General features: G+C 25.3%; 56 protein-coding genes and 1 tRNA gene (1 of these 57 running past the window's edge). 11 read left to right on the plus strand and 46 right to left on the minus strand.

What is annotated here, in order from left to right; genetic code table 11:
* Positions 1-253 precede the first annotated feature (253 nt).
* Genes sppA through BT993_RS00565 form a run of 4 tightly spaced genes read left to right on the plus strand, consistent with a single transcriptional unit; the run spans position 254 to position 5,527 of the window.
* Positions 254-1,888 (plus strand): signal peptide peptidase SppA, encoded by a 1,635-nt coding sequence (gene sppA, locus BT993_RS00550; protein ID WP_158007919.1) that lies wholly within the window; start codon positions 254-256, stop codon positions 1,886-1,888.
* A 6-nt stretch (positions 1,889-1,894) separates the two neighbouring features.
* Positions 1,895-4,111 carry an ATP-dependent helicase gene (locus tag BT993_RS00555; RefSeq protein ID WP_167359427.1) on the plus strand — a complete coding sequence of 739 codons (2,217 nt, stop codon included), beginning with the start codon at positions 1,895-1,897 and terminating at the stop codon, positions 4,109-4,111.
* Complete coding sequence (locus BT993_RS00560; RefSeq protein WP_072592733.1) at positions 4,111-4,671, plus strand: YiiX/YebB-like N1pC/P60 family cysteine hydrolase; 561 nt, start codon at positions 4,111-4,113, stop codon at positions 4,669-4,671. Before BT993_RS00555 ends, BT993_RS00560 begins: the two co-directional genes overlap by 1 nt.
* Position 4,672: 1 nt before the next feature.
* Positions 4,673-5,527, plus strand: a complete 855-nt coding sequence (locus BT993_RS00565; RefSeq protein WP_072592734.1) for a DUF4300 family protein — start codon at positions 4,673-4,675, stop codon at positions 5,525-5,527.
* A 33-nt stretch (positions 5,528-5,560) separates the two neighbouring features.
* Here the strand turns inward: BT993_RS00565 and eno are convergent, their stop codons facing one another.
* From eno to ruvC, 13 genes are all read right to left on the minus strand, one after another.
* The gene (eno, locus tag BT993_RS00570; protein WP_072592735.1) at positions 5,561-6,859 is read right to left on the minus strand and encodes a phosphopyruvate hydratase; all 1,299 of its coding nucleotides are present in this window, start codon (positions 6,857-6,859) and stop codon (positions 5,561-5,563) included.
* 75 nt (positions 6,860-6,934) lie between these two features.
* The gene (locus tag BT993_RS00575; protein ID WP_072592736.1) at positions 6,935-7,951 is read right to left on the minus strand and encodes a MupG family TIM beta-alpha barrel fold protein; all 1,017 of its coding nucleotides are present in this window, start codon (positions 7,949-7,951) and stop codon (positions 6,935-6,937) included.
* Positions 7,952-7,971: 20 nt separating this feature from the next.
* Positions 7,972-8,757, minus strand: coding sequence for an alpha/beta hydrolase (locus BT993_RS00580; RefSeq protein ID WP_072592737.1), 786 nt, complete (start codon positions 8,755-8,757; stop codon positions 7,972-7,974).
* 18 nt (positions 8,758-8,775) lie between these two features.
* Complete coding sequence (locus BT993_RS00585; protein WP_072592738.1) at positions 8,776-10,182, minus strand: PTS transporter subunit EIIC; 1,407 nt, start codon at positions 10,180-10,182, stop codon at positions 8,776-8,778.
* 16 nt (positions 10,183-10,198) lie between these two features.
* A complete protein-coding gene (locus BT993_RS00590; RefSeq protein WP_072592739.1) occupies positions 10,199-11,038 on the minus strand; it encodes a MurR/RpiR family transcriptional regulator in 840 nt (279 codons plus the stop codon).
* The gene (gene murQ, locus BT993_RS00595; RefSeq protein WP_083557336.1) at positions 11,022-11,915 is read right to left on the minus strand and encodes an N-acetylmuramic acid 6-phosphate etherase; all 894 of its coding nucleotides are present in this window, start codon (positions 11,913-11,915) and stop codon (positions 11,022-11,024) included. The genes BT993_RS00590 and murQ overlap by 17 nt, the downstream gene beginning before the upstream one ends.
* Positions 11,916-12,020: 105 nt before the next feature.
* Entirely contained in the window at positions 12,021-12,638 is a 618-nt protein-coding gene (locus BT993_RS00600) for an ABC transporter ATP-binding protein (protein WP_072592740.1), read from the minus strand.
* A 1-nt stretch (position 12,639) separates the two neighbouring features.
* Positions 12,640-14,217: an ABC transporter permease gene (locus tag BT993_RS00605; RefSeq protein ID WP_083557337.1), complete on the minus strand. Its 1,578-nt coding sequence runs from the start codon at positions 14,215-14,217 to the stop codon at positions 12,640-12,642.
* Complete coding sequence (locus BT993_RS00610; protein WP_072592741.1) at positions 14,208-15,218, minus strand: Fe(3+) ABC transporter substrate-binding protein; 1,011 nt, start codon at positions 15,216-15,218, stop codon at positions 14,208-14,210. Before BT993_RS00610 ends, BT993_RS00605 begins: the two co-directional genes overlap by 10 nt.
* A gap of 111 nt (positions 15,219-15,329) precedes the next feature.
* A complete protein-coding gene (uraA, locus tag BT993_RS00615) occupies positions 15,330-16,601 on the minus strand; it encodes a uracil permease (RefSeq protein WP_072592742.1) in 1,272 nt (423 codons plus the stop codon).
* An 87-nt stretch (positions 16,602-16,688) separates the two neighbouring features.
* On the minus strand, positions 16,689-16,970 hold the full coding sequence (locus BT993_RS00620) for a hypothetical protein (RefSeq protein ID WP_072592743.1): 282 nt from the start codon (positions 16,968-16,970) through the stop codon (positions 16,689-16,691).
* Between the two features lies 1 nt (position 16,971).
* The gene (locus BT993_RS00625) at positions 16,972-17,916 is read right to left on the minus strand and encodes a DHH family phosphoesterase (RefSeq protein WP_072592744.1); all 945 of its coding nucleotides are present in this window, start codon (positions 17,914-17,916) and stop codon (positions 16,972-16,974) included.
* Positions 17,917-17,923: 7 nt separating this feature from the next.
* The gene (gene ruvC, locus BT993_RS00630; RefSeq protein WP_072592745.1) at positions 17,924-18,526 is read right to left on the minus strand and encodes a crossover junction endodeoxyribonuclease RuvC; all 603 of its coding nucleotides are present in this window, start codon (positions 18,524-18,526) and stop codon (positions 17,924-17,926) included.
* Positions 18,527-18,634: 108 nt separating this feature from the next.
* Here ruvC and BT993_RS00635 point away from each other — a divergent pair, with 108 nt between their 5' ends.
* Positions 18,635-19,381 (plus strand): YebC/PmpR family DNA-binding transcriptional regulator, encoded by a 747-nt coding sequence (locus BT993_RS00635; RefSeq protein WP_072592746.1) that lies wholly within the window; start codon positions 18,635-18,637, stop codon positions 19,379-19,381.
* 10 nt (positions 19,382-19,391) lie between these two features.
* Positions 19,392-20,321: an L-lactate dehydrogenase gene (locus tag BT993_RS00640; RefSeq protein ID WP_072592747.1), complete on the plus strand. Its 930-nt coding sequence runs from the start codon at positions 19,392-19,394 to the stop codon at positions 20,319-20,321.
* A 62-nt stretch (positions 20,322-20,383) separates the two neighbouring features.
* Here BT993_RS00640 and BT993_RS00645 read toward each other — a convergent pair whose 3' ends face one another.
* From BT993_RS00645 to BT993_RS00725, 17 genes are all read right to left on the minus strand, one after another.
* Complete coding sequence (locus tag BT993_RS00645) at positions 20,384-20,848, minus strand: TlpA family protein disulfide reductase (RefSeq protein ID WP_072592748.1); 465 nt, start codon at positions 20,846-20,848, stop codon at positions 20,384-20,386.
* An 11-nt stretch (positions 20,849-20,859) separates the two neighbouring features.
* On the minus strand, positions 20,860-22,218 hold the full coding sequence (locus BT993_RS00650) for a tetratricopeptide repeat protein (protein ID WP_072592749.1): 1,359 nt from the start codon (positions 22,216-22,218) through the stop codon (positions 20,860-20,862).
* Positions 22,219-22,226: 8 nt separating this feature from the next.
* Complete coding sequence (metG, locus tag BT993_RS00655) at positions 22,227-24,104, minus strand: methionine--tRNA ligase (protein ID WP_143604216.1); 1,878 nt, start codon at positions 24,102-24,104, stop codon at positions 22,227-22,229.
* Positions 24,094-24,564: a dihydrofolate reductase gene (locus BT993_RS00660; protein ID WP_072592751.1), complete on the minus strand. Its 471-nt coding sequence runs from the start codon at positions 24,562-24,564 to the stop codon at positions 24,094-24,096. Before BT993_RS00660 ends, metG begins: the two co-directional genes overlap by 11 nt.
* On the minus strand, positions 24,561-25,079 hold the full coding sequence (trmL, locus tag BT993_RS00665) for a tRNA (uridine(34)/cytosine(34)/5-carboxymethylaminomethyluridine(34)-2'-O)-methyltransferase TrmL (protein WP_072592752.1): 519 nt from the start codon (positions 25,077-25,079) through the stop codon (positions 24,561-24,563). Before trmL ends, BT993_RS00660 begins: the two co-directional genes overlap by 4 nt.
* A gap of 11 nt (positions 25,080-25,090) precedes the next feature.
* Complete coding sequence (locus BT993_RS00670; protein WP_072592753.1) at positions 25,091-25,876, minus strand: site-2 protease family protein; 786 nt, start codon at positions 25,874-25,876, stop codon at positions 25,091-25,093.
* 2 nt (positions 25,877-25,878) lie between these two features.
* Entirely contained in the window at positions 25,879-26,514 is a 636-nt protein-coding gene (locus BT993_RS00675) for a TrmB family transcriptional regulator (protein ID WP_072592754.1), read from the minus strand.
* Entirely contained in the window at positions 26,514-28,040 is a 1,527-nt protein-coding gene (locus BT993_RS00680; protein WP_072592755.1) for a deoxyguanosinetriphosphate triphosphohydrolase, read from the minus strand. The genes BT993_RS00675 and BT993_RS00680 overlap by 1 nt, the downstream gene beginning before the upstream one ends.
* Before the next feature lie 12 nt (positions 28,041-28,052).
* Positions 28,053-29,402 (minus strand): MATE family efflux transporter, encoded by a 1,350-nt coding sequence (locus tag BT993_RS00685; protein WP_072592756.1) that lies wholly within the window; start codon positions 29,400-29,402, stop codon positions 28,053-28,055.
* Positions 29,389-30,222, minus strand: a complete 834-nt coding sequence (locus BT993_RS00690) for an endonuclease/exonuclease/phosphatase family protein (protein ID WP_083557338.1) — start codon at positions 30,220-30,222, stop codon at positions 29,389-29,391. The genes BT993_RS00685 and BT993_RS00690 overlap by 14 nt, the downstream gene beginning before the upstream one ends.
* A gap of 93 nt (positions 30,223-30,315) precedes the next feature.
* Positions 30,316-30,888, minus strand: a complete 573-nt coding sequence (efp, locus tag BT993_RS00695) for an elongation factor P (protein ID WP_072592758.1) — start codon at positions 30,886-30,888, stop codon at positions 30,316-30,318.
* Between the two features lie 61 nt (positions 30,889-30,949).
* The gene (locus BT993_RS00700) at positions 30,950-31,930 is read right to left on the minus strand and encodes an aspartate-semialdehyde dehydrogenase (protein WP_072592759.1); all 981 of its coding nucleotides are present in this window, start codon (positions 31,928-31,930) and stop codon (positions 30,950-30,952) included.
* Positions 31,930-32,712, minus strand: coding sequence for a diaminopimelate epimerase (gene dapF / locus BT993_RS00705; protein ID WP_072592760.1), 783 nt, complete (start codon positions 32,710-32,712; stop codon positions 31,930-31,932). The genes BT993_RS00700 and dapF overlap by 1 nt, the downstream gene beginning before the upstream one ends.
* Positions 32,713-32,714: 2 nt before the next feature.
* Positions 32,715-33,581, minus strand: a complete 867-nt coding sequence (dapA, locus tag BT993_RS00710) for a 4-hydroxy-tetrahydrodipicolinate synthase (RefSeq protein ID WP_072592761.1) — start codon at positions 33,579-33,581, stop codon at positions 32,715-32,717.
* Positions 33,578-34,504 carry an endo alpha-1,4 polygalactosaminidase gene (locus BT993_RS00715; RefSeq protein ID WP_072592762.1) on the minus strand — a complete coding sequence of 309 codons (927 nt, stop codon included), beginning with the start codon at positions 34,502-34,504 and terminating at the stop codon, positions 33,578-33,580. Before BT993_RS00715 ends, dapA begins: the two co-directional genes overlap by 4 nt.
* Positions 34,505-34,515: 11 nt before the next feature.
* Positions 34,516-35,343, minus strand: a complete 828-nt coding sequence (locus tag BT993_RS00720; RefSeq protein ID WP_072592763.1) for a hypothetical protein — start codon at positions 35,341-35,343, stop codon at positions 34,516-34,518.
* A gap of 7 nt (positions 35,344-35,350) precedes the next feature.
* The gene (locus BT993_RS00725; RefSeq protein ID WP_072592764.1) at positions 35,351-36,553 is read right to left on the minus strand and encodes an aspartate kinase; all 1,203 of its coding nucleotides are present in this window, start codon (positions 36,551-36,553) and stop codon (positions 35,351-35,353) included.
* A gap of 141 nt (positions 36,554-36,694) precedes the next feature.
* Here BT993_RS00725 and BT993_RS00730 point away from each other — a divergent pair, with 141 nt between their 5' ends.
* From BT993_RS00730 to BT993_RS00740, 3 genes are all read left to right on the plus strand, one after another.
* A complete protein-coding gene (locus tag BT993_RS00730; RefSeq protein ID WP_072592765.1) occupies positions 36,695-37,438 on the plus strand; it encodes a toxin-antitoxin system YwqK family antitoxin in 744 nt (247 codons plus the stop codon).
* Between the two features lie 83 nt (positions 37,439-37,521).
* Entirely contained in the window at positions 37,522-38,808 is a 1,287-nt protein-coding gene (locus BT993_RS00735; protein WP_072592766.1) for an FAD-dependent oxidoreductase, read from the plus strand.
* A gap of 59 nt (positions 38,809-38,867) precedes the next feature.
* Positions 38,868-38,943 (plus strand) — tRNA-Thr (locus BT993_RS00740).
* Positions 38,944-38,991: 48 nt separating this feature from the next.
* On the opposite strand, the gene dapB is transcribed toward BT993_RS00740, so the two are convergent.
* From dapB to BT993_RS00755, 3 genes are read right to left on the minus strand one after another with little or no spacing between them, the layout of a single operon-like run.
* Positions 38,992-39,708, minus strand: coding sequence for a 4-hydroxy-tetrahydrodipicolinate reductase (gene dapB / locus BT993_RS00745; protein ID WP_072592767.1), 717 nt, complete (start codon positions 39,706-39,708; stop codon positions 38,992-38,994).
* Positions 39,708-40,481 carry an SDR family NAD(P)-dependent oxidoreductase gene (locus BT993_RS00750; protein ID WP_072592768.1) on the minus strand — a complete coding sequence of 258 codons (774 nt, stop codon included), beginning with the start codon at positions 40,479-40,481 and terminating at the stop codon, positions 39,708-39,710. The genes dapB and BT993_RS00750 overlap by 1 nt, the downstream gene beginning before the upstream one ends.
* Positions 40,474-41,832: an MATE family efflux transporter gene (locus tag BT993_RS00755; RefSeq protein WP_072592769.1), complete on the minus strand. Its 1,359-nt coding sequence runs from the start codon at positions 41,830-41,832 to the stop codon at positions 40,474-40,476. Before BT993_RS00755 ends, BT993_RS00750 begins: the two co-directional genes overlap by 8 nt.
* Before the next feature lie 124 nt (positions 41,833-41,956).
* On the opposite strand from BT993_RS00755, the gene BT993_RS00760 reads away from it, so the two are divergent.
* Positions 41,957-43,069 carry an anaerobic sulfatase maturase gene (locus BT993_RS00760; protein WP_072592770.1) on the plus strand — a complete coding sequence of 371 codons (1,113 nt, stop codon included), beginning with the start codon at positions 41,957-41,959 and terminating at the stop codon, positions 43,067-43,069.
* Between the two features lie 117 nt (positions 43,070-43,186).
* Here BT993_RS00760 and BT993_RS00765 read toward each other — a convergent pair whose 3' ends face one another.
* From BT993_RS00765 to BT993_RS00815, 11 genes are all read right to left on the minus strand, one after another.
* A complete protein-coding gene (locus BT993_RS00765; protein WP_072592771.1) occupies positions 43,187-44,266 on the minus strand; it encodes an ABC transporter ATP-binding protein in 1,080 nt (359 codons plus the stop codon).
* 8 nt (positions 44,267-44,274) lie between these two features.
* Entirely contained in the window at positions 44,275-45,168 is an 894-nt protein-coding gene (locus tag BT993_RS00770) for a sugar ABC transporter permease (protein WP_072592772.1), read from the minus strand.
* On the minus strand, positions 45,168-47,186 hold the full coding sequence (locus BT993_RS00775) for a sugar ABC transporter permease (RefSeq protein ID WP_072592773.1): 2,019 nt from the start codon (positions 47,184-47,186) through the stop codon (positions 45,168-45,170). Before BT993_RS00775 ends, BT993_RS00770 begins: the two co-directional genes overlap by 1 nt.
* Positions 47,187-47,188: 2 nt before the next feature.
* Positions 47,189-47,596 carry a hypothetical protein gene (locus BT993_RS00780; protein WP_072592774.1) on the minus strand — a complete coding sequence of 136 codons (408 nt, stop codon included), beginning with the start codon at positions 47,594-47,596 and terminating at the stop codon, positions 47,189-47,191.
* A 68-nt stretch (positions 47,597-47,664) separates the two neighbouring features.
* Entirely contained in the window at positions 47,665-48,966 is a 1,302-nt protein-coding gene (locus BT993_RS00785; protein ID WP_072592775.1) for a sugar ABC transporter substrate-binding protein, read from the minus strand.
* Between the two features lie 215 nt (positions 48,967-49,181).
* Complete coding sequence (locus BT993_RS00790; RefSeq protein WP_083557339.1) at positions 49,182-50,189, minus strand: ABC transporter ATP-binding protein; 1,008 nt, start codon at positions 50,187-50,189, stop codon at positions 49,182-49,184.
* Positions 50,170-50,970 carry an ABC transporter permease gene (locus BT993_RS00795; RefSeq protein WP_072592776.1) on the minus strand — a complete coding sequence of 267 codons (801 nt, stop codon included), beginning with the start codon at positions 50,968-50,970 and terminating at the stop codon, positions 50,170-50,172. Before BT993_RS00795 ends, BT993_RS00790 begins: the two co-directional genes overlap by 20 nt.
* A complete protein-coding gene (locus tag BT993_RS00800; RefSeq protein WP_083557340.1) occupies positions 50,971-51,777 on the minus strand; it encodes an ABC transporter permease in 807 nt (268 codons plus the stop codon).
* A 118-nt stretch (positions 51,778-51,895) separates the two neighbouring features.
* Entirely contained in the window at positions 51,896-52,804 is a 909-nt protein-coding gene (locus tag BT993_RS00805; protein ID WP_072592778.1) for an ABC transporter ATP-binding protein, read from the minus strand.
* Positions 52,805-52,855: 51 nt separating this feature from the next.
* Complete coding sequence (locus BT993_RS00810; RefSeq protein ID WP_208600497.1) at positions 52,856-53,647, minus strand: ABC transporter permease; 792 nt, start codon at positions 53,645-53,647, stop codon at positions 52,856-52,858.
* A gap of 1 nt (position 53,648) precedes the next feature.
* Complete coding sequence (locus BT993_RS00815) at positions 53,649-54,455, minus strand: ABC transporter permease (protein WP_072592780.1); 807 nt, start codon at positions 54,453-54,455, stop codon at positions 53,649-53,651.
* A gap of 209 nt (positions 54,456-54,664) precedes the next feature.
* Between BT993_RS00815 and BT993_RS00820 the strand changes: the two genes are divergently transcribed.
* Positions 54,665-55,759 carry an IS30 family transposase gene (locus BT993_RS00820; protein ID WP_158007920.1) on the plus strand — a complete coding sequence of 365 codons (1,095 nt, stop codon included), beginning with the start codon at positions 54,665-54,667 and terminating at the stop codon, positions 55,757-55,759.
* A gap of 84 nt (positions 55,760-55,843) precedes the next feature.
* Here the strand turns inward: BT993_RS00820 and BT993_RS00825 are convergent, their stop codons facing one another.
* Both BT993_RS00825 and pulA read right to left on the minus strand, forming a co-directional pair.
* Positions 55,844-57,139: a sugar ABC transporter substrate-binding protein gene (locus BT993_RS00825; RefSeq protein ID WP_072592781.1), complete on the minus strand. Its 1,296-nt coding sequence runs from the start codon at positions 57,137-57,139 to the stop codon at positions 55,844-55,846.
* Between the two features lie 194 nt (positions 57,140-57,333).
* Positions 57,334-57,671 carry the end of a type I pullulanase gene (pulA, locus tag BT993_RS00830; protein WP_072592782.1) on the minus strand. Its footprint extends 1,468 nt past the window's final position, so 338 of the gene's 1,806 nt are visible here — the last part of the coding sequence; the start codon falls outside the window, past its right edge — the gene reads right to left on this strand; it ends in the stop codon at positions 57,334-57,336.

Raw genomic sequence — 57,671 nt, forward strand, 5'->3', positions numbered from 1 at the left:
TTTTGTAGTAGAAACACTTAGATTTATAAAAATTTTCACATATATTTCATAGATTACAAATTGCTTTTAGGCAATATATATGTTATGATAAATAATAACAAAAAAGAAAGGAGATGTATGATAAAACTATATCATACAAATTTTTATGTTTAAATTTATTAAGAGATTTTTTATATATACTATAAAAAAAATATATTCTTTTTTTATATACATTACTTTACTAATATTATTGATAAGTACAATAATGGCTGGAATGTTTAATAAAGAGGTAATAAATGAAGATTATACCAATGTGTTAATTTCAGATATATTCATTCCAAGTGATGATAAATTCACAAATTCTATAAAATATATAGATGGTAAAAATATTACATTTTCAGAAGTATATAATTCACTTAACATTATTTCTGGTGATGATAAGGTCCAAAAAATATTTATTGATTTAGATAATACAGCTTTTTCAGCTTCACAATTAGAGGAATTAGAACCTGTATTTAATAAAATAAAATTGGCTAATAAAAAAATATATGCTTATGGTAGTGAAATAAATAATACAAACTATAGTCTTGCTACTTATGCTGATGAAATTATTATTCCAGAAACACAAAATGCAGATATCAATTTAACTGGATATTCAAATAAGAATATGTATTATAAAGAGCTGTTTGATAAATATGGATTTAAAATGGAAGTAATACATGTTGGAAGTCATAAAAGCTTTGGACAAAATTACAAAAGAAATAGTATAAGTGAAGAAGAAAAAGAAACTATTACTAGAATACTTGATAAAAGATTAAATTTATTCATAGAAAAAAATGCTAATGCGAGAAAAATTAAACCAGAAATATTTAAAGAAAAATTATTAAATGGTGAATACGCATATATTAGTCCTGAAAAAGCAAGAGATTTAGATTTAGTAGATAAAATAATGTTCTATGAAGATTTAGCAGAAAAAATTGAATTAAGAAATGATAATACTATATCTTTAGAAGATTATTCTAAAAAGAAAATAAAAGAAATTAATACTAGTTCTAATAAAATAGCCGTAATTTATCTTGACGGAGAAATTACTGAACAAAGTAATTCATCAGCACCATATATTTCTTACAGTAATTTTGAACAAAAATTTGAAAAAGCTGAAAAAATAAATGGGTTAAAAGGTATAGTAATAAGGGTTAATTCTCCAGGAGGTTCTGCTATAGAGGCTAAACAGATATATAATAAGATAAGAAAATCAGAAGTTCCTGTATATATATCTATTGGAAATATTGCTGCAAGTGGTGGTTACTACATATCTAGTGCTGGAAATAAGGTATTTATAAACCCATCATCTTTAACTGGATCTATAGGTGTTGTTTCAATAATACCTAAATTTTCAGGTGCTTTAAATAAATTAGGTATAAATATAGATGGTGTAGAAAAAGGAAAATACACTAATTTACTAAGCCCTTATAAAGAATTAACAGATGAAGAAAGAAATATTTATCAAAGAAAACTTAATGATGTTTATTCTGAATTTAAAAATGATATATTGAAAAATAATAGTAAATTAACTCCAGAATCTTTAGAAGAAATTGCACAAGGAAAAGTTTGGTTAGGTAGTGAAGCAATAAAATTAAATTTAGTTGATGAATTTGGTGGACTTCAAGATACAATAAATGCACTTCAAAAAGATTTAGAGCTTGATAACAACTATAACATAGTTAATATATATTCAGAAAAAAATTATGAAGATGTGTTTTCTATGTTTGACAACTTATTAATTAAACTTAAACTAAAAAATAAGAAGATTTTAGTTTTAAATGAATTAGAAGAAAAAATACAATTTATAATAAATCAAAAAGGTAAGGCTATGTATTATTCTGATATTTTACCTTTTGAATTTTAAAGGGAGATGAATGAATTGAGTATCTTAGATAACTTAAATACACAGCAAAAACAAGCTGCAAAGTTAGTTGAGGGACAAACCTTAATACTAGCTGGTGCAGGAAGTGGAAAAACAAGAACACTAACATTTAAAATTGCATATATGATAAAAGAAAAAAATATTAACCCTAGAAATATTCTAGCATTAACATTTACAAATAAGGCTGCAAAAGAAATGAAAGAAAGAGTTGAAACATTAGTTGGAGATAATAATGATGTATTAATCTCTACTTTTCACTCTTTTGCTGTAAGATTATTAAGAACTTATTCTGAAAGAATAGGATATACAACTAATTTTAATATTTATGATAATAATGATCAAAAATCTATAATAAAAAAGATTTTAAAAATCCAAGGACTTGATAAAAAATATAAGGAAAGTCAAATTATTTCAAAAATAAGTAGACTTAAAGAATTAGGTTTAAACTATACTAATCTTGGACAAGAATTAGATATGAACTTACCTTTCAACAGAGAATTTAAAGAAATATTTAGAGAATATCAAGAAAAACTTGAAAGAAGTAATGCAATGGATTTTTCTGATTTATTAGTTAATGCAAAAGCTTTACTTGATGATGAATATGTTTTAGATAAAATACAAAATAGATATATGTATATATTAATTGATGAGTATCAAGATACTAATGAAATACAATATCAAATTGTTAAAAAAATTGCAAAAAAATATATGAATATATGTGTAGTTGGAGATGAAGATCAAAGTATTTATGCCTTTAGAGGAGCTAATATACGTAATATATTAAATTTTGAAAAAGATTATCCAAATGCAAATACTATTAAACTTGAACAAAACTATAGGTCAACTCAAACTATATTAGATGCTGCTAATTCTGTAATAAGAAATAACAAATCTTCTAAGGGTAAAAAATTATGGTCAGATAATAATAAGGGAGAAAAGATTGGTATTTATACTGCTATAAATGTTGAAGATGAAGCAAACTTTATATCTGATAAAATAAATGAATTAAAAATTAGAAAAGATAAAAAATACAAAGATTTTACAGTGCTTTATAGAACAAATGCTCAATCAAGGGCAATAGAAGAAAGCCTTATGCAAAACAAAATACCATATAAAATATATGGTGGATTAAGATTCTTTGACAGAAAAGAAATTAAAGATTTACTTTCATATTTATTATTAATAAATAATACTAAAGATGATTTAAGTTTTGAAAGAGTAATAAATTTTCCTAAAAGATCTATAGGACCTAAAACTATAGAAGTTTTAGCTCATATTGCTTCAAAAAATCAAACATCACTTTTTGATGCAATATTACAAATAGAAAATGAAATTTCAAGTAGTGCTAAAAGTAAGCTTTTATCTTTCAGGAGTTTAATAGATAAATATGTTACAGCTAAAGAAGATATGACAACTTCTGAGATATTAAATGATTTAATGGATGATATAGACTATAACTCAGCACTTGAAACATATGATAATAAGGAAAATAGAGAAGAAAATATACAAGAATTGGTAAATTCAATAATTACAATAGAGGAAGAAACAGGATTTTTATCATTACCAGAATATTTAGAAAATGTAGCATTAAATTCTCCCTCAGATAATTTAGTTGAAGAGGAAAATTTTGTTAAATTAATGACTATACATGCTTCAAAAGGACTTGAATTTAACACAGTATTTTTAGTAGGTGTTGAAGAGGGCTTATTCCCTAATGATGATAGTAACTTTGTAAGTGATGAACTTGAAGAAGAAAGAAGAATATTCTATGTAGCTGTTACTCGTGCCGAAGAAGATTTATATATCTCTCATTCTCTTGAAAGAAAAACATGGGGGTCTATGACTAACTATTTTGTTAAACCATCAAGATTTATAGGAGAAATACAAAAAGAACTTAAAATGGAAATATTTAATCCAAATAACAGAAAACCTAAATTTGATAATGATAATGAAGTAGTAAGATTTGTTAATCCAAATAAAAAATCTATAGAAAACTTTAACCCATTTAAATTTATCAATAATTCTAAAACGATAACTCCTAAAGTGGATACATCATTTAAAATTGGAGAAAAAGTTAAACATAGTGAATATGGTCAAGGTATAATTAAAGAGATTACACCTAAATCAATAACAGTTAATTTTTCTATAGGCTCAAAAAAAATTGCTCTTAAATTTGCAGAAACATTTTTAGAAAGGATAGAATAATGAAAAAAATATTATTGATTATTGCGATATTTTTCTCATTTAATGTTTATTCATATAATTTTAATGATTATCATTGGTATACATTTAAATATGTCAATAGAAATATACAAAAATTAAAACCATTTGATATTATAGTGCTAAATAAAGGAAAAGAAATTACTCAACAATTTGGACATTTATTTATACTTAATAAAGATAAAAAATTAGTTGAAATTAAAGGACTTGATGACTATTTTTCAGATAGTCCTATATATTCATTTTCACATATAGATAATAGAAAAATTACTGTTTTAAGGTATAAAAAGATGAATAAGGAACTTGAAGAAGAAATTGAAAAAATACTTCCAAAGTACTATAATAAAAAATATCATATTTTTGTAGGTAATGATCCAGATAATCTATATACCTACTGTTCAAATTTTGTATATAACATATTTCTTGAGGCAAGTAAAAATTTAAAAATCGATGAAATTGAATTAGTTAAAAACAAATACCCTATACTACCTTTTAATTTTTTAGATAGTAAAGAGTTAGAAAATATATATTTGGGAGAAGAATAAAATGAGAAAAATATTAATTACCATTATTACACTTATTACACTATTTTCTTGTAATAAGATGGTAAATAAAGATAAAATTATGTATAGTAATTTAGCTGGAGAAAAATCACAAAAATTTATAAAAGATGTATTACTTAAAAATGGTATTAAAGAAGAAAATGTAAATTCTTTCTTAAGTCAAGTTAATTTATTTAATGATACAGTTGAAAGTAAAGAATTAATTGATGAATTTAAAGATATTGATAATCCTGAAAAAATAACATACAATATTGAAGATATGATAGATAAACTTACAGAAAAATATCCAAATTTTGTAGGTTGTAATTGTAGAATTACATCATTTACATTAATAAATGATGTTATAAACATTGAAAATACTTCAAAAATAAATGGAAGTTCAAATTTTCTATTCCTTGATAAAGATAGTTTAGAAAATATACCATTAAATTTAAACCTAGAAAAAGATAAATTTTTAGCACTGTATACTGACATACCTACAGAATTAACTAAAGATTATAATGTACATCTAAAAAATATACAAAATGAATGGAAAAATAGGAAAATATCATTTAAAGATTCAAATGTTAGTATGATATCTGTAGTATTACACAGTGATTTAGACGAACCAAGTATGCTATTTATAGGTCATATAGGTATACTTATAAAGGATAATAATAAATTTATATTTATTGAAAAATTATCTTTCCAAGAGCCATATCAAGTAATCATATTTAATAATAAGGTAGAACTTAATGATTACTTAATGTCAAAATATGATAAATCATTTGACCAACCAACAGCTCATACTATATTACTTGAAAATGATAAATTATTAGAAACATATAAAATAAAATAAGAAGGAAAGTGCTTTCCTTCTTATTTTTATTTACTATCTTTTGATTGTATATAATGAATCTAATCCTTTATATAAAGCTTCTCCAGCTAAATCATCTTCTATTCTTAATAATTGATTATATTTAGCAATTCTATCAGTTCTTGAAGCTGATCCAGTTTTAATTTGTCCAGCATTTGTTGCTACAGCAACATCAGCTATTGTATCATCTTCTGTTTCTCCTGATCTATGTGAAACAACTGCTGTATATCCAGCTTTTTTAGCCATTTCAATTGCATCTAATGTTTCAGTTAATGTTCCAATTTGATTTAATTTAATTAAGATAGAGTTAGCAATTCCTTTTTTAATTCCTTCTTCTAATCTCTTAGTATTTGTAACAAATAAGTCATCTCCAACTATTTGTATTTTGCTTCCTAATTTTTCAGTCATTAATTTAAATCCGTCCCAATCATCTTCTGCTAATCCATCTTCAATTGAAACTATTGGATATTTGTTACATAACATTTCATACCATGCTACCATTTCTTCTGAAGTTCTTTCAACTCCACCTTCTCTTTTGAATACATATTTTCCAGTTTCTGAATTATAGAATTCTGATGAAGCAGCATCTAAAGCGAAAGTAATATCTTTACCTAATTCATATCCAGCAGCTTTAACAGCTTCTGAAATTATATCTAAAGCTCCTTCAGTTCCATTAATTTTAGCTGGTGCATATCCACCTTCATTTCCTACATTAGTAGAATCTCCGTTAGCTTTTAATAATTTTCCTAAATGATGGAAAATTTCAGCACCCATTCTTAATGCTTCTCTATAAGTTTTAGCTCCAACTGGTTGTACCATAAACTCTTGAACATCAACTGCTGAATCAGCATGTGATCCACCGTTTAAAATGTTCATCATAGGAACAGGTAATTCTTTAGCATTAACTCCTCCTAAATATCTATATAAAGGTAACCCTAATTGATTTGCTGCTGCTTTAGCTACTGCTAAAGATACTCCAAGTATTGCATTTGCTCCTAATTTACCTTTATTTGGTGTTCCATCTAAATCTATCATTAATTTATCTATAGCAACTTGGTCTAATGCGTCCATACCAATTACAGCTTCTGCTATAATATCATTTACGTTTTCAACTGCTTTTAAAACACCTTTTCCTAAGTATCTTGATTTATCCTCATCTCTTAATTCTACAGCTTCATGTATACCTGTAGATGCTCCTGATGGTACAGAAGCTCTTCCCATAGCTCCACCCTCTAAGTAAACTTCTACTTCAACTGTAGGATTACCTCTTGAGTCAAGGATTTCTCTTGCATAAACATTTTCAATTATTGTCATTTTAAAACCTCCATTTTTTGTTTTTTCACATTGTTAATTATATCACAGTAAGGAAAAAAAAACAAGTAAATGTAACTATATAAATACAAACTTTTTATACTTTTTAATATATTTTAAAAGCTCTAAATCTTCACAAATAATTTTAGTAAGTTTATCCCTTTTTTCATCGATACCCAATTTTTTTAAAGCTATCTCTAATTCCCCTGAATATCTTTTATACATTTCATTACTAACTAATACATCTCCAATTTCTATTTCTTCTCCACTAATTAATTCATCTCTATTTATATTTTCAAAAATATATTTTTCAAATTCTTTTCTATCGTGAACCATATTTCTAACTACATAATCTGATGAATCTATTCTATCTTCAAAAATCTTATTAATTAAAACTTTTTTTGAAATTCTAAGTGGAATTATTCCCTTTGTTAAATATTCTAATTCTTTCCAATTTTCTTCTTTTAAATCAATATCACCAACTAAAACAACATCTGTATCATTATTAAATAATTCTAATGCTGAAGTTAATATCCTTTTATTTCTATGCTCCTCTAAAGTTGGTAACCCTTCAAAAACTGGTCCTCTTTTTTCATCTCCAGAAATAAATGCCATATTTAATATTCCATAATTAGAATATTTTCTATTTTGTTCTTTCAAAAATTCTAAAGATATTCCAGTATATTTTTTAGGATAAAAATTATGTAAACTTAAAATATTAGTAAAATCAACTTTTTTTGATTTCATATACTCTAAATCTTTCTCACTTAAAACACTTGAATTTAATACAACTTTATTATTTTTACTAAAATCTATAATTTCATCTAATGTATATCCATCATCTATCCTATAATATACATTTTTATTTGTCTTAAGAATATTTTTACTATTTCCATTAATATCTACTATTAACTTTAAATCATTTTCCAAACATAATTCAATAATTTCATTAATTTGTTTTTCCTTATCAACATCTTCCTCTTGAACATTTAAAGATGTAAATACAAACTCTGAACCATATTTTTTAGCTTTTAAAATAATATCCTTATTTTTTTCTAGTTCTGTACTCAAGTATATTGAAAATCCTATTTTCATATATTTATTCTCATTTCTTTTTATTTATTAAAATTCTCTACAAAAAATAGTGTTTGATATTTAATTGAGTTTCCCCAATATGTCCAATTATGTATACCAGCTCTTTCTATATAGTCATGATTAATGTTTAATGATAATAGTTTTTCATGTACCTTTCTATTAACTTCAATAAAAAAATCGTCAACTCCACAATCAAATATTATATTAGTTTTTGTAAATAATAGTTTATGTACTAATGAATCTATGTTATAATCATCCCAATTATTATTAATAACCTTAGAAATTCCCCAGTTACCTTTAAATTCTTCTGGAATTAATCCACCACTCATACTACCTATATTTCCAAATACATTTTGATTATTTAATCCTATAAAAAATGCTCCATAACCACCCATACTTAATCCAGTTATAGCTCTATTTTTAGATTCTTTAATAGTTGAATACATATTATCTATATTTTCTATTAATTCTTTTGAAATAAAAGTTAAATATTTTGATTTTTTATTAACTTCTGAATCAACATACCAACTATCATAATTTCCATCTGGCGAAATATATATAATATTATATTTATCTGCCAATTCACCTATAGGAGTTTTTTCAACAAAATTTTTATTAGAACCAGACCAACCATGTAAAGTGTAAATTACAGAATACTTATTATCCTTACTATATCCATCAGGTAATACTACTGTAACTGGTATCATTTTATTCATAGATTTTGAAAATATTTTAATATCTTCTCTTTTAAATGAATATACAAAAGTTGTCAAAAATAGTAAAAATATTAATAAATATTTTTTCATATTATCTCTCCTAATATATTATTCTCCATAAATTTCATTTATTCTTTCTTCATCTACTCCAAATAAATATGTTAATAAAAATCCACCTATATATGCTCCTACCATAGCTATTAAGTATAGATGCCATGTTCCAGGTTTAACTATTAATAATCCAAATAACCCTGATACACCTTGAGTTATTGTACCAATTTTAAATAATGATGCAAGTAATCCACCAAATCCAGCACCTAAACATGCTGTTATAAACGGTTTACCTAAAGGTAAAGTAACTGCATACATCAATGGTTCTCCTATACCTAAAATTCCAACTGGAAGTGCATCTCTTGTAAGAGTTCTAAGTTTATTATTCTTAGTTTTGAAATAAATTGCAAGTCCTGCTCCAACTTGTCCTCCACCTGCCATCATTAATATAGGTAATAAATAATTAATTCCAGCTGTAGGACCATCAGGTGAATTTAATAATACATGTATTGGTGTTAAAGCTTGATGCAACCCAACTGAAACTAAAGGTAAGAATCCAGCTGATAAAATATATCCACCAGCTATACCAAATTTATTATACACTATATCAAGTATTATAAAAATTGAACTAGTGATATAAGTTCCTAATGGTTGAATTAATAATATTGCAATAAATACACTTATTAATAAAGTAAATAATGGTGTAAAGAATGTATCAAGCATTGTAGGCATAATTTTTCTAATACTTCTTTCAAGTTTAGCAACTATTATACCCATGAATAATGATGCAAGTAATCCACCTATACCAGGAGAAAAAGCTTTATTAACTATAGGTAAATTTAAAGGAACATCATTAACTTTTAAAAGTAATGGATGTGCTGAATTTCCAACAAATAAAGCACCAATAATTCCACCTAAAATGGCTGTCCCACCAAATTCTTTAGCTGTATTCATACCTACATAGATAGCTAAATAAGTAAACATACCAAAACCTATTGTTTTAATCGCTGCAAACCACCAATGTCCAGCAAATGCACCTTTAGTAGTAACATTAATAACATTAGTTAATCCTAATATTAATCCAGCTGATATTATTCCAGGTAATAAAGGAACAAAAACATTAGCAATTTTTTGTAAAAACTGTTGAACTATTCCATTATGTTTAGATTTATTAATTTTTTTATTTTCATTTGCAACATCTTTAACATCAAAAGATCCTAAAGATATTCCAGTTAATTTAGTAAATTCTTCTCCAACTAAATTAACTTTTCCAGGACCTAAAATAATTTGGATAGTATCAGATTCAACAACACCTAGAACTCCATCTATTCTTTTTATAGATTCAATATCAACTGTTTCTCTAATACCTACTCTTAATCTTGTCATACAAACTGAATTACTTACAATATTTCCTTTACCACCCAAGACTTCAAAGATTTCTCTTGAAATTTTTTTAGCATCCATAAATTCATCTCCAATCCTATTTTATTTTATTTATTTTTGTTTCATTAATTTTAATACTTACTTCATCAAAATTCATATTTGAATATTTTAAATATATTACATCAATTAAATTTAACATTGAAATTCTTGAGTAAATAGCTGCACTTCTTTTTAGTGATTCTCTTGAAGTTACATATAGATTATGATTTGCTCTTGATGCTACTTCATTACTACCATACATTGTTATAGAAATTGTTTCTATTCCTCTATTTCTAAGAACTTCACTAATCTTTATTATATCTTCTGTCATACCTGAATATGAAATAACAATTGCTAAATTATCCTCAGTACTATTTACAGCTTGTATATATTGTAAATCAAATGGTCCAAAGGCATTACAAACTTTTCCAATTCTCATAAACTTGTATTGTGCATCTAAACATACTATATGTGATGCTCCAATTCCATAGAAATCTATTACCCTTTTCTTTCTAATTAAATCTACTACTTTATCTATAATTGAAGGATCTTGTAATAATTTTGTTTCTTGTAAAGAATTAATACTAAGTTTACTTAATTTTTCTATTATCATTCTTGTATCATTATTTCTTTCTATATCTGCATTTTCAAATACTAATCTTGACTGTTCTAAATTAGCTAATTCTTCTATCATTGCTAGTTTAAATTCTTGAAAACCACGTAATCCTAATTTTTTACAAGTTCTAGTAACTGCTGAAACACTAGTAAATGTTTCCTTAGCAATTCTTCTAGCATCAGTATTTCTTATACTTTTGTAATTATTCATTAAATATTTAGCTATATCTTTTTCACTAGATGTAAAATCATTATTTTCTCTAAGTTTAACTAGTATACTCATGTATCAACCTCGCTATATTATAATTATATTGTTTAAGTTTCTTTTCAGCATCTTCTTTTTCCATTTTAAGTAATATCATTGCTATTGCTACTTTTACACTCATACCTGATTTTTCAAGATATATTTCTGCTTCTTCATAACTAACATTAGTAGTATTCATTAAAATTCTTTTAGCTCTCTCAATTAACTTAAGATTAGAAGTTTTAATATCAACCATATATCCTGAAAATACTTTACCTCTTTTAATCATAACACCTGTAGATATCATATTTAATATCATTTTTTGTGCAGTAGCTGATTTCATTCTAGTAGAACCTGTTACAATTTCAGAGTCAACTAAAACTTCTATAGGAATATCAACATTCTGTGATAATTCTGAATTTTCAGAACAAGTTATACTACCTGTTAAAGCTCCTATTTCTTTTGCATATTCAATTGCCCCTAATACATATGGTGTTCTTCCTGAAGCAGTTAATCCTATAACAACATCATCTTTGGTAAGTTTAATTTTTTCAAGATCCAATCTTCCTTGATTGGGATTATCTTCTACATTTTCTTGAGCCTTAAACATTGCTTCTTTCCCACCAGCCATTAAACCTTGAACTGTTTCAAAGTCAACACCATAAGTTGGTGGACATTCTGAAGCATCAAGTACTCCAAGTCTTCCTGAAGTTCCAGCACCAATATAGATTATCCTATTTTTTTCTACAATGGCATCTATTAATTTAGCAACTGATGGCAATACTTTTTCAACACTATATGCAACTTTTTTATCTTCATCATTTATCCTTTTAACTATTTCATAACTATCCTGTAATTCAATATTTTTACTATTTTCATTATTTTTTTCTGTTGATAATTTAGAAAGATCTAACAATATACTCACCACCTTTACATTAATTAATATAGTATACCTCGATTTTCAAATAAATCAATTTATATTAAAACTTATTTCCAAAATAAAAAGTAGAAGATAATTCTTCTACTCCATATTTATTACTCTATCTGCAATTATACTATCATTTAAATCATGGCTTACAATTATAGTTGTAACTCCAATTTTTCTTAAAATATCTTTTAATTCTAATCTTAATTTTTCCCTTAATTCTATATTAAGTGAAGAAAATGGTTCATCTAGTAATAAAAGCTTAGGTGTTACAGCAAGTGATCTTGCTAGTGCTACTCTTTGTTTCTCTCCACCTGATAATTCATGAGGATATCTTTTTTCATAACCTTTAAGTTCTATTAATTCTAATAATTTATCAACCTTTTCTTTTTTTTCTTCTTTTTTTAATTTGGACAGTCCAAATGAAATATTTTCATACACATTTAAGTGGGGAAATAAGGCAAATTCTTGAAATAAATAACCTATATTCCTTTTTTCTATTTTTTCATTTGTAATTTCTACTTCATCTAAAAATATTCTACCTTTTTTTACTTCTTCTAGCCCTGAAATTAATCTTAATAAAGTCGATTTTCCAATACCTGATCTTCCTTTTATCATAAGTATCTCTCCCTTATCAACATAAAAAGAATAATTATCAATAATTAATTTCTTATCATATGAAAAACTTACATTATTAAATTCTAAAAAATACATATTAATTTTCCCCTTTCATGTCAAAATAGTTATATATACCTATTAATACTAAGGTAATACTTATTAATATTAGTGCAGGAACACCTATTAACACCAATTCTTCATCACTAGCATAATTTTTAATTTGTATAGATAATGTTGTATTGGTTAATAGAAGTGCTGCAAGTGGCATCTCCTTTATTATTTCTATAGCTAATAACAATGTTGCTGATATTATTGCAGTTTTCTGCATAAATATATCAACTTTAAAAAATGTTTTTAATTTACTCATACCTAATAGTCTTGAGCTTTCATGTAAACTATTACCATTTTTTTCAATACTTGATTCTATAGGTGTATAAGCCAGAGATAAAAATCTTGTTGTATATGCAAATATCAATATTAATGGACTTTTAATAAGAGTCATACTTTCAGTTATACCCCTATTTATTAATATTAAATCTATCCCTATAAATATATATAAAAAACCTATTGCAATTACTGACCCAGGTATAGAATATCCCACTGAACTAAGTTTATTTATTATCCATTTTCTTTTATTTAATCTATTAACATTAGTTAAAAACAGAGCAACTATTAATACAAATATTGCAGTGTAAAATAGGATAAATAAAGTATTTCTAGTATTTATTAAAACATCTTTAATATAAACATAACCAATAGAAAGATATATCCATCTAAAAATATACATTATTGGGAATAATAAAGTAAAGAAAAAAACTATAAAGAAAAATGACACTACTAAAACGTGTTTTATTCCTTTTAATTTCTCTCTTTTTATCTTAGTATTCTTCTCTGTATGATACTTTATTTTTCTTCTACCTAATTTTTCAATAAATAAAAAAGATAACACAATAGTTATTAATATTAACGATAATTTATTAGCTCCGTCTAAATCATAATTATTAATCCAACTATCATATATACCTGTACTAAAAACTCTAATACCAAAAAAGAATGGAACACCAAAAGCATTTAAAGTTTCCATAATCACTAACATTAATCCAGTTATTATTGCTGGTCTTGATACAGGTAATATTATTTTATATAAAGTTTGAAAAGTACTTTGTCCCAGTAGTTTAGATGAATATATTAAATCCATAGAAATTCTTTTCATATATGCCCTTGATGTAATATATACATATGGATAAAAAGAAATAGAAAGTATTGCTATTGCCCCTTTTATATTTGCAATATCTAAATACATATTCACACCATTTTTTTTCAAAAAAATATACAATGGTCCTGTTAAAAAATCTACATAAATGTATGCAAATAGATAACTAGGTATTGCAAAAGATAAAAAATTAGTATATCTAAAAAAATTTCTAAATTTAAAATCATAAAAAGTTTCAAAATAAGCTAATCCTACTCCAATAATAAAAGTAAAAAAAACTGTTGGAAATAGTATAAAAACAGTGTTTATAACATATTCTTTTAATAAATATTCAAAAATATGATTTGTTAATTCACTATTAGGTTTAAAACTATTTATAATAATATAGATTATAGGGCTAATAATTAGCCCTATTAATATATGTGATAGTATTTTCCAAACGTTGATTTTTCTTATTTCCAATTTGCTTTATCTGCAACAAATTTAGCTTTTTCTAAATTTTGCCCTATTTTATCAAAGTCAATTTTAGAAGTTTTAAATTTACCCCATGATTCAACTACTGGACTTAAAATCGTTTTTGGATTTACTGGATATTCATAATTTTCATGTGAATATACCATTTGTGCATATTGGTCTGTTAAAAATTCTATAAATTTAATAGCATTTTCTTTATTTTTACTATATTTAGTAATTCCTGCTCCTGAAAGGTTAATATGTGTTCCACCATCTTTTTGATTAGGGAAGAATATTTTTAATTTTGAAGCAACTTCTCTTTCAAGAGGGTCTTTAGACACTGTCATTCTACCCATATAGTAACTATTCATTATTGCTATATCTCCTACACCTGCAAGAACTGCTTTAGCTTGATCTCTATCATTACCTTTAGGTTCTCTTGCAAAATTTTCAGTAAGTTTCATAGCCCATTCAGAAGCTGATTTTTCACCATTTTTAGCTATCATAAATGCAATTAAATGTTTATTATATGAACTTCCAGAACTTCTTGTTAAAATTCTTTTATCCCATTTTTTATCTGCTAATGCTTCATAAGTTGAAAGTTCTTTTACATTAACTGTTTCAGGATTATATACAAATATACGTGCTCTATATGTTAATCCTACCCAATTATTTGCTTTATCTCTAAAGCTAGCAGGAACATTACTTAACACTTTTTTTGATTTAATTGGTTGTAATAAGTTTTTCATTTTTGCAGTATATAAATCTCCAACACCAACAGTTATAAATACATCAGCATCTGTTGATTTACCTTCTAACTCCAATCTTTTAATTAAAGCTGAAACATCTGAATTTTGTACTACATTTACTTTTATTCCAGTTTCTTTTTCAAATTCAAGATAAATTGATTTATCTGAATCATAATGTCTTGATGTGTATACATTAACTACACCACTAGCAAGCATTAAGTTTGTTGCAAAAACAGTAATTAATAATACTAGTTTTTTCATTAATTTTGACCTCCAAATAGTTTGATTACAAAAGCATTATATCACAATTTATTTTGAGTGTAAATAAAAAGTATAAATAAAAATAATATGATCATAATGCTACTTTTCTTATTAATTCCATTTTTCATTCATTATATTAAACTTATCAAATATATAGAATAATAAACTAACAATTATTCCAATAATAGCTGAAAGATTCATTCCTTGAAAAGTGATACCAAATATTTTTATCTGTAATCCTGATAAACCAGCAATAAATATAACTGAAGCTAATATTAAATTTTGTGGTTTATTAAAATTAACTTTTTCTTCTACTAATAATCTTAATCCAGATGACCCTATCATACCGTATAATAGAAAAGTTACTCCTCCTATTACATTTCCTGGTATAGATTGTATTAAAGCTGAAAATGGTCCAATAAATGCCATAAATATTGAAATTATTCCAGCACCTTTTATAACTTGAACACTATATACTCCTGTTATAGCCATTACACCTATATTTTCTCCATAAGTTGTGGTAGGTACTCCACCTACTAATCCTGAAAGCATAGTTGAAAAATTATCAGCAAATAGACTCTTATGTAGCCCAGGGTCTTTTAGTAAATCTCTTTCTATAATCCTACTTGTTACAACTTGATGAGATATATGTTCTGAAACAATAACAAATATTACAGGTAACATAGTTAGTATCGCAGTAACATTAAATTTAGCTAACTCAAATTTTGGTATAGTAAATAATGGAACATTAATTACCGTAGAAAAGTCTACCATACCTAAATATACAGAAGTAATGTATCCAATAACAATAGCTATTAATATCGGTATAGTTGCAAAAAATTTTCTAAATAAAACTGAGCCTAAAATTGCGACAGATAATGTAATCCCAAATACTAATTTATCATTTAATGTAGATGTATCTGTCATTATATTTCCACCAATTTTCCCACCACTTATTGTTATCTTTGCTAATTCAAATCCTATTAATGATACTACAGATCCCATAGCAACAGGTGGGAGTATAATATTAATCCAAAATGTTCCAAATTTATAAATTATTAATGAAATTATAATTCCTACAAACCCAATAAAAACAAATCCACCTAAAGCATATTCATAACCCATATCAGATATGACAATACTCGCTGGTGCTAAGAAAGCAAAACTTGAACCTAGATAAGCTGGTGCTTTCCCTTTAGTAAGAAAAATAAAAAGCAATGTACCAATACCATTCATCAATAGCACTATACCTGTATCAATTCCGAAAATAATAGGTACTAGCACTGAGGCACCGAACATTGCAAAAGTGTGTTGTAAACTTAGTGGCACTAATAATTTAGTTGGCACTTTTTCATCAACTTGAATAATCTTTCTAATTGACATAATTTTCCTCCTTAATTAACTACAGTCTTACTTAGAATTCACTGTAATTTTTAAAATTTTAACAAAAATATAAATCATTGTCAACATTTATTCTGTATAATCATTTTTTTGATATTTTAAAACATTTCCCTCTTCATCAATTTCAAGTGTATATATACCATAATCTCCATATGCACTGACAAACCATTTCCCATAACCCTTTTTATATATCCTCATATCTCTATACTTAATTTTTTCAAAACTTTTTTCAAATATTTTTATACTTACAATATTTGAAATTTCCTTAATATGATGTTTAGACATAGGTGTAACACCTGAACATGATATAAATAAAAATAATGTAAATGTAAAAAATATTTTTTTATTCATCTTATCCCCTCAATTCCTTTAATACTATTTCAAGTACTTCTTCTATTTTTCCAGAAAATTTAAATCCAGCAGCTAATATATGTCCACCACCATTAAATTTTGATGCAATTTTATTTACATCTATATTTTTAGACCTAAAACTACCTTTAAGTTTTCCCTCTTTATCTTCTCTAACAAAAAGTGCAACTTCTACATCTTCAATACTTAATAATAATTCTGATATGCCGTCAGTATCTTCTTCAGATACAGACATGCTTTTCATTTCATATTGTGAAATATTGAAAAAAGCAAACTTTAAATTTTCATAATATTTATACTCCACTAATGCTTTTCCAAATACTCTTACTTTTTCTCTAGTTTTAGAAAAAAGTATATTAGTAATTTCTCTATTATCAATTCCAAATTTCATAAGTTGAGATGCAACATTAAAAGTATCTTCTGTTACGTTAGAATGTCTAAAATTTCCAGTATCATTAATTATTCCTAGATACATAAACTTAGCAATTCTCTCATCAAGTTCTATATTAAATACATCTAAAAATCTATATAATAATTCACATGTAGAAGAAATATTTTCTACATAATTAATATTAAGATATTTACTATTACTAATATGGTGGTCAATATTTATAGTTTCCTTAGCTAATTTAAAAACTTCCTTATCTATAGCAGCTCTATCAATATTTGCAGTATCAAGCATAATAACTAATTCTACATTTTCATCAATAACATCTTTTATATACTTACTTTCATCAAATTTATATATAAACTTAGGAAGCTCATATTGAATTACTATATCAACCTTTTTATTCTTATTATATTTCTCTATCATAAATTTAAATGCAAATAAAGCACCAAAGGCATCTCCATCTGGATTTACATGTGCTGAAAGAATTATATTATCATACTTATCAATTTTTTCTTTAATTTCAAATAATTGTTTCATTATTCCCTCACTTTTTCTTTTTCAAAATATTCTTGTAATCTTCTATACTAATAACATTCTTATTCTTCATTTTATTTTTTTCAATTATTTGTGTAACCTTATTAACTCTATCTCTAGGATTATTAAGTAAAGCTCCAACTCCCCTTATAGTATTAATATGATTAATAGCAATAGCAATAGCATCTGCTGCATCATCTGGTTTAGGAATTTCATCTAATTTAAGTATTATTTTAATCATCTCTTGGACTTGTTTTTTTTCTGCTCTACCATAACCTGTAATACCCGTCTTAACTTGTAATGGAGTATAGTTAAATATTTCAATACCTGAAATTTGTGCCTTAGCTACTATAACTCCTCTTGCTTGAGCAACTGAAATTATAGTTTTTTGATTTTTAAAAAAGAATAATTCTTCAATAGCCATATGGTCTGGTTTATACATATTAATTAAAGTTTCTAATTTAAAAAAAATCTGCTCAAGTCTTTCTGGCATAGGTAAATCTTTATCAGTATATATGCACCCATAATCAATTAATTCAGTCTTACCATTTTTAAAATCTAATATAGAATAACCAATTATAGCAGTCCCTGGATCTATTCCTATTATCCTCATATTGCACCTCTTTTCATTAGTAGTATATCACATTTAATAACATATATACAACTTGAAGAAATATTGTAGAATATGATATAATTTAATAAAAAACAAAGGTGATATGTAATGGCTGGACATAGTAAATGGGCAAATATACAACATAGAAAAGGTAGACAAGATAAAATTCGTGGAAAACTATTTACAAGACTTGGAAAAGAAATTACTATTGCTTCAAGAATAGGTGGAGGTAACCCTGATTTTAACCCTAGACTTAGACTTGCAATAGATAAGGCAAAGGCATCAAATGTTTCAAAAGATGTAATAGAAAAAGCAATCAAAAAAGGTACTGGAGAACTTGAGGGTCTTGAATATATTGAAATTCGTTATGAGGGTTATGGTGCAGGTGGTTCTGCATTTATAGTTGATGTAGTTACAGATAATAAGAATAGAAGTGCATCATCAGTAAGAATGAATTTTTCAAGAAATAATGGTAATTTAGGCTCTGATGGTTCAGTATCATTCATGTTTGATAGACGTGGAATAATCACATTAAATAAAGAAAATGATTTTGATAAACTACTTGAGATATCCATAGTTTCAGGTGCTATTGATGTTATAGAAAAAGAAAATGAAATAATTGTTATTACAGAAGATAAGGATATGGAAAATATTTTAAATATACTTAAAGAAAATAATTTTACTACCATAGAATCTGAAATTGGAATGTATCCACAAAATGAAATAGAAATAACGGATATTGAGATAGCTAAAAATATACTAAATCTTTATGATGCTTTGGAAGATAATGAAGATGTACAAAATATTTATTCAAATTTCAATATCCCAAATTATATATTAGAAAAAATAAATTAGGAGGAAAAACATGAAAAAAACTGCAAAAGTTTCAATAATTGGTGCAGGATTTGTTGGATCTGCTACAACTTTATCTATAGTTCTTTCAGGACTAGCTTCACATGTTGTATTAGTTGATGTAAACAAAGAAAAAGCAAAAGGAGAAGTTTTAGATATAGCCCATGGTGCTGCATTCATTAAAACTTGTGATATTATTTCGGGGGATTATAAAGATACTAAAGATTCTGACATAGTTATAGTAACGGCAGGTGCAAATCAAAAACCAGGAGAAACAAGACTTGATTTAGTACATAAAAATGTAGAAATATTTAAAACTATTATTCCTCAAGTAGCTCGTTATTCACCTAATGCCGTATTAGTAATAGCATCTAATCCAGTTGATATTTTAACTTGGGTTGCATATAAATTATCAGGTTTCCCATCTCATAAAGTAATAGGTACTGGTACTGTACTTGATACTTCAAGACTAAGATATTATGTAGCAGAAGAATTTGACTTGGATGCAAGAAATATACATGCTTACATTATAGGGGAACATGGAGATTCAGAATTTCCAGTTTGGTCATCAGCTAATATAGGACCATTAAATTTCGCTGATTTTTGTGCAAGAGAAGCAAAAAATGCTGAAGAATTAAAAGAAAAAATACATCATAAGGTTAGAGATGCTGCCTATGAAATAATTTCAAGAAAAGGATATACTAATTATGCTATAGGTATGGCAATAAGAAGAATAGTAGAGGCTATTTTAAGAGATGAAAATTGTATTTTAACAATTTCAACTTATAATCAAATTGAAGATGTATACTATTCTATACCTAATATTGTTGGTAGAAATGGACAACACTTAAAAATATGTCCTGAATTTGAAGCAGATGAAAAAGAAAAATTAGAAAATACAAAAAAAGTTCTTAAAGATGTTATTAAAACAATAAAATTATAGATAAAAATAAGAGAATTTCTAAAATTATTCACAGAAATTCTCTTTTTATTTTCTCAATCCTTTTATTTAGCAAAAAGCTCTAATATTTGCTCAATTTCAAATTCATTTTCATCTATATTTTTAATAACTTTTCCATCTTTAATAATACCTATTGCTGGTATAGATTTTAAATTAAGTTTTTGTAATATCTCTTTATCCTTATCTAAGTAATATTCAAAATTATATTTTTTCTCATTAATAAAATCTAAAGTTTCTTTTTCATAATCAACAAATCCATTATCTGAATGAATAAATGGATACATTATAACTGTAATTTTTGTGTCCTTTAATTTATCTTGTATTTTATTTAATCTTTCTAATTCTTCATGACAATGAGGACACCAACTAGCAGCATAAACTATTATATTATTTTCACTTTTAATTACATTTTCGTAATTTTTATCATTAATAATTTTAACATTATTTTTTTCTGCTAAAACACATGAAAATGTAAGTAATGTCATTAAAACCAATATTATTTTTTTCATCTTAAACTCCTTTATTTGTTATTTATTAATATATTAGTATATACTCTTATTTTTTCTTTATCACCATTTTTATTAGCTAAATCTACTAATAGTTCTAAGGCTTTAAGCTCATTTTGAGATAAAGCAATAATTGCATATTTTTTCTTAGCATCTACATCATCGCTTAATAATGAAATTTCATAACTTGCAGGTCCAACTCCAAGCTTAGAAGCTATTTTTAAATAGTCAATATAATTAGACATATTAGATTTTATTCCTGATGTTATTTCTAAATTTTTAACTATAGAATAATAATTAAGAATTGCATCTAAATTTCCTATTTCAAAACTTTTTTTATACATTTCTAATGCCTTATTTATCTCATCTGAATTTTCATAATATTCTCCTAATTTATTATATACAGGATTATATTCTAATAATTCTAAACTATCATAAATTTCTTTTGCTTTTTTCCATTCATCATTTTCATAAAGTAAATTAGCTTTCATAAATTGAATATCTTTATTATACTCAGTAATTTGCTCAAGTATTTCTATAGCTTTTTTTCTCTTATTCTTTGTAGATAAATCTGAATACTGAACAATTTTCATTGCTGATTTTGCATATTTATGTTTCATATATAGTTCTCTATATATTTTTATTGCATTCTGAGTTTCACCTTCCATTTCCAAAAAACTTGCTTTAGCAAATAAAGCATCAACATTTTCTCTTTCTATAAAAGGTTTAAGTATCTTATATGCCACACCTACATCATCTCTATCTAAAAGAAATTTACCTAAAATGTATCTTTCTGAATCCTCTATTTTATTTTGATTAAATTTAACATATAGTTCTTCCATACGTTTAAATTTTTCTAAATTATTTTTCATATCAATATATGTTGTATATATTGTATAATTATTTTGAGCATATGCTTTTTCAAAATATTCATATGCTTCACTATATCTCTTTAGAGAATATAAGTAAGTTGCTAAAAATGATGTTGCTCCTATATTTCCTTGATTAGATGCTTCCTTTAATTTATCTATAGCCTGTTCATACTTATTTGCAAATATTAATGAAGTTGCCTCTCTATATTCTGCATAACCATATGATTTACCTATTTTATTTTCATAAAAAGAATTTAATACATCCTCATCTCCTAAGTAATTTATAACCTCATAAATATCTACATCATTACCTCTATAGGCTTTTTCAAAATTTTTTAAAGTTAAATCATTTTCTTCCCTATATATACTTACTATTCCATCTTCAATATAGTCAAAAGTTTTACTATCATAATTTAATTTCTTATACTGAAATACTAATAACACAACCAATGCGAAAAGAAATACAATAAAAATTTCTTTTATTATTCTATTTTTCTTCATTTATACTCCTATTTTATACTTGTTGAAACTTTAACTAAATTATCTATTTCAACCAATGAAACTCTTTTTTTCTCTGCTGTAGTAAGCAACATTCCTTGAGAAAGTATTCCTCTAATTTCTACAGGTTCTAAGTTTAAAACTGCCATTACCTTTTTACCTAATAAACCTTGTTCATCTTTATAATATCTTGCAATACCTGAAACTATTTGTCTAAGTTCAGTTCCAGTATCTACTATAAATCTTAATAGAGAGTTATTTTCAACAACTCTTTCTACTTTTTTTATCTCTACCACTCTTATATCTACTTGATTAAAATGTTCTATATTAATAGGATTATTTATTATCAAATTTTCTTCAAATTCAGATTTAGGCAGTTCTATTCTTGGAAATAGAACTTCAGCTCTATTTAATTTATTATTTTCTGGATACATTCCCCATTTTTTAATATCCTCAAGTGATAATTCTTTTTCTTCTAAAGCAAGTTGATTTAATATTTTTTTAGAAGAATCTGGCATTATAGGGGAGATTAGAACAGCTATTTTATATATCCCATCAATTAAATTATATAATACTGTTTTAAGTCTATCTATATCATTATTTTTATATAATGTCCACGGTTCTGACTCATCTATATACTTATTTAATCTTGATATAAATTTCCATATAGTTTTTAACATTTCAGAAAAATTATACTCAGTATAATAATTATCAACATTTTTTAAAGTTTCATCCCATAAATTTATTATTTCATTATCTAAACTATTTAATTCATTTATACCATAAACTACTGAATCAAAATATTTATTTTGCATTCCAATTACTCTATTTAATAAATTTCCTAAATCGTTTGCAAGATCTGAATTTATTCTTTGTATAACTGCCATGTTAGAATAATCAGCATCTTGTCCAAATGTTGCTTCTCTTAATAAGAAATATCTAAATTGATCTAAACCATATTTATTTACTTCATCTATTGGATCTACAACATTACCTAAAGATTTAGACATTTTTTGACCATCTTTTGTCCACCAACCATGTACTGCTAATACATCAGGCAATTTAATTCCAGCTGACATAAGCATAGCTGGCCATATTATTGCATGAAATCTTAATATATCCTTACCTACCATATGGACTACTTCTGAATTATTCCAATATATATCAAAATTTTCACTATTATATCCAGCACCAGTTAAATATGAGTTTAGTGCATCAAACCATACATAAACTATATGACCTTTTTCAAGCTCTAAAGGTATTCCCCAATTAAATGTAGTTCTTGAAATAGATAAGTCTTGTAATCCTTGTTTAATAAATGAAATTACTTCATTTTTTCTATTAGATGGTTTAATGAAATCTGGGTGTTCTTCATAGAATTTTAATAACTTATCTTCATATTTTGATAATTTAAAAAAGAAAGATTTTTCTTTCATATCAATTACAGGTTTACCCATGTATAAACCATCTACTAATTGTGATTCTGTAACAAAAGTTTCTTCACTTACTGAATACTTCCCTATATATTCACCACTATATATATCTCCATTTTTATAAACTTTTCTAATTATATCTCCTACTGTAAATTTATGTTTTTCACTAGTAGTTCTTACAAATTCAGAATAATCTATATTAAGTATATCCCATAAATTAATAAAATCTTCTTTCATTTTATCTACCCATTGTTGAGGTGTTACATTATTTTTTTCAGCAGATTCTTGTATTTTTTGACCATGCTCATCAATTCCAGTTATTAATCTAACATTTTTACCTTTTAGTTTATTATATCTTGCAACAACATCACAAATTATTGTTGTATATGCTGTCCCTATATGAGGTTTAGCATTAGGATAATAAATTGGTGTTGTGATATAGAAATTATTCATTATTCCTCCTTGTGTATGTATATAATGTGAATGTATTGTATTTAAATTCTTCAATAAAAAATTTATCACAATTTATTTTAGGAAAATATTTATCTGCACTTGGAAATTCTTCTTCAATTTTAGAAACATAGATTTTTTCTGCATATTTTAAAAACTCTTTATATATACTTTCTCCACCAATAATATATACTATTTCCTCACTATTTAAATATTTTTCCAATATCTCATTTATGTTCCTTATTACATTAATATTCATGTTTTTTTCTAAACTACTACTTATTACTATATTTTCTCTTAAATCTAATGGTTTTCCTATAGATAAATATGTATTCTTACCCATAATTACTTTATGATTTAAAGTAAGTGTTCTAAAAAAATTTAAATCTTCAGGATTATGCCATAACATTTTATTATTCTTACCTATTTCATTATTTTTACCAATAGCAACCACTATATGTATCACTTAATTGTAGCTCCCTTAATTGTTAAATCTTTTCTAATTAATTCTACTTTTTCAGTTTCCATATTAAATTCAAAATTTTGTTGTCTTAATGCCTCATAAAGTATTATGACAGCTGAATTTGATAAATTAAGAGATCTACCAATATTTAACATTGGTATTGTAATATTTTGTTCTTTATATTCATTTAAAATTTCTTCTGGTAATCCACGTGATTCTGATCCAAACATTATATAGTCATCTTCTTCAAATTTTACATCACTATATTTCCTATCAGTCTTAGTTGTGGCAAAATATATTTTACCCTTACCCTTATTTTCCAAAAATTCTTCAAAAGATTCCCAGATTTTCAAATCAACATATTGCCAATAATCAAGACCTGTTCTCTTTATATGTTTATCATTAATTTCAAATCCAAGTGGTTTTATTAAATGAAGTGTTGTGTTAGTTATTACACAACTTCTACCAATATTTCCTGTATTGTATGGCATTTCTGGTTGATATAAAACAATATTCACTTTTATTTCTCCTAAAATATGTATTTTGTAACATCATTAAATACTACATACACCATAAGTATTAATAATAATATCATTCCTACAGTATGTATTTTTTCTTCTAATTTCTTATTTAATTTAATACCAAAATATTCAAGTAAAACAAATATTGTACGACCACCATCTAATGCTGGTATAGGTAATAAATTAAGTATACCTATATTTATAGATAAAAGTGCAAATAAAGGTATTAATACTAAATATCCTTGTGTTCTAATTTGCTCAGCAAAAACTAAAGGAAGACCTACAGGTCCGACCATTTCTTTTGCTTTAACTGCTCCTGTAAGTAACATTTTTAATCCTAAAAATGTTGTTGAAAATACTTTTGCAAACATAGTAAAGGCAAGACTTAAAGGTTGTCCTGTTAGTAACATTAATATTATAAAGGCTATTAATGCTGTAACAAAATTCATAAATACACCAGCTAAAAGAACTATTATCTGTTCAAATTTAGGATGAGATATGAATCCTTTACTATTATACTCCCTTATTTCTTCTTCAGTATAGTCTTTAAATTCTTTATCATCTATGCTAGCTTCAATCATACCCTCTATTAATACATATCCACCTATAGGTATAGCTCTTAAACTATATTGTGTCCCATTTTTTTCTTTACTATAAACTAAAGGCCCCATACCTATAGAAAATTCAGATACAGGCATATTGAATTTTTTTGCAGTATAAAAATGTCCTAATTCATGTAAAAATATTATTAGACTTAGAATCATTAATGTAATTATTACAACAACAAACATCATATTTATTTCTCCGTTTCCATTTTAATTCTTTTACTAATTTGATTTATTAGTAAACTATTTTTTGTATATAACATGGTATTATTATCTTTTAATACCATTTCTTCATTATCTTTAATTAATACAAGCTCATCTGTAGCTTTTTCTTCCTTAATATATACTAAAATATTTTTTTCTTCTAATTCTTTTATTTTATTTATAAAGATTTCATCATATATATTACCTACTACTATTAATATATTTTCTGTATTTTTTATTAACTCCATTATCTTATATGTTAAATTATCTAATCTATCAAATAAATGTATACCCTCCATATTATACTGAGAATACAAGCTATCTAATCTCATTTTTAAACTACTAAGTGTTTCTAACATTTCCTTTTCAAACCTATTAAGAAATACATTTGGATCTATAACACTATAGTTTTTAGAATCATCATTTGATGGCAATAATTTAATTATTCCCTTTTTTTCCATAAATTCCATCATTTTATATGCTGAACTTCTGGAAATATCTATTTTTTTTGAAATTTGAGTAGGATTTTCTCCTGAATATTTAATTAAATGCAAATAAATTTCTGCTTCTATTTCTGTAAACCCTATATTTATCAGTTGATTAAAAATTAATTCTTTATCCATTATTTTATCCCCATTAATTCTTGATAAGTCGTCTTAATATATGAATCAGTCATACCAGAAATATAGTCTGTAACAAGTAATAATCTTAAATATAGCTTATAATTATATATCTTATTTTCATATTCTTGTTCAAGTCTTTCTTTTTTGTTACCCTCAAGTTTTTCTTCCTCTATTTTAGCTTCAAGTTTAGCACGTTGCTTATTCTCAAAATCATTTGCATACACATGATAAGTATATTTTTGATTATCACTTAATATAATTCTATATTTTTTATGTACAGAATTATCTTTTTCAAACTTAGTATCATAATATATTATAGAATTAACAAATTTATCTAATAAAAACTGTATCATAATATTTGCAGTAAGTTCCATTTGATTATTCTTTTTAGATTCAAATATATATTTTCTTGATGTATGTTTTAACATTTTAACTATTTTTGATGATCTACCATCTGCGAGTAATTCCTTAGTAAAAGTTCCATTCATTATATCATTATAGTTATTTATAAAATTATTAACAACATCTTTAATAATTAACCCTTGTATAGAAATAATCCATCTACTTGCAGCATAGTTATGTACACTTTCATAACCTTTTTTCTTTGCCTCTTCCTTATACTTAATAAGTCTATCATAAAATATATCTCCAGCTTCAAAACCATAACTTCTTAAAGCATTTTCTAAATTATAGTAATTTAAATATTTTTTCTTTAATCCATCTTCAACATCTGCTGTAATATATGCTATATCATCTGCTGCTTCTAAAAGAAAAGTTAAAGGATGTCTATATATTTTATTTTCTTTTTCATCATATGTACCTGTTGATTTTACAACATCTAAAAACACATCTTCTTCTGCAAGAAAGTATCCCATTTTCTTATCCTTAATATTTCCACTTTCTTTATCTATATCTTGCGATGAAACAGGGTATTTAATTAATGTATTAAGCAAAGCATAAGTTAAATTCATACCATTTTCATCAACTAAAAAATGTAATTTAGATACTACCCTTATAGCTTGTGCATTCCCCTCAAAATTTTCAAAATCAGCTATCATTTGAGGTGTTAATAAATCTCTTAATTTTTTAACTTCACCATTAAAATCTTTAACATCAGTTTTATCAATAAAACTAGAAAACCACATTCTAATAGTGTCTTCTCCAAAATGCCCAAACGGTGGGTTTCCTATATCATGTATTAAAGCTGCTGATGATAAAATAGTAGAAATAGAATTTAATTCTTCATATCCAAAATCAGGATCTATTTTCTCTTCTATTATTCTTTTACCTATAGATTGTGCTATTGACTTAGCAAAAGATGAAACTTCAAGTGAATGAGTTAATCTAGTTCTAACAAAATCATTTTCTTCTAAAGGAAAAGCTTGTGTTTTATCTTGAAGTCTTCTAAAAGATGGCGATGATATTACTCTATGATAATCTTTTTCAAAATCATTTCTTATATCACTTGATTTTATTCTACTTCTTGCACGTCTAGTATTTATTGATAATAAATTTTTCCAATTCATATATCAGCTCCTCTAATCTCTTATTATTCTTTTAACCCATTTTTTCTGATTATATCTAAATATTGCTGGAAGTAAAACTATAATATCTGAACTTCCTCCTAAAAAATATATTATATTAATAGGAAGATTTAAGCTCTTACCTAATATAGTAAGAGGTACTGAAAACACCCACATTCCAACTAAATCTAACATCATTGCATAATATATATCTCCACCTGCTCTTAATATACCTACGATAATAAGAAGACTTAATCCCTTAAATGGTAATATTAAACTTTCACTAAATACTACAAGTCTTGTTGCACTAATTAAACTAGTTTCTGCTTTCATAAAGCTTAATACTATAGGCGAGATAATATTTACTAAAATTCCAGATAGTATGGCTAAGATTAACATTAATTTAAAACATAATCTAGCAACCTTTTTAGCTTGTTCTAAATTATTAGCTCCTAATTCATTACCAATAAGCACCGATGAAGCATTAGATACTCCACTAAACATACTAATTAACATTGAAGATATAGTCCCTGCCATAACAACAGAAGAAAACTCTACTGCTCCAATATTACTATATATTGATGTCCTATAAGTAATTCCCATTACCCATATAAATTCATGAATAAATGTTGGTAATGATATCTTAATAATATCTTTAACTAAAGAGAAATCAAAAAAAAGTGCCTCTTTAAAATTGTAAAGTATAGGGAATTTGTTTTTCTTTACTATGTATATCATATATATTAAAGATACCAATCTAGCTATAACAGTTGAAATAGCCGCTCCTTTAACACCTAATACAGGTATTAACATTAAATTCCCTACTATATTAAATACAAGTCCTACTATAGAACTATAAAAAGAGTATTTTGATTTACTAATTACCCTAAGCTGCATAGAAAAGACAAAACCTAGTCCTGCAAGAGGGAAAGTAAAACTTACATATTTAAAATAGTCTTTTGCTTGTGCTAAAATCAATGTATCTTTACTATAAAATCTCAGTAATATTTCTGGATCCGTTAAACCTATTACGATAAAAGGTATTGATAAAACTAGTGAAATTATTAATAAAAACCCTAAAATTTTATTCATTTTAAAATAATCTTTATTTCCAAAATATTGTGCTGATAATACTGCTGCTCCACTAAATAGCCCAAATAGTGAAATAATATAAACAAAAAATATTTGGTTAGAAATACCTAGACCTGAAACTGCATTAGTTCCCAATCCTAAAACTGGATCTGTTTTTCCTACCATAAAATTATCTACAAAATTAACAAAGTTATACACTAGGTTCTCTAAAGCCACTGGTATCCCAACTATAAGTATCTTTTTATAGATATTCATATCTTTAATCTTTAACATCTAAATCTCCCTTATTCTCAAATTCCATGAATATTATTAGATGATCTGAAATATATTTCCTAATTTGTTCATAATTATTTTTTGTATAATCATAAACTCCATATCTACCTGTATATTCTCTTAAATTATTTCTATTAAAGAAAGCATTATCATATGAATTAGCAAGTCCCTTGCTTGACATTGTTGTCTTATTCTTATTTGGATTAATTACTTCTTTAACTTTATATATATCCTTAAAATATCTAAATGCCTTGGAATTTGCAGGTAAATTAAAATCTCCTAATAAAATTACATCTTCTTCTTTAGACTTATTCATAAAATATTTATATACTTTATGATATCTACTAGCTTCAATTTCTCTTTCTATCTTATTTTTCCCAAAAATAGAATGTACTGACACTAGTACAAAATCAAAATTATTTGATTTTATTAACACTCCAAATGGTTCTCTAATAAAATCATCTGATTTACCATTTTGATAAGTCCCTAAAGATTTTATGCTATCTACTTTCTTTCTTTTAAACAACACTCCATAATATTCCTTATAATCTTTAGTACCAACTGGAATATCAGAAATTATATATCCCCATTTTTCATTAGTAAGTTTTTCTACTTCATTTTTTAAATTATTTATACCTTTTTCATTCATTACTTCTTGTAAAGAAATAATATCAAATTTAGAAACTATTTTTGCTAAAGAAATCCAATCTTTTTTATTTTCTCCTAGTTTTAAAGCATTAAAACTAGCAATTAATATAGGCTCAGCCCAAATATTTATAGAAAATAAGATTAAAAAAAATAGTTTGAAAATACTTCTCAAAATATCCCCTCTTTCCTTATAATTTACACCTTTAATTATACATCATTTTACAATTTTATTCAAATAAAAAAGACTAGAATACACCTAGTCTTATTAGTTTGCTCTTTCCATATACTCACCAGTACGAGTATCTATTCTAATTTTATCTCCTATATTACAAAATAGAGGTACTTGTAGCTGATATCCAGTTTCTATAGTTGCAGGTTTAGTTGCTCTACCTATAGTATCTCCTTTTAATCCAGGTTCAGTATATGTTATTTCTCTAACTACTGTATTAGGTAATTCAACTCCTACTGCTCTATCTTCATATAATAAAACTTGTATAACCATTTCATCTACTAAAAAGTCTACTGCATCTCCTAAATCATCTTCTGTTAATATCATTTGCTCAAATGTTTCTTGATTCATGAAGAAATATTCTCCATCCATTTGATATAAATATTGCATTTGTGCTCTATCTAAAATAATATCATTCATCATATCAGTTGATAAAACTGTTATTTCTTGCACTTTTCCACTAATTAAATCTTTAATTTTAAATTTCATTTCAGCTGCTCTTGCCTTCTTACCAGAAGTTGATTGATGTCTATCTGCTTTTAAAATTAAATAAGGTGTATTATCTTTAACATATACATTACCTTGTCTTAATTCCATTGCTGCTTTCATAATTTTCCTCCTTAAAATTTTCCTTAATATTATACACTACTTTTAACTGTATGTAAATTATTTATAATAATAACTCTAAAATTTGTACTGCATTTGTTGCTGCACCTTTTCTAATATTATCTGCAACAACCCATAAATTTAATCCATTATCAACAGTTTCATCTCTTCTTATTCTACCTACAAAAACTTCATCTTTACCCTCTGTCATTAATGGTGTTGGATAAATATTATTTTTAACATCATCTACTAATACTACTCCATTTGCACTAGATAATAGTTCTTTAACTTTCTCAATCTCAAATTTAGAGTTTAATTCTACATTAATAGAAACTGAATGTGAATATCTAACAGGAACTCTTACACATGTTGCACTCACTTTTAAATCTGGTCTATTTAATATTTTTCTAGTTTCATTTACCATTTTCATTTCTTCTTTAGTATATCCATTTTCAAGAAAAGTATCTATATGAGGTATAAGATTAAATGCTATTTGTGTAGGAAAATTAGTTGAACTTTCCCCTTTTAAGTTTTTTTCTAAATCATCTAATCCTTTTATTCCAGCACCTGATACAGATTGATATGTTGAATATATTACTCTCTTAATTCCAAAATTATCTTCAAGTACTTTTAAAACAGGTATAACTTGTATAGTAGAGCAATTTGGATTTGCGATTATACCTTTCAACATCTTATCTGCATCTGAAATATTAGCTTCAGGTACTATTAAAGGTACTTCATCATCCATACGCCAAGCACTTGAATTATCTATTACCTTTGCTCCTTTTTCTGCAAATTTAGGGGCAAATTCTAAAGAAGTTGAGCCACCAGCAGAAAATAGGGCAAAATCTATATCATCTTTAATATTTTCTTCTTTAAGTTCAATAATTTCATATTGAGTACCCTTAAATTCAATTTTTTTACCTGCACTTCTACTTGAAGCATATAAATATAGTTTATTAAAAGGTATATTTTTTTCTTCAATAACTTTTAAAATTGTTCTACCAACTAATCCAGTTGCACCAACTATTGCTATATTTTTCATTATTTAACACTTCCTTTGTATATCATTTCACTTGGTCCATTCATAAATATTGTATCATTTTTTATTTCAATTTCTAAAGTTCCACCTAAAAGGTATGTCTTAACCTTATTATTTGTCTTACTTAACATATTTGAAATTAATGCTACTGCACTTGCACCTGTTCCACAAGCTAAAGTTAGACCAGCACCTCTTTCAAAAGTCATAATATTTACTTCTTCACTGTTTTTAACATAAACAAAATTTACATTAGTACCCTTAGGAAATACTTCCTTATTCTCTTCTATACTTTTACCATATTTAATAACAAAGTCCTCATTTAATTCTTCTTTATCAATAAATATAACTACATGATCAGTACCAGTAAAAGTATAAATATATTCAAATGTTCTATCAATGGCTTTTATAGTTCTAATTTCAGTTGTATTAATTGCACTACCCATATCTACAGAAACACAAAAATCATCTTTTTCTGCTTTAATTATCCTTATTTTCTTAATACCTGATAATGTATCTATTAAAATTTCATCATCTTTTGATATTAAATTATGATTATATAAATAATGGGTATAACATCTAATTCCATTACCACACATTGACGCTAAAGAACCGTCTGCGTTATAGAAGTGCATATAAAATTTTTCATTTTTCTTTTTAAGAATAATTACACCATCAGCACCTATAGACTTTCTTCTTTCACAGTATTTAATAACATCATTAGAACTTAAATCTTCTTCTGTAATTATAAAGTCATTACCAAGTCCACTGTATTTTTCAAATTCCATACCTATATCAGTCCTTTTTGAATAAATAACTCTCTTAGTCTATTTTTAGTTTCATCAGTTGCAGATAATAAAGGTTCTCTAACTCCATCATTTTCAAGTAATCCTAATATATTCATAGCAGATTTAATAGTTACAGGATTTCCAGCTATAAACATTGATTTATGTATATCATACATAAATTGATGTAATTTAAATCTTTCTTCCCCCTCTAATTCAAATTGCATTGCTACTTGTTTTGGAAAAGCATTTGCAGTAACAGAAATTACTCCACATGAACCAATAGCTTGCATAGGTAACATAAAATTATCTTCTCCTGATATCACAGCAAAATCCTTATCAACCCTATTTATTATTTCTATCATTTGATCCATATTACCTGTAGCTTCTTTTATTCCAACTATATTTTTTACTTTAGATAACTCAACAGTTGTTTCTACTTCCATATTAACACCTGTTCTTGATGGCACATTATAAAGTATTACATCTACACCAACTTCAGCTATCTTTTTATAATGATTAATTATTTCTCTTTGTGTTGGTTTATTGTAATATGGAGTTACAGAAAGTACTGCGTCAACTCCTAAATTTTTACATATCTTAGTTAAATATATTGCCTTTTCAGTTGAATTTGAACCAGCACCAGCAATTACTTGTATTTTACCCTTTGCCTCATCTATAACTGTTTTTATAGCTAAAATATATTCTTCTTCACTCATAGTTGCAGTTTCTCCAGTCGTTCCACAAACAACAATACCTTTTGTCATATTATCTATATGAAATCTAACAAGTTCCCTAATTTTTTCAACATCTAATTTTAAATCTTTATCAAAAGGTGTTACTAATGCTACATAGCTTTTTGTATACTTCATTTTAAACCTCTTTCCTCAAAATAATAAAAAGTGTCAACTGTATCTAATAAATATCCGTCTACACCTATTTCATCTAATTTTTTTTGATAGTTTTTAATAATTTTTTTCCATTCATTATTCCAATATTTTACTATATAGTTTCCTGACCAATCCTTATTTTCTTCTACTATCCAATCAGGATATTTATCATTCCAACTTTTTTCCCAGTAATAACGATAATCTTCTGCCTCTCCTATACTAAAATATGCTATTACTAATCTTCTATTTCCTGAACTCTTTTTCTTTAAATTTTCAATCTGATTTTTTGAAAAAAACTTTCCATTTATAGATGGTTCTATTAACAAAATATCAAAATCTGTATTTTTTAAAGCTTTCATATATTCTTCTAAATTCTTAAAATTTTCTGGATTTAATAAACATAAAAAATTTTTAGCATCACTTAAAGAATTAATATCATTTTGGTTAAATTCTTTAACAGGTTTATATATTTCCTTTGCTTCAAATGAAGGTAATAATTCATTCACAAAATTAAATTTTTTACTTTCATTTTCTAAATTCTTTTTTGTATTTTCTCCTATCCCATAATTAATAGTTAATACTACTTTACCAGACCGTCTTATTGGAATTATCATATCTAGTAATTCATTTTTTAATTTTAATGATGTTTGCTTATTAAATTTTAATTCATCTCCATAAAAAAGTGATTCTTGTGTTGTTCCATTTGTTACTTGAAAAAACTCTTCATCAATATTACCATTATTAAAATATATTGAATTTCCATTTTGAGTTATAATAATTTTATCTTTACTTGTATTTTCTCTTAATTCTCTTATCAAATCTCTCATTTTATTTTTATAAATCTCTTGTGAAAAAATATTAAAAGAAAAAATTAAAAAACAAAATATCATAAAATATTTTCTCATATTTCACCCTCTTATATATTCATTAAATATTCAATTCTTTCATCAATAAATTCATTTATTTTTCTTAAATCTAACGAATCTTTTATGCTAGTTTTATTTATTTCATCTCTAATCTTAGTTAAATTTTCTAAATCTTTCTTAATAAAATAGTAATTTGCTTGTAGTAAATCTAACATCATTAAATAATTAATTCTATACCCTTGAAGTTCTGGATAAAACTTTTCATTTATTTTTCTAACTTCAATTCTAGCATTTCTAAAGTCTTCTTCTTTAAGAGCATCAAAATTATGTAAATTATTATAGAAAATTCTATTATACTTATTTAAAGGATAATCTTTAAATTTATCTTCCATATCTACTAAAACTTCTTCAACTTTTTCTTTTTCATTTGTAATAAAATATATATACATAAATATTTCATCTGCTAAATAAGTTGGTTCTGCACTTTTAGATATCCAAGCATTGTTATAAGCATTATTGTAATCTTCTCTTTTAATTTCAAATAATGATAGATAATTGTATACTAAAGGATTTATATTTTTAAGTTTATACATTTCAAGTATTTTTTCATCTGAAATATATAGTCTTTTAATAATTAAACTAGGTAATGTTTCAGCAAAATCTGTTACTACAACATCATCAAATTCATACTGCATACTATTAAGTAGTTTAAAAAATTCTCTATCATAATAAAAATCTGTTTTTTCAAGTTCTGAATAAAGATAATTATGTTCGACTTCTTTAGTTATAGGGTTATAATCATTTTTATCTATAGTTACCTTATCTGAAATTGAGGAACAAGAACAAATTAAAAGAAAAATAAATATATATCTTTTCATATTACTCCTATAATTCAAATTTTTCTGCAAGTAATCTTGCTACATTTTCAGCTATATTTTCATCAACTACTATAGAAATAGTTATTTCTGATGTAGAAATTTGATGAAAACTTATATTATTTTCTGATAAAACTTCAAAAATTTTAGAAATAGTATTTATTGAAGTTGCAAGTCCTATACCAACAAGAGATACTTTTACAACATTACTATTTATAAGTATGTTATAATTATGGTCTAAATCATCAAACATTTTTTTAAGTATTTCTTCATCATTTCTAGGTGATGTAAATGCAATACTTCCTTTTTCTGCTATTACATCATTTTGACTTATCATGTCAATTATAACACCATATTCAGAAGCCTTTTTAAAAATAGGATAAAGATTTCTAGCATAAGTTGGTATTCCATCTATAGTAACCATAACTATATTCTTATTAATAGAAATTCCTCTAATTTCTTTCTTTTCCATTATTTTCTCCTTAAATGTAATTATTGTTCCATTTTCCATTCCAAGTGTTTTTCCTACATATATACTAATACCATATTTAAAACCAAGTTCTACTGCTCTTGGTTCCATTACACCTGCTCCAAGATATGCAAGTTCCATCATTTCTTCATATGATATATACTGTATTTTTTTTGAATTTTCATAAACCCTTGGATCTATAGTATAAACTCCCTCAACATCTGTATATATTTTACATTCAGCATTAAGAGAACATGCAAGTGCTACTGCTGATGTATCTGACCCACCTCTACCTAAAGTGGTAATATCTCCGTTTTCATTAATACCTTGAAACCCTGCAATAATTACTATCTTTCCCTCATTTAAATTTTTTAAAATTATTTCATTATTAATACTTTCAATAGTATTTTTAGTATGTAGACCTAACGTTTTTATTCCTGCTTGTTCTCCAGTTAAAGATATAGCTTTTTGACCAAGTTCTATTAATGCCATAGAAAGCAAGGCAATAGTTTGTTGTTCTCCTGTAGACATAAGTCTATCAAGTTCTCTTTTATCTGGATTTTTAGAAATTTCATTAGCTAATTTTATTAAATTATCTGTAGTTTTACCCATAGCTGATACTACAACTACTAAATCTTTTCCAGATTTCTTTACTTCAATTAAGTGTTTGGCAATATTCATTATTTTCTCTGTTGTTGCAACTGAACTGCCACCATATTTATGTACTACAATTTTTCTGTTCATAAATTCTCCTAGTATTGTGCTTTTATATATATTTTACCACATTTTATATCAAGTTGCATAGTAAAAATATTATAACCATATCTTCCTTTTTGAGATTTTCAAGCTATAATATATTATAGTAAATATTTATGGAGGTTCTTTATGAGAGTTTATTTAGGTTTGGACAATACTCCCATTTTAAATGGAGAATACAAAATATTAAAATCTGTTGATTATCTAACTGAAATTATAGGTATAGAAAATTATAAAAATGGGCTTTTAGATGGAAAAAAAATAGTTTTTGATAATTCAGGTATAGGAAAACTTATTAAATCATTAAATTATGAAAATGGCGTATTAGTTTCTGAAGATGATATTGATAATCCTAATGAATACATTCAACTTGCAATTGATGAGAATAAAGCTTCAAAAAGAAATGGAAACTATATACTTTATGCAAATGATGAAACATCTATTTTCACTTTAAAAAATGGTATGTTTGAAAAAAATAAATGGATATTTAATGATAATCCTAACTTTGAAAATCCTATTTTGTTATCAATAGAACATTTTATAGCTAATCATCATGTAGGAGAACAAGTATTTTTCCATGAAGATGGTAAAATAATGTTAATTGAATATTATAGAGAACATACAGGAGCCTTACCTGAAAAATCAACTTGGTTTGACTATGATGAAGATGGTAACCTTATATCAGAAAGAAACTTCAGAAGAAACAAAAAAGACGGTAGACATAAATACTATGATAAAAATGGTACTATATATAAAGATATTTCATATAGAGATGGTAAATTATTTGGACCTTCAATTTATTACAAAGAAGATGGCACAAAACTTATAATCGATTATGAATTTGGTTTTAAAATAGGAGAAAGAGTAGAATAATGGGAATAAATTCCCATTTTTTATTGAAAATATTAGTTAAATAATATAGAATATAGTATACATAATATATAGGACGGTGTAAAATGAGAATAGTTGTAATAGGTGGAGGGGCGTCAGGAATGATGTTTTCTACACAATATAAAAAAATGAATCCAAATGACGAGATAATTTTATTTGAAAAAACTCCATATGTTTCATGGGCTGGATGTCCATCTCCATATTATATAGCAAATGAATTACCACTTAAAAAAGTTATAGGTTCTCCAGCTGATTCTTTTATAAACAAAGGAATAGATGTAAGAATAAACACTAAAGTAAGTGAAATAAATTTTGATGAAAAATATGTTATAGTTAATAACGAAAAAGTTTCATATGATAAATTAGTATTAGCCATTGGTGCTAAATCTACTTTAGATATTAAAAAAGATAAATACTATAGCTTATCACATGCAGTTGATGCAATAGAAATCAAAAATTTCATAGAAAATAATAAACCTAAAAATGCCTTAGTTTTAGGCTTAGGATTTATAGGTTTAGAAATGGTTGAAGCATTACTATTAAATAATATTAATGTAACTGTTGTAGAAAAAGCTAATGATGTATTTAATATATTACCATTAGAATATAGAAATATATTAAAAGAAAAAATAGAAAATAAAAATGTTAAATTAATTCTAGGTAATGGAGTTAAAGAATTTAATGATGAAAATGTAATATTAGAAAATGATGAAAAAATAGATTTTGATATGTTAATAATATCTACAGGTATAACTACTAAAACTGAAATATTAGGAAATAAAATTACCTTATTAAACAATAAAATAGTTGTTGATGATAACTTTAAAACAAATATAGAAGATGTCTATGCCTTAGGAGATGCTGTATTAAATAAAAATATCATAACTAATGAATATACTTATGCTCCTTTTGGTGATGTTGCTAATAAGCATGGAATGATGCTTGCTAAATTACTTTCAGGTAAAAAATCAGAATTTATAGGTGTTATAAATACATATGCAACTTCATTCTTTGATTTAAAAATTGCTGGTACAGGATTAACAGAAGCATCTGCAATAAACAAAGGATACAATGTAGGTAAGGTAAATATGGAGGTATTAACTAAAAATTCTGGATTTAAGGATTCTATTTCTGGAAGTGCTGAAATAATTTATGATAAAGATACTAATACTGTACTTGGAGCAACTATGATAGGAAATGAGGCTGTAGCTCAATTTATAGATCAAATTTCTATAGTTATTAGATTTAAAATAAAAATAGATGATTTAATTTCTGTAGATTTTGCATACTCACCAACTAATGCTAGTGTATGGAACCCATTACTAGTACTTTATAGAAAAGTAATAAAATAGGGAGATTTTCTCCTTTTTTTATTGACAATAAAAATAAATTTATGTATAATAAATCATATGCCGCTTTAGCTCATTCGGTAGAGCAACTGACTTGTAATCAGTAGGTGATTGGTTCGATTCCGATAAGCGGCACCATATTAAAAAATAAATTTGAATATATAAAGGAGAGCCTGGCTCTCCTTTTTACATTACATCTTTCATATTATATAATCCATTTTCAAGTTTTACTAATTTAGAAATAACATTTACTGCACCATCTGAAAATATTTTTCTTGACATAGCACTATGTTTTAATTCTATTATTTCATCTCCTTTAGCATATATTACTGAATGTTCTCCAACAATGGAACCACCTCTAATAGAGTGAACTCCTATTTCATTTTCTTGTCTTTTTTCATCTTTTCTTCCATATACTCTATTTCTTTTTTCATCAAAACAAGAATCAATAATATCAAGTAAAGTATTAGCTGTACCACTAGGAGCATCTATTTTTCTATTATGATGTGCTTCCACCAGCTCTATATCAAAATCTTTAAGTATTTTAGTTGCATATTCAACTATTTTATTTAAAGCATTAACTCCAAAAGAGGTATTAGTCGATTTAAGTATAGCTATATCTTTACTAGCATTTTCTATAATTTTCACTTCATCACTACTATGACCTGTAGTAGCAATCAATACATTTTTCTTTTTAGATACTGCAAACTCTAAAATATCAGATGTTAATAAATGATTTGAAAAATCAATTATGACATCAAATTCCTTATCAACCTTAGAAAAAGAATTAAATTCACCCTTACCAAATATATCTACTCTTCCTACAAATTCATATCCTTTATCCTTAATAGAATTTATTAAATATTCTGACATTACTCCTGCACCAACTACCAATACTTTCATTATTTTTCCTTTCTTTCCTGTATTTTTTCAACAAAAATCATCAATAATTTAACAGGTACAAACCTAACTAAAAATACTGTTATCTTATTTAAAATTCCAGGAATAATCATTCTTTTTCCAATATGTTTTAAAGCATAATCTGCAACATTTTTAGGACTAGCAACACGCATATTATCAAATAATTTAGAATTTTCTAAATTAGAACTTTTAACAAATTCTGTACTAGTTGCACCCGGTGCTAAAATAGAAACTTTAATATTACTGTCTTTTAATTCATGAGATATCGCATTAGTAAAAGATGTTACAAATGATTTTGTAGCATAATATATACTCATTTTAGGTCCAGGCATAAAACTTGCTATAGAAGATACATTTAATATTTTACCTCTATCATATTTTAACATATCTTGAAGATATAGCTTAGTTAATGATACTAAAGATAATATATTTAAATTTATCATATCTATTTCTTTGTCAAGGGAAGTTTCTGAAAAATCTCCAAACAGTCCAACTCCTGCATTATTAATAAGTATTTCTACAAATAGATTTTTGCTTTTTGTGTATTCATATATCTCTTTGGCACTAGATATCAAACTTAAATCCTTTTGTATTACATGTATATCTATGTCCCTATATTTCTCTTTAAATTTTTCTAAAATATCAATTCTTCTTGCAACCAAAATTAAATTTTTACCTTTTTTTGCATAATTTTGTGCAATTTCCATTCCTATACCAGAACTAGCTCCAGTAATTAAAATATAGCTATTATTCATATTTAATATTACTCCTCCAACTACTATTTCTAATTATCACATAAAATATCGCTGCTGCTAAAAAATTTGAAAATAAATTACCATAAAATATTGAATAATATCCTAGGTATGAACTTGTAACAAGTATAAATAAATATCTAAATACCCATATTCTTAAAAATGACATTATAAGGGGGTATATATTTCTACCTAAAGCATTAAATACTGATTGTGTAATAATAAATAATGCAAAAGGAAATACTGAATATGTATAAATATTTAGTGCTTCTTGTGTTTTTATTGCTACATTATAGCTTGGCTCATATAAGGCAATTAAATATTTTGAACTTGAAAGAACTATAACTAAAAGTATTAATGCTACTATTTCTCCTATCAATAAACCCTTTTTATATATATCTTTAGATTTTTTAACATTCCCTACCCCTATATTCATACTTATCATAGTTGTTACCGTAGTTCCTATAGATGTTGGAACGGTAAAACATATATTATTTATCTGTGATGCAATTGCAAGTCCAGCAAAAACATCAGTACCATAAATTTCTATTTCAGCATTAATTAAATAAAAACCTAAATTTATTGAAGTAAATGATAATATAGTTGGTATTGATAATCTTATCATTTCTTTAACTACAGAATAATCAAATCTATATTCCATAATGCTAAGTTTAAACTTATATTTTCTTATAAACAAATCATAATACATCCAAACTGTTGTAAAAATATATGCCGTTAATGAAGCAAATATTGCACCTTTAAGTCCCATTTTAAAGAAAATCAAATAAATAAAATTAAATAAAATTTTTAATATTAATAATACTATCATTCTATAAAAAGTTGCTTCTGGCTCACCAGTCGCACTTTTAATAGCATTGAATATAGATGCCATAAATTGAAATGGTATTATTAATGCACTAAGAGAAAAATATGTTATAGCATAATTTCTAATAACAGGGTCATTTGGTGCTAAAAAATCAGCTCCAAAAAAACATATAGGCATTAAAAATATTCCTAATATAAAGCCAAAAATTAATACTTGTAAAGAAACATTTTTTACACCTTTAAATTCTCCTTTACCATTTAACTGACCTATCATTGACATAGCCACTACACTTAATCCTTGAGATATAGCTATTAACATATTATACACAGGTTGTACATATGAAACACTTGCTCCAACATCTGTCCCCAATATTCTATTTAGAAACAATCCATCTGAAAATGGTATAAGTACTTGAACTATAGACATCATAAATGTTGGTATAGTTAAAAAAAGTATTGTTTTTATAGTATCCCCATGTATTATCATTTCACGTCTTTCATCTAAATTCATTTTTAATAAATTATTCATATATTCCCTCTTATTATTTTCAATATAAATCAATAATACTTTATACTGAATATTAAGTCAAGGAATTTTAATATATTGTCTTATTTTCATATGTAAGGTATAATTTAAGGGTAAGAGGTGTTTTATGAAAATAAATAAACTAAGAAGTCTGAACTTATTAATTAAACCTGCATCTTGCAATTGTAATTTAAGATGTAGTTATTGCTTTTACTTTGATGTTGCAGAAAATAGAGAAACATATACTTATGGAAATATGTCTTTTGAAACATTAGAAAATTTAGTAAAAAAAGTTTATGACTGTGTAGAATATCAAGTAAACTTCATATTCCAAGGTGGAGAGCCTACAATGAGAGGTATAAATTATTATTATAAACTTCATGAACTTATAGAAAAATATAATATAAATAATGTAAATACAACATTTTCTCTACAAACAAATGGAACTTTATTAAATAAAAGATGGTTTGATTTATTTAAAAAATATAATTATCTAATTGGTGTATCACTTGATGGAACTAAAGATATACATGATATTTTCAGAATAGATATTAGGCAAAAAGGAACATTTGATTCTGTACTTAATAATATAAATAAATTAAGAGAACAACAAATTGATTTTAACATATTGTGTGTTGTAAACTCAGAAGTTTCAAAAAATGCAAAAGAAATATACAATTTTTTTAAAGAACAACAATTTAAATTTATACAATTTATTCCAGCTTTAGATCCTCTAAAAAATTATGATGAGCAAGATTATACTTTAACTGCTGAAAATTATGGTGAATTTTTAGATGAGATTTTTAATCTATGGTATGAAGATTTAAAAAAAGGTAATTTTATAAGTATAAGATACTTTGAAAATCTTTTATTAATTTTATCAGGAAGAAATCCTGAAGCATGTGATATGGTTGGTCATTGTTCTGTTAATACTGTTATAGAGGCTGATGGTTCTGTATATCCTTGTGATTTCTATGTTGTTGATGAAAGAAGATTAGGAAATATCAATACTCAAACTATACCTGAAATTATATTCTCACAAAAGGCAACAGAGTTTGTAAGAGAATCATTTAAAATTGATGAAAAATGTAAAACTTGTAAATATTTAAAAATATGTAGAACTGGGTGTAAAAGACATAAAGATGAAAATAATGTAAACAAATTCTGTTATAGTTATAAATATTTTTTTGGAAAAAATTTAGATAAACTTGTGGATATAAGAAATAGATTTATTAAATAATATTTTATATAAAAATTTAAAGTATTTCAAAATAAAAAAAGCTTGTTTTTTTTCACAAGCTTTTTTATTAATTAAAACTATATATAATTATATCCCCTTTTTATTTTATTACATTTCCTATATTCTATTTCCATTTTCATCAAAGAAATGTAAAGCTTCTGTATCAAATCCGAAATTATGAACTTCACCAATTTCATATTGATAATGTCCAGGCATTGTAACAACTAAATTAGTTCCATCAGTTAATTTACAGTAAAGTAATTTTTCTTTACCTAACATTTCTATAACTTCTATAGTTGCAGCAAATCTATTTTCATGTTCTTCTCCACTTAAAAATCTTTCAGATCTAATACCTAAAGATACTTTTTTACCTTCATATTCTCTTAATCTTTCTTTATCTATCTCATTAGCTTTAATAACAACTTCTTCAGAATTAGATATGAAGTGAGCATCTTTAATATATCCCTCCATAATATTCATAGTAGGAGAACCAATAAATTTAGCTACAAATATATTTTGAGGTTTGTTATAAAATTCTTCTGGTTTACCAACTTGTTGTATTTTACTATCATTCATTAATACTATTCTTGTTCCCATAGTCATAGCTTCTGTTTGATCATGTGTAACATATATAGTAGTTGTATCTAAATTTCTATGTATTTTAACTAACTCTATTCTCATATGTTCTCTTAACTTAGCATCTAAGTTAGATAATGGTTCATCCATTAAGAATACTGCTGGTTTTCTAACAATAGCACGTCCAAGTGCAACCCTTTGTCTTTGTCCTCCTGAAATATCAGATGGTTTAGAGTAAAGATATTTTTCTATTTGTAGAATTTTAGCTGCTTCTAAAACTCTTTCATGTATCATTTTTTTATCCATTTTTCTCATAGCAAGAGAAAATGCCATGTTATCATAAACTGTCATATGTGGATATAGTGCATAACTTTGGAAAACCATTGCTATATTTCTATCTTTTGAGTGTACTTTATTCATTATTTTATCATCAAATAATAACTCTCCTGTTGTAATTGAGTTTAATCCAGCTATCATTCTTAATAATGTTGATTTTCCACACCCTGATGGACCTAGTATAACACAAAAATCTTTACTTTCTATTTCTAAATTTATATTTTCTAAAGTATAAACATCATTTCCCTCATATTTTTTCCCTACATTTTTTAATTCTACTTTCATATATTCTCCTATCCTTTCACTGATCCACTACTTAATCCAGATACTAATTGTTTTTGTAGTATTATAAATAATAATACTATCGGTATTGCTGTTAAAATTCCTCCTGCAGCAAACACTGGTTCTAGTCTTGTTCTATCATCAGCAATTAACGTAAATAAACCAGCTGCAAGTGTATATTGTTTAGGATTTGTAAGTAATATTCTTGGTAATAAGAAATCCATAAATGGACCTATAAATGACCATAATGCAATTATAGCTAACATAGGTTTTGCTATAGGCATAATTATCAATCTATAAACCTGCATATTAGAAGAACCTTCCATTCTAGCAGCCTCATCAAGTTCTGGAGATATAGAATCTATATAACCTTTAAGTATAAAAGTATTACCTGCTATACCACCTATTGAATAGATTGATATTAACATTAATGTTCTTGTAAAGAAAGGAAAAATAGATACTATAATCTGGTGCATAGTATAATAAGCAGCTATTCCTGCAAATGCTGGTATAACTTGAATTAACATTATTGCCATTAATGATACTTTTTTACCTTTAAATCTAAATCTTGAGTATACATATCCTGTGAAAGATACTATAAATAATGTAAATAAAGCTGTAGCTGTTGCTATAACTATAGTATTTACTACCCATCTTAAAAACAATGTTTTACTAAATAAAATACTGTAATGTTTTAATGAAAAAGTAAAACTTGAACCTAATATTAAATATTTTTGTTGTTCTCCATTAAATGATGCAACAACCATAAATAAAAGTGGTACTATTATTAATAAAGCCCAAATAGTTAAAATAGTATAACTAAGTCCTAATCCAACTTTTCCTGCAAAATTCAAAGGTGGTTTATCTGATAAATATAAATTAGTATTTTTACTTTTCTTAGCCATTATTTCCCCTCCTTGAACGCTTTAGAATTTTTAAATCCTAAATATGCTACAAACATCAATCCTATTGAGATAAATACTGTTATTGCAGCCCCTATAGATTGATATTGTTTCTCTATAGTTAGTTTATAAATATATGAAATTAGTAAGTCTGTACTTCCTGCTAAGTTTCCATATTTAGACGGATCAAATGGTCCACCACCATTAAACAGATAAATTATAGAGAAATTATTAAAGTTAAATGTATATTGTCCTATTAATAATGGTGCTGTTTGGAATAGAACTAAAGGTACAGTAATCTTAGTTAATTTTTGCCAAGCAGTTGCACCATCTATATCTGCTGCTTCATATAAATCAGCTGATATACCTTGAAGTACTCCTGTTGATAATAAGAAAACATATGAGCTTCCTAACCATGTTTGTAGTGAGATTAATGCAACCCTTGTTAAAGTTGTACTATTTTTTATAGCCCAATCTCCACCAAACATAAATTCTAATATCTTAGTAATTTGTCCAGTTCTTGAAGACATAATACTAAAGAACATTATTGTAATAAATGCTGGTACTGCCCATGGTAATAAGTATATTGTTCTATATAAAGTTTTACCTTTAATTCTTTCATTATTTGCAAGTAATGCAAGTCCGAATCCAACTGTAATTGCAAGAGTTGTTGCAAATACTGTCCATAATAATGTCCAACCTAAGATTAACCAGAATGGTCCTCCTGCAATCCCTGTTCCTGTAAGTAATAACTTATAATTTTCAAAACCTATCCATTGGAACTTAGATTGATTATTAGGATCCATACCTGCAAATGATAATAATATTGTTGTCATTATTGGTAAAATTACTACAAATATTAATAAAATAAATGAACTTATAGAAACTATATAAGGGAACCCCTCTTCTTTTAATGATTCTATAGTTTCAAAAGTAGTTTTAGGTCTAATACCTTTTAATTTTGCAACCATAACATCTTTAGCATCTTTAAATGATAAATATGAAATTGTAATTGTAAATAATATTAATATAATAGAAATTATTCCTTCTATCATAAATATTATAGATTTATCTAATTTTTTACCATTCTTTGCAAGAGAAATTAATCCTCTTATACCCTCTCCTCTATAGTTTCCATAACCTAAAGTATAAGGGATTGCTACAAAATAAATAAATAATAAACCTATAAAAAATAATGCTGCCTTAAAGTATTGTTTATTATGATATTGTCCAAATCCTGGGAATAATAATGATAATAATGCTGGTGTTTTATTTATTGATTCAATTTCTACAGGTATTTTTCTATATAAATCAGCTATATCTTGTTGCATTATCTTATATCTTGATTTAACTTCAACAGTAGATAAATAATTTAAAACATTTATTCTACTCTTAATACCCTCACTTGGAATATCAAGTTTTAATACTTCCAATTTATCTTTTAATTCCATTTTTAATTGACTAATTTGAGTTCTTAATGCTTTTCCTGAAATTAATCCCTCACTATGACTATTTTTTAATTTATCTACTTCTGATTTGAAAATATTTTTTAAATCTTGTTTTTTAGATTCAAATTCTTTAATTTTTTCTTCTTCATCATGTCTTGAAAGAGTTGATAATTTAAGTTGTAATTCTTTCTTTTCCTTAATTGATTCACTATATAATTTTATTATACTTGGTAATCTATCAATTTTTATAGCACTCTTTTTAGATTCCAATTCAAAATCATAGCTTTTTTCTTCTTTACCTGCATAAAATAAATTCAATTTTTCTGCTTCAAATAATTCAATTCTTAACTTTGCTTCTTTTTCATCAAATTTTGATAATAATTCTTTCTTTTCAGTAAACTTAAGTTTATTTAATGCAGAAAGATATATTTTTTCTTCTTCAAGTAATTTTTTCATTTCCACAATATATGAATGTGAATTTTTATTTGTTGTAATGCCATCAGCTACATCTTTTAAATAAAGATTTTTCCTTGCATGAGGATTATCTAAACTATCATAAACTTTATGATTCATGATTATTCCCCTCTTTCTTTTTGTTTAAATTTTAATATATAAATAACCAAGATAAATTGAATAATTATACTTAAATAATAAAAAATTGTATCTTGTTTAAATACAAATATTTTAAATAGTATATTAGAAGTTATAAATAAAGTCCATACCCCTTTATATAAGCTATTTATTTTATAATGTCTATAAGACACATATGTATATATTGAAAAAATCATAAATATAGAAACTGAACTAAAATATTTTATCATTTCCACAGTAATATAATCATTCAAAGATATACCAGTTTTGGAATGTACTTCATTAAATAAGTCTATACTTTTAACTGCATACATACCATTTAAACTTTCAAATATCATTATAAACAAAACCATAAGTAAAAACTTATTTAATGTATTTCTATCTAATTTCATAAATCCTCTTCTTTAAAAAAGGAGTAAGTGCTTTTAGAACATGTTCTTTAACACCTACTCCATTTAATCTATTGTCCTAAATTTGTTAATAATGCTTTAAAGCTTGCTTGTACTTCTTTATATGCCTCTTCTGGAGTTGCAGGTTTTTTAGCTTCCCATGAAAGTAAAGCATTTTCCCATGTTGTCCATACTTGTCCCCATTCTTGGAATAATGGTCTTGAAATAGCTCCTTCATATCCTTCTATAACTGAAGTTATAACTTTTTTATCTAATTCTTCTAATTCAAGTTTAGCATATTCATCTGTAGAAACGTTAGGCATGATTTTACCTGTTATTTTATAGAAATCTGCTGCAAACATTGGATTCATAATTTCAGCTATTACTGCTTCAGATAAAGCTAATTTTTCCATGTTTTCTTCATTTCTAGCATTAATTGATAAAGCCCATCCACCTTTCCAGTGTTTTAATTCTTTACCAGCAAATTTAGCTTGATTTAATCCAGCAACTTCTAAGTCTTCTCCAACTAATCCTGACCAAGCTGCTAATTCCCATGGACCAGAAATTCTAACTGAACCTTTTTTACCAGTTTTGAAATTATCATCCATGTATCCATAAACTGCTGTTATATCAAAAATAGGAAGTTTTTTATCATTTGATTCTTTCCAATATTTATGTAATCCAACAAACATAGTTTGTACTTCTGGAGTTAATTCTGCCCAATCTTTTGTTAAGTCAGAAAAGAATTTATCTCCATCTTTACCTAATAATTCTACACCAAATCCATTAGTTATAGCAACAGCCCACCATGCGTTAAATACAGGTATCATAGCAACTTCAGGAGAAAGTTCAGCTAAATCTAAATTAGCTAAATCTATTCCGTTTGCTGCAACGTTTTTAGTATTGTATCCTAATAATAATGTTTCAATATTGAAAGGGAATCCATAGTATGAACCATCAAATTTTAATTGTCCACCAAGTCCTTTATCAAAATCTCCAAATCCACCAATTTTATTACCTAAAGCTTTAGCATCAAATGAAGCTAATAAGTCTTTTCCGTGTAATGATTCTATTCTATCTAATGGTATAGCAAAAACGTCAGCTACATCTTCATTTTCAGCATTAGTTTCTTCAATAACTTTCATATGATCAAATGAACCAATAACTTTTAAATCTATTGTAGCATCAGGATTTTTTTCCTTAACTCTTTCTATTGCTGCCTCATAATAAGGTTTCCAAGATTCTTCAGCTTGTACAACTATATGTCCTGTTAAACCTTCTCCATTTCCAGTTTTAACATCTCCTTTAGAACCACAAGATATTAATAAAGAAAACGCTAAAAATACACTTGTTGCAAGTTTCTTAAAATTCATAATTCTTCCACTCCTACTTCTTTAATTTTTATATTTTTTATGCAATCGTTTGCAATTTTCACTAATATTATACCTCATTAATTACTAAAGTCAACATATTTTTCATAAAAAGTTTACTTATTAAATATATTAGCAGAAAAAAGTTGGAAAAATTAAATTTATGTTATTTATAAAGATATACTTATATATTAAACTAAAATCAATACTTTTAAAGCTTAAGCATTTTCAGTTCCATAATCATTGTTGTATATTCTTTTAACTATTTTATCTATACTTATTTCTTCAAATTTAATATTTTCTATTTCAAGATTATTGAATAATTTTAGTATTAATTCTTTTTCTCTTTCTATATTATTTTCAAATATAATTCTTAAATTATTTTTTTCTAATTTATATTCTTTTATTATTTTATCTAAAATAAATTCATTCATTAAATCAGAAACATTAGTAGTGTTAATTAAATTACATATGCAAACTTTGTCTTTTGAATATATTTTTTTCAAATTTTCTAAACTATTCTTATATATAATCTCTCCATTATTAATTACAATAATATTATTACACAAATATTCTACATCTCTCATATCATGTGTTGTAAGTAACATAGTAATATTTTCATCTTCATTAATTTTCTTTAAAGTTTTTAAAATTTTATCCTTAATAACTACATCTAATCCTATAGTTGGTTCATCTAAAAAAAGAATTTTAGGTTTATGAAGTAATGCTCCTGCTAAATCAGCTTTCATTCTTTGCCCTAAAGATAGTTGTCTTATTTGTTTATACTTTATTTCCTCTATATTTAAAATATTATCAAGATACTTATATCTTTCTTCAAATTCTTTATTACCTATTCCATATATCTCTTTTAAAAGTTTCAGATTATCTTCTAATGTCAAATCCCACCATAAACTTGACTTTTGACCAAATACTACACCTATAATCTTAGCATTCTCAATTCTATTTTCAGTCGGTATTAAAGAATTAACATAACAATTACCAGATGTTGGAGTTAATATACCTGTTAACATTTTAATAGTAGTTGATTTTCCACTTCCATTAGGTCCTAAAAATCCTAATATTTCTCCTGCATTAATTTCAAAATTAAGATTAGATACTACTCTAAGTACTTTTTTATCTCTACTAAATAAACCTTTTCTTTTATATATTGTAAATTCCTTAGTTAAATTTTCAACTTTTATTATACTATGACCCTGAGCTTTCATATCTTTTTTCACCTTGCTTCCAAATTATTTTTGTAATCATAATTAAAACTATAACTATAATAATTAATTTCATAAAAATATATATATTTAATTTTTCTAACAATATATACTTTATAGGGTAATATGCTGTTAAAGAATAAGCAAATACATATGTCAAAATCATTTGCATAACTTTTGGATATATAGTTATTGGATATTTAGCATAAGTAGATATTGAATACAACGCATTTAATATGCTGAACCCTTTTTTGATGTAAAAGACTGATGATGTTGCAATTACTTTAAGACAAGTATAGACTATTACACCTATTACAAGAAAAAACAATGTTTTTAAAATCAAGATAAAATTAATATCTATTTTTAATTTTAATACAGCATAAACATATAAACTTATTCCTGTAATTATTTCTCCAAGAGCATCAAATTGTACTTTTTCTATAATTATTTGAAATAAAGGATTTAATGGTCTTACTAAATATTTATCATATAAGCCTCTAGTAACTCCATTGCTAGAAAAATTCCATAAGAAATCTGAATAAAAATGGTCGATACCTTTTGTTAATTGAGCAAAACCATATAAGGCTAACATTTGATAAACATCAAATTCATCTATACTAGATGTATTGTTATATAATATTCCAATGAATAATAATCCACTTATTTGTATAATTAGAAAAGCAAGAATCCCAATTATGAAATTAGACATTGAATTTGTAAATATTTTAAATTCGTACTTAAATTTAACTAAATATATATGTAAATATTTTAAAATCGTCTTCATCTACCCTCCATTTACTTGTAATCTAATTTTAGCTTTGCTATATACTACATTAACAACTATCCATAATATTATGCACCATATCGCTTGAATTAATAATATTTTGACAGAATTATATCTTGAAAATTTATTTAATAATATAGAAACTGATCCAAAATTAATGTAGTAAAAAGGTGTAAGTTCTAAAAATTTAACTACCCTATCAGGATAAAAACTTAATGGAAATAGTTGTCCTGTAACTATCATTAATATTGCATTTTCTAACATTATAAAGCCCCAAATATAGTTGACAAAAAAAGAACAAAATCCAACTAATATACTTATTTCAAAATTTATAATAATACTAAATAATAATGAAACAGTATAAAATAAAATACTTCCTAGAGTTATTTCAGACTTTATATTAAATATATTCATATATATTATTAACATTGATATTATTGGTAAAAATAACATTGTTAGGTTATATAAAACTTGCCCTATTCCTTCTCCTACTAATTTTTTTATATAAGATACTGGTCTTATGAAACTATTTGTTATTTCCCCACTTTTAACTTCGTTAGAAATTATTCTTGCTATATCTACATTTATTATCATGGCTGTCAAATTAGACATAAGAGTATACAGTATAATTGAATTAAAGCTATAGCCCTCTATTGTGGGTTTACCAGAACTATTATAAACCACAGACCATAAAAATAGCATCCCTAAAATATTAAATATCCCTGATAACACAGAAATCCAGATATCCCATTTATATACTAAACTTCTTTTCAAGCTATTTCTTGAATAAATACTAATTATCTTCATTTCATTTTTAAGACTAAATAATAATATTTAATATTAATGTTAGTCTTCCTTTCTGAAAAATTTTAATTTTATAATAGGTCTTATTTTGATATTTTTTATTCTCTATTTTAACATCTTTCTATAATTCATATAAATTAATTAAAATATTTTCCAATGTTTGTTCATTTATTTCTAAATTTATTACTTGATTTTTTTCTATAATTTCTTTCATAGCATTTAAAAATTCATCTTTTGATTTTAATTTTAATTTATATTTTAAATCATCTATTTTTTCTTTTATGTAACTATCACTAATTTCAAATTCACTGTCATTTTTTATTTCAACCATTATTTCATGAGTTATACCAGATTTTTTTAAAAGTTCATCTATATTCCCTTTATAATAAAGAAGTCCTTTATTAATTATCATAATCTTTTGAGTAACATTTTCTATATCTTCTAAATCATGTGATGTTATAACTACAGTTGTATTAAATTCCTTATTTATTTTTTTTATTAATTCATGAATATTTTTCTTAGATTTTACATCTAATCCTATTGTAGGTTCATCTAAGAATACTAATTCTGGATTATGTAAAAAAGTTGCAACTAATTCACATTTAGTCTTTTGTCCTAAACTTAATTCTCTAACTGGTTTATTCTCTAGTCCATTCAACTCTAATATCTCACTTAATTTTTTTAAATTATTTCTAAACTCTTCATCTGGTATGTCATATATTCTTTTTAAAATATAATATGTGTCAATAGATGGTAAATCCCATTCTAGTTGCGATCTTTGACCAAACATTACCCCTATATTTTTAACATATTTTTTTCTATTTTTTTGAGGTTCTACACCATTTATTAATATAGTTCCACTTGTTGGTTTTAATATTCCAGATAACATCTTTATAGTTGTACTTTTACCAGCTCCATTTACACCAAGAAACCCTATTATATCCCCTTTTTCAACTTCAAATGAAATCCCTTTTATTGCTTCAAAGTCCTTAAATTTCTTAGTCAATTTTTCAACTTTTATATAACTCATTTAATTATCTCCTTATATTTTAATTTTGTATTTTAGTAATCAAATTACCTACTAATTTCCTACTGATGAATATTTTTTTTCTAATTTTTTAAATAATAAATATGACATTACAAAAAAAAGTATTCCTGCTAAAGGAAAAAATAAGTCTAAATAATTATTTTGAGGTTTAATCTTATTTAATATTATACTTATTGGATAATATGATACTAATGTTACTGGCAATATATATGAGAAAAAATCTTGTATATATTTTGGAAATACATCTTTTGGATATTGCATCATTGATACACTTCCTTGTATAAATATTCCTGTAAATTCAATATATTGTGTAAATAGAAATGTTAATGAGCCTACAGCAATATATATTCCAGCATAAAGACTTGTTGATGAAGCTAAAACAAATAACAAGTAGATTAGCTTATATATATTACTAATGTGTTCAAAATTATAGAATAAACCAATAATTAAAACAAATATAGCTAATAATAACCTACCTATTCTCACGGGCTGAAAATTATATGCAGAAATTTGTAGCAATGTAGAATATGGTCTTAATAAATATCTATCGTATTTCCCCTCTCTTATTATAGATTGAATATTTGATTCAAATCCTCTAAAAAATACTTCTGAAAATGAAAACGAAAAGTTAATTATTCCATAAAGTAAAAAAACTTCTGTTAATTTCCAATTATTTAAACTTCCAAATTTATTAAATAAAGATAATAATCCTAAAAATTCAAATAATATTATTAGTAATTGATTAAATAATCCTACCATAAAATTAGCTTTATAGACTAAATTAGATTTTAAAACCATTTTTATTATATGTATATATTTTAGCATACTAACCTCCATAAATTTCTAATCTACTTGTAAATTTCTCATAGACTTTTTTAGAATATTTATAAAATATAAATATCCATATAAGTTGTATCATTATTTGTAAAAAAATCTCCTTATAATCATAAACACCATTAAATATTAATGCTGGTGTATCTACGATAAATTTAAATGGTTGATATTTTAAATACACAACTAACTCTTTAGGATAAAAAGATAATGGAATTATCATACCTGATAACATAAAAGTAAGAGATGTAATCAAACCTATAAAATTAGAGATTGATGTAAATATGAAACACAGACTATATATTGAAACAGTAATCAACGAACTTAATATAGTAGATAAAAAAATACTTATTAAGAAAAAGAAAAATATATAGATTTTAGGTAATATTATTGAAATCTCACTTAAATTAAAGATAGGGAATATAAGTAATACAATTATAAACATAGGTACTGACCTTACTAAAAATCCAACTAATCTCCATGAAAATGTTTTAGAAAAAATTGAATTAAATATACTAACAGGTCTAATCAAATCAATGGAAATAGTACCCGTCCTAATAGAATCAAAATCTTTCCAATTTATATTCCAAGGAACTATCATAAATAAAAATTGTGTCATCCAAATATATGTAATAGTTTGAGAAACACTCATTGGCGATAACAATTCATTTTGGGAAACAAACGCAGTTATTGTATATATTCTAAATATTGCGAAAAATAACTGTGTTACTATTCCAGAAATAATTGATATTACAAATTTTTTTGAAAGTTTCATTTCTTTAATAATTTGGCTAAGTAACATTAAATAATCCTCCTTTTATATTTTTTATTCTACTAAATTTTAATTAGCTTTTTATTATACCCAGCTAATACTATTTTGTCAAGACAAAAAACTACACCTACAAAATCTCCTAAATTCCAAAAGTAAGTGTCCAAAAAAGAAGTTGAAAAAAAATAGGATATACAGTACAATCATAAATGACGAAATCTATTGAAAGGAACTGTATATCCATGACTAATAATAACACATATTTTGAAATTAATAAAGAGAAAAAATTTAAACACCTTACTAAAGTTGATAGAGGTATAATATCTCATATCCTTAAAGAACATAACATTAAAGATTTAACCAAATATATTATTAAGCCCTCTACTAAAAACAGAAAATATTTTATCTCTGTATTAAATAAAATTTCTATTTCTTTAAATAAATCTATCAAAACTATTAAAAGAGAAATAACTAGAGGTACTATTAAACAACTTGATATTTTCTATAGACCTATTTTAATTTATGCTTTTAATATATCTCATGATAAATATAGAGAAAGAATTACTAAAAAAGAATTACCTCTTAAAATTGATAATAATACTAAATTACCTTTTGAAATAGCTAGATTATTAAATAATAAATTTTCTCCTTATGCTATTATTCAAATTCTTAAGAGTAAGTATAATATTAACTTTTCTATTCAAACTCTATATAATTATATACATAAAGATTTATTTAAGTTTGTTGGATATAAAAAAGTTGATAATACAATAATATATAAGAGTAAGGGTAATAGAACATATAATAAAAGAGTTATTAAATCTGGTGGTTTATCTATTGATGATAGAGAAGATTTAGTTAATTTTAGAGAAATATTAGGGCATTGGGAGATTGATACTGTTGTTGGAATTAGAGAGGGTAAATCTAAAGTTATACTTACTCTTACTGAAAGAGTTTCAAGATTAAATATTGTTACTTTATTAGATGCTAAGACTAATGATAATGTTATTAAAGAGGTTAAGAAGATAATTAAAAGTAATAAGTATTTAATTCATTCTATTACTTCTGATAATGGTGTTGAATTTTCTAATGTTAAGGATATTAACGATTTGGGGGTTAAGTGGTATTTTGCTCATCCTTATTGTTCTAATCAGAGAGGTTCTAATGAGAATAATAATAAGTTTATTAGAAGATTTATTAATAAGGGTAAGTCTATGAATAATTTAAAGAAAAAAGATGTTAAATTTATTGAAAATTTTATGAATAATTATCCTAGAAAAATTTTCAATTCTTCAACATCTTTACAAGTTTATGAGTGCTTGTTAAATCTTATTTAATTCTTTTTTTGGACACTTACTTTTGGAATTTAGGATCTTTTGTGGTGTAGTATTTTCAATCTTTAGTATTAATACTTACTTTATTTATTGACCTAAATTTGTTAATAATGCTCTAAAACTTGCTTGTATATCCTTATAAGCTAACTCTGGTGTAGCAGGTTTTTTAGCTTCCCATGAAAGAATAGCATTTTCCCATGTTTCCCATACTTGTTCCCATTCTTTAAATAAAGGTCTTGATACTGATACTTCATATCCATCTATAACAGCATTTATAGCTTTTTTATCTAAATCAGATAAATCAACTTTAGCATAATCTTCTTTAGAAACATGTGGCATAACCTTACTTGTATATCTATAAAAATCAGCAGCATATTCAGGATTCATAATTTCAGCTATCACAGCCTCTGATAAAGCCAATTTATTAGCATCTTCTTCATTTCTAGCATTGATAGATAATGCCCAACCACCTTGCCAGTGTTTTAATTCTTTACCTGCAAATTTAGCTGTGTTAAGTGCTGCCACATCAAAATCATCTCCAACTAATCCTGACCAAGCAGATAATTCCCATGGACCTGCAATTCTAACTGAACCTTTTTTACCAGTTTTAAAATTATCGTCCATGTATCCATAAACTGCTGTTGTATCAAATAAAGGAAGTTTTTTATCATTTGATGCTTTCCAATATTTATGTAAACCAACAAACATTTTTTGCATATCTGGAGTTAGTTCTGACCAATCTTTTATTAAATCAGAAAAGAATTTATCTCCGTCTTTAGCTAATAACTCAACTCCAAAAGCGTTAGTTATAGCAACACCCCACCAACCATTTATAATTGGTATCATTCCAACTTCAGGTGAAATTTCAGCAAAATCTAAATTAGATAAATCTACTCCATTTATTACAACATTTTTAGTATTATATCCTAATAACAATGTTTCAATATTAAAAGGGAATCCAAAATATGAATCATTAAATTTTAAATGTCCTCCAAGTCCTTTATCAAAATCTCCAAATCCTCCAAGTTTTACACCTAAAGCTTTAGCATCAAATGGAGCTAATACATCTTTTTTATAAAGAGATTCCATTTTATGTAATGGAACAGCAAATACATCTGCCACATCTTCATTTTCAGCATTAGTTTCTTCAATAGCTTGAATATGGTCAAAAGAACCAATAACTTTTAAATCTATTTTAGCTTCAGGATTTTTTTCTTTAACTCTAGCTATAGCTTCTTCATAATAAGGTGCCCAAGTTTTTTCAGCTTGTACAACTATATGTCCTGTTAAACCATTGTTAGTTTTTTCTGATATTTTAGAACCACAAGATAGTAATAAAGAAAACATTAAAATTCCACTTGTAACAAGTTTTTTTAAATTCATAATTTTTCACTCCTAATTTATTTTATTTATGCAATCGTTTGCAATTTACATTAACATTATATTCCAATAATCTTTATTGTCAATATCTACATTAATATTTTTTATACTCTCACATTAAATTAGAGTGTGTTTTAATTACTAAAACATTAATATTTTCTATATTATTTTATATTATGAAATTTTTCATACATTTTTTATATATTTTTTTCTAATATTAAAATATTTAATGGTTTAACTGTGTATTCATTTACTATATTTATTTCTTCACATTCAACCTTATTAAATTCATTAAAAATTACAGTATATTTTCCACTATCTAAAATAATATTTTGTTCTTCCTTACTTACATTAGCTATAATATATATATTTCCAAATGAATATGCTAACACATTATCATCTGCTTTAATAAGTTTAAATACTTCATCTATTTTTTCATAACTATCTAATTTAAGTATTTTTTTATCTTTCCTATAACTAATTAAATCTGATAAATATTTTACATATTCACTATATTTTTCAGCCCTATCAAAAT

Origin of the sequence: Streptobacillus ratti, assembly GCF_001891165.1 — a bacterium.
In the GTDB taxonomy this organism is placed as follows: domain Bacteria; phylum Fusobacteriota; class Fusobacteriia; order Fusobacteriales; family Leptotrichiaceae; genus Streptobacillus; species Streptobacillus ratti.

What these genes read in the sequence shown, in the direction of transcription:
- sppA (WP_158007919.1), top strand. Translation starts at nt 254, where the DNA reads ATGTTTAATAAAGAGGTAATAAATGAAGATTATACCAATGTGTTAATT.
- BT993_RS00555 (WP_167359427.1), top strand. Translation starts at nt 1,895, where the DNA reads ATGAATGAATTGAGTATCTTAGATAACTTAAATACACAGCAAAAACAA.
- BT993_RS00560 (WP_072592733.1), top strand. Translation starts at nt 4,111, where the DNA reads ATGAAAAAAATATTATTGATTATTGCGATATTTTTCTCATTTAATGTT.
- BT993_RS00565 (WP_072592734.1), top strand. Translation starts at nt 4,673, where the DNA reads ATGAGAAAAATATTAATTACCATTATTACACTTATTACACTATTTTCT.
- eno (WP_072592735.1), bottom strand. Translation starts at nt 6,859, where the DNA reads ATGACAATAATTGAAAATGTTTATGCAAGAGAAATCCTTGACTCAAGA.
- BT993_RS00575 (WP_072592736.1), bottom strand. Translation starts at nt 7,951, where the DNA reads ATGAAAATAGGATTTTCAATATACTTGAGTACAGAACTAGAAAAAAAT.
- BT993_RS00580 (WP_072592737.1), bottom strand. Translation starts at nt 8,757, where the DNA reads ATGAAAAAATATTTATTAATATTTTTACTATTTTTGACAACTTTTGTA.
- BT993_RS00585 (WP_072592738.1), bottom strand. Translation starts at nt 10,182, where the DNA reads ATGGATGCTAAAAAAATTTCAAGAGAAATCTTTGAAGTCTTGGGTGGT.
- BT993_RS00590 (WP_072592739.1), bottom strand. Translation starts at nt 11,038, where the DNA reads ATGAGTATACTAGTTAAACTTAGAGAAAATAATGATTTTACATCTAGT.
- BT993_RS00600 (WP_072592740.1), bottom strand. Translation starts at nt 12,638, where the DNA reads ATGTATTTTTTAGAATTTAATAATGTAAGTTTTTCATATGATAAGAAA.
- BT993_RS00610 (WP_072592741.1), bottom strand. Translation starts at nt 15,218, where the DNA reads ATGAAAAAACTAGTATTATTAATTACTGTTTTTGCAACAAACTTAATG.
- uraA (WP_072592742.1), bottom strand. Translation starts at nt 16,601, where the DNA reads ATGTCAATTAGAAAGATTATTCAAGTTGATGAAAAAGTGCCAACTAAA.
- BT993_RS00620 (WP_072592743.1), bottom strand. Translation starts at nt 16,970, where the DNA reads ATGAATAAAAAAATATTTTTTACATTTACATTATTTTTATTTATATCA.
- BT993_RS00625 (WP_072592744.1), bottom strand. Translation starts at nt 17,916, where the DNA reads ATGAAACAATTATTTGAAATTAAAGAAAAAATTGATAAGTATGATAAT.
- ruvC (WP_072592745.1), bottom strand. Translation starts at nt 18,526, where the DNA reads ATGAGGATAATAGGAATAGATCCAGGGACTGCTATAATTGGTTATTCT.
- BT993_RS00635 (WP_072592746.1), top strand. Translation starts at nt 18,635, where the DNA reads ATGGCTGGACATAGTAAATGGGCAAATATACAACATAGAAAAGGTAGA.
- BT993_RS00640 (WP_072592747.1), top strand. Translation starts at nt 19,392, where the DNA reads ATGAAAAAAACTGCAAAAGTTTCAATAATTGGTGCAGGATTTGTTGGA.
- BT993_RS00645 (WP_072592748.1), bottom strand. Translation starts at nt 20,848, where the DNA reads ATGAAAAAAATAATATTGGTTTTAATGACATTACTTACATTTTCATGT.
- BT993_RS00650 (WP_072592749.1), bottom strand. Translation starts at nt 22,218, where the DNA reads ATGAAGAAAAATAGAATAATAAAAGAAATTTTTATTGTATTTCTTTTC.
- BT993_RS00670 (WP_072592753.1), bottom strand. Translation starts at nt 25,876, where the DNA reads ATGATGTTTGTTGTTGTAATAATTACATTAATGATTCTAAGTCTAATA.
- BT993_RS00675 (WP_072592754.1), bottom strand. Translation starts at nt 26,514, where the DNA reads ATGGATAAAGAATTAATTTTTAATCAACTGATAAATATAGGGTTTACA.
- BT993_RS00680 (WP_072592755.1), bottom strand. Translation starts at nt 28,040, where the DNA reads ATGAATTGGAAAAATTTATTATCAATAAATACTAGACGTGCAAGAAGT.
- BT993_RS00685 (WP_072592756.1), bottom strand. Translation starts at nt 29,402, where the DNA reads ATGTTAAAGATTAAAGATATGAATATCTATAAAAAGATACTTATAGTT.
- efp (WP_072592758.1), bottom strand. Translation starts at nt 30,888, where the DNA reads ATGAAAGCAGCAATGGAATTAAGACAAGGTAATGTATATGTTAAAGAT.
- BT993_RS00700 (WP_072592759.1), bottom strand. Translation starts at nt 31,930, where the DNA reads ATGAAAAATATAGCAATAGTTGGTGCAACTGGATTAGTTGGTAGAACA.
- dapF (WP_072592760.1), bottom strand. Translation starts at nt 32,712, where the DNA reads ATGGAATTTGAAAAATACAGTGGACTTGGTAATGACTTTATAATTACA.
- dapA (WP_072592761.1), bottom strand. Translation starts at nt 33,581, where the DNA reads ATGAAGTATACAAAAAGCTATGTAGCATTAGTAACACCTTTTGATAAA.
- BT993_RS00715 (WP_072592762.1), bottom strand. Translation starts at nt 34,504, where the DNA reads ATGAGAAAATATTTTATGATATTTTGTTTTTTAATTTTTTCTTTTAAT.
- BT993_RS00720 (WP_072592763.1), bottom strand. Translation starts at nt 35,343, where the DNA reads ATGAAAAGATATATATTTATTTTTCTTTTAATTTGTTCTTGTTCCTCA.
- BT993_RS00725 (WP_072592764.1), bottom strand. Translation starts at nt 36,553, where the DNA reads ATGAACAGAAAAATTGTAGTACATAAATATGGTGGCAGTTCAGTTGCA.
- BT993_RS00730 (WP_072592765.1), top strand. Translation starts at nt 36,695, where the DNA reads ATGAGAGTTTATTTAGGTTTGGACAATACTCCCATTTTAAATGGAGAA.
- BT993_RS00735 (WP_072592766.1), top strand. Translation starts at nt 37,522, where the DNA reads ATGAGAATAGTTGTAATAGGTGGAGGGGCGTCAGGAATGATGTTTTCT.
- dapB (WP_072592767.1), bottom strand. Translation starts at nt 39,708, where the DNA reads ATGAAAGTATTGGTAGTTGGTGCAGGAGTAATGTCAGAATATTTAATA.
- BT993_RS00750 (WP_072592768.1), bottom strand. Translation starts at nt 40,481, where the DNA reads ATGAATAATAGCTATATTTTAATTACTGGAGCTAGTTCTGGTATAGGA.
- BT993_RS00755 (WP_072592769.1), bottom strand. Translation starts at nt 41,832, where the DNA reads ATGAATAATTTATTAAAAATGAATTTAGATGAAAGACGTGAAATGATA.
- BT993_RS00760 (WP_072592770.1), top strand. Translation starts at nt 41,957, where the DNA reads ATGAAAATAAATAAACTAAGAAGTCTGAACTTATTAATTAAACCTGCA.
- BT993_RS00765 (WP_072592771.1), bottom strand. Translation starts at nt 44,266, where the DNA reads ATGAAAGTAGAATTAAAAAATGTAGGGAAAAAATATGAGGGAAATGAT.
- BT993_RS00770 (WP_072592772.1), bottom strand. Translation starts at nt 45,168, where the DNA reads ATGGCTAAGAAAAGTAAAAATACTAATTTATATTTATCAGATAAACCA.
- BT993_RS00775 (WP_072592773.1), bottom strand. Translation starts at nt 47,186, where the DNA reads ATGAATCATAAAGTTTATGATAGTTTAGATAATCCTCATGCAAGGAAA.
- BT993_RS00780 (WP_072592774.1), bottom strand. Translation starts at nt 47,596, where the DNA reads ATGAAATTAGATAGAAATACATTAAATAAGTTTTTACTTATGGTTTTG.
- BT993_RS00785 (WP_072592775.1), bottom strand. Translation starts at nt 48,966, where the DNA reads ATGAATTTTAAGAAACTTGCAACAAGTGTATTTTTAGCGTTTTCTTTA.
- BT993_RS00790 (WP_083557339.1), bottom strand. Translation starts at nt 50,189, where the DNA reads ATGAAAGCTCAGGGTCATAGTATAATAAAAGTTGAAAATTTAACTAAG.
- BT993_RS00795 (WP_072592776.1), bottom strand. Translation starts at nt 50,970, where the DNA reads ATGAAGACGATTTTAAAATATTTACATATATATTTAGTTAAATTTAAG.
- BT993_RS00800 (WP_083557340.1), bottom strand. Translation starts at nt 51,777, where the DNA reads ATGAAGATAATTAGTATTTATTCAAGAAATAGCTTGAAAAGAAGTTTA.
- BT993_RS00805 (WP_072592778.1), bottom strand. Translation starts at nt 52,804, where the DNA reads ATGAGTTATATAAAAGTTGAAAAATTGACTAAGAAATTTAAGGACTTT.
- BT993_RS00810 (WP_208600497.1), bottom strand. Translation starts at nt 53,647, where the DNA reads ATGCTAAAATATATACATATAATAAAAATGGTTTTAAAATCTAATTTA.
- BT993_RS00815 (WP_072592780.1), bottom strand. Translation starts at nt 54,455, where the DNA reads ATGTTACTTAGCCAAATTATTAAAGAAATGAAACTTTCAAAAAAATTT.
- BT993_RS00820 (WP_158007920.1), top strand. Translation starts at nt 54,665, where the DNA reads ATGACTAATAATAACACATATTTTGAAATTAATAAAGAGAAAAAATTT.
- BT993_RS00825 (WP_072592781.1), bottom strand. Translation starts at nt 57,139, where the DNA reads ATGAATTTAAAAAAACTTGTTACAAGTGGAATTTTAATGTTTTCTTTA.